Source organism: Pseudomonas sp. L13, from assembly GCF_009935965.1.
Lineage (GTDB): Bacteria > Pseudomonadota > Gammaproteobacteria > Pseudomonadales > Pseudomonadaceae > Aquipseudomonas > Aquipseudomonas lactis.
The window spans coordinates 1-57,355 of sequence record NZ_QODJ01000029.1; the positions used below are offsets into that span (position 1 = coordinate 1).

General features: G+C 60.9%; 53 protein-coding genes and 1 pseudogene (1 of these 54 cut by a window edge). 39 read left to right on the forward strand and 15 right to left on the reverse strand.

The features are described from left to right. A pseudogene (locus tag DK871_RS28775) lies at window positions 1–273 on the forward strand (hypothetical protein); the annotation flags it as partial. Window positions 274–285: 12 nt separating this feature from the next. Here the strand turns inward: DK871_RS28775 and rne are convergent. Further along, entirely contained in the window at window positions 286–3,435 is a 3,150-nt protein-coding gene (gene rne / locus DK871_RS15780; protein ID WP_161905694.1) for a ribonuclease E, read from the reverse strand. Window positions 3,436–4,201: 766 nt separating this feature from the next. Here rne and rluC point away from each other — a divergent pair. The 3 genes from rluC to DK871_RS15795 are packed head-to-tail and all read left to right on the forward strand — an operon-like array spanning window position 4,202 to window position 6,815. Next, window positions 4,202–5,161, forward strand: a complete 960-nt coding sequence (gene rluC / locus DK871_RS15785; RefSeq protein ID WP_003189264.1) for a 23S rRNA pseudouridine(955/2504/2580) synthase RluC — start codon at window positions 4,202–4,204, stop codon at window positions 5,159–5,161. After that, a complete protein-coding gene (locus DK871_RS15790) occupies window positions 5,148–5,810 on the forward strand; it encodes an HAD-IA family hydrolase (RefSeq protein WP_161905695.1) in 663 nt (220 codons plus the stop codon). Before rluC ends, DK871_RS15790 begins: the two co-directional genes overlap by 14 nt. Before the next feature lie 21 nt (window positions 5,811–5,831). Then, window positions 5,832–6,815 carry a S49 family peptidase gene (locus DK871_RS15795; RefSeq protein WP_161905696.1) on the forward strand — a complete coding sequence of 328 codons (984 nt, stop codon included), beginning with the start codon at window positions 5,832–5,834 and terminating at the stop codon, window positions 6,813–6,815. A gap of 131 nt (window positions 6,816–6,946) precedes the next feature. On the opposite strand, the gene DK871_RS15800 is transcribed toward DK871_RS15795, so the two are convergent. Then, entirely contained in the window at window positions 6,947–7,525 is a 579-nt protein-coding gene (locus tag DK871_RS15800; RefSeq protein ID WP_161905697.1) for a nucleoside triphosphate pyrophosphatase, read from the reverse strand. A 105-nt stretch (window positions 7,526–7,630) separates the two neighbouring features. Here DK871_RS15800 and DK871_RS15805 point away from each other — a divergent pair, with 105 nt between their 5' ends. From DK871_RS15805 to DK871_RS15870, 14 genes are all read left to right on the forward strand, one after another. Next, window positions 7,631–8,161 carry a YceD family protein gene (locus DK871_RS15805; protein ID WP_032893131.1) on the forward strand — a complete coding sequence of 177 codons (531 nt, stop codon included), beginning with the start codon at window positions 7,631–7,633 and terminating at the stop codon, window positions 8,159–8,161. Window positions 8,162–8,174: 13 nt separating this feature from the next. Further along, window positions 8,175–8,357: a 50S ribosomal protein L32 gene (gene rpmF, locus DK871_RS15810; protein ID WP_003179396.1), complete on the forward strand. Its 183-nt coding sequence runs from the start codon at window positions 8,175–8,177 to the stop codon at window positions 8,355–8,357. Between the two features lie 4 nt (window positions 8,358–8,361). Next, window positions 8,362–9,372 carry a phosphate acyltransferase PlsX gene (gene plsX / locus DK871_RS15815; protein WP_082239708.1) on the forward strand — a complete coding sequence of 337 codons (1,011 nt, stop codon included), beginning with the start codon at window positions 8,362–8,364 and terminating at the stop codon, window positions 9,370–9,372. 126 nt (window positions 9,373–9,498) lie between these two features. Then, entirely contained in the window at window positions 9,499–10,437 is a 939-nt protein-coding gene (gene fabD, locus DK871_RS15820; protein ID WP_161905698.1) for an ACP S-malonyltransferase, read from the forward strand. A 24-nt stretch (window positions 10,438–10,461) separates the two neighbouring features. Continuing rightward, the gene (gene fabG, locus DK871_RS15825) at window positions 10,462–11,205 is read left to right on the forward strand and encodes a 3-oxoacyl-ACP reductase FabG (RefSeq protein WP_003189275.1); all 744 of its coding nucleotides are present in this window, start codon (window positions 10,462–10,464) and stop codon (window positions 11,203–11,205) included. Between the two features lie 191 nt (window positions 11,206–11,396). Then, a complete protein-coding gene (gene acpP / locus DK871_RS15830; RefSeq protein ID WP_003175607.1) occupies window positions 11,397–11,633 on the forward strand; it encodes an acyl carrier protein in 237 nt (78 codons plus the stop codon). A 111-nt stretch (window positions 11,634–11,744) separates the two neighbouring features. Beyond that, window positions 11,745–12,989 carry a beta-ketoacyl-ACP synthase II gene (gene fabF, locus DK871_RS15835; protein WP_003189277.1) on the forward strand — a complete coding sequence of 415 codons (1,245 nt, stop codon included), beginning with the start codon at window positions 11,745–11,747 and terminating at the stop codon, window positions 12,987–12,989. Next, on the forward strand, window positions 12,989–13,804 hold the full coding sequence (pabC, locus tag DK871_RS15840) for an aminodeoxychorismate lyase (RefSeq protein ID WP_161905699.1): 816 nt from the start codon (window positions 12,989–12,991) through the stop codon (window positions 13,802–13,804). The genes fabF and pabC overlap by 1 nt, the downstream gene beginning before the upstream one ends. A gap of 1 nt (window position 13,805) precedes the next feature. Continuing rightward, window positions 13,806–14,942, forward strand: a complete 1,137-nt coding sequence (mltG, locus tag DK871_RS15845; protein WP_161905700.1) for an endolytic transglycosylase MltG — start codon at window positions 13,806–13,808, stop codon at window positions 14,940–14,942. A 19-nt stretch (window positions 14,943–14,961) separates the two neighbouring features. Next, window positions 14,962–15,594, forward strand: coding sequence for a dTMP kinase (gene tmk, locus DK871_RS15850; protein ID WP_161905701.1), 633 nt, complete (start codon window positions 14,962–14,964; stop codon window positions 15,592–15,594). After that, entirely contained in the window at window positions 15,587–16,576 is a 990-nt protein-coding gene (locus DK871_RS15855) for a DNA polymerase III subunit delta' (RefSeq protein ID WP_032893125.1), read from the forward strand. Before tmk ends, DK871_RS15855 begins: the two co-directional genes overlap by 8 nt. Window positions 16,577–16,638: 62 nt before the next feature. Beyond that, window positions 16,639–17,424 (forward strand): TatD family hydrolase, encoded by a 786-nt coding sequence (locus tag DK871_RS15860; RefSeq protein ID WP_161905702.1) that lies wholly within the window; start codon window positions 16,639–16,641, stop codon window positions 17,422–17,424. Between the two features lie 445 nt (window positions 17,425–17,869). Beyond that, window positions 17,870–18,535: a TetR/AcrR family transcriptional regulator gene (locus tag DK871_RS15865; protein ID WP_161905703.1), complete on the forward strand. Its 666-nt coding sequence runs from the start codon at window positions 17,870–17,872 to the stop codon at window positions 18,533–18,535. 139 nt (window positions 18,536–18,674) lie between these two features. Then, complete coding sequence (locus tag DK871_RS15870; RefSeq protein WP_161905704.1) at window positions 18,675–19,643, forward strand: GTP 3',8-cyclase MoaA; 969 nt, start codon at window positions 18,675–18,677, stop codon at window positions 19,641–19,643. Window positions 19,644–19,933: 290 nt separating this feature from the next. Here DK871_RS15870 and DK871_RS15875 read toward each other — a convergent pair whose 3' ends face one another. Further along, window positions 19,934–21,409: an inorganic phosphate transporter gene (locus DK871_RS15875; protein WP_003189291.1), complete on the reverse strand. Its 1,476-nt coding sequence runs from the start codon at window positions 21,407–21,409 to the stop codon at window positions 19,934–19,936. A 332-nt stretch (window positions 21,410–21,741) separates the two neighbouring features. Beyond that, window positions 21,742–21,942: a hypothetical protein gene (locus DK871_RS15880; RefSeq protein ID WP_003189295.1), complete on the reverse strand. Its 201-nt coding sequence runs from the start codon at window positions 21,940–21,942 to the stop codon at window positions 21,742–21,744. Window positions 21,943–22,493: 551 nt separating this feature from the next. On the opposite strand from DK871_RS15880, the gene pcaR reads away from it, so the two are divergent. The 11 genes from pcaR to pcaC all read left to right on the forward strand — a co-directional run bounded on the left by pcaR (window position 22,494) and on the right by pcaC (window position 33,342). Then, entirely contained in the window at window positions 22,494–23,336 is an 843-nt protein-coding gene (gene pcaR, locus DK871_RS15885; protein WP_003189296.1) for a pca regulon transcriptional regulator PcaR, read from the forward strand. A 145-nt stretch (window positions 23,337–23,481) separates the two neighbouring features. Further along, window positions 23,482–24,822 carry an MFS transporter gene (locus DK871_RS15890; RefSeq protein ID WP_032893120.1) on the forward strand — a complete coding sequence of 447 codons (1,341 nt, stop codon included), beginning with the start codon at window positions 23,482–23,484 and terminating at the stop codon, window positions 24,820–24,822. Between the two features lie 303 nt (window positions 24,823–25,125). After that, entirely contained in the window at window positions 25,126–25,983 is an 858-nt protein-coding gene (locus tag DK871_RS15895; RefSeq protein WP_003189300.1) for a CoA transferase subunit A, read from the forward strand. Next, window positions 25,983–26,762, forward strand: a complete 780-nt coding sequence (locus DK871_RS15900) for a CoA-transferase subunit beta (RefSeq protein WP_003189301.1) — start codon at window positions 25,983–25,985, stop codon at window positions 26,760–26,762. Before DK871_RS15895 ends, DK871_RS15900 begins: the two co-directional genes overlap by 1 nt. Next, window positions 26,759–27,961 carry a 3-oxoadipyl-CoA thiolase gene (gene pcaF / locus DK871_RS15905; protein WP_169855585.1) on the forward strand — a complete coding sequence of 401 codons (1,203 nt, stop codon included), beginning with the start codon at window positions 26,759–26,761 and terminating at the stop codon, window positions 27,959–27,961. Before DK871_RS15900 ends, pcaF begins: the two co-directional genes overlap by 4 nt. A gap of 21 nt (window positions 27,962–27,982) precedes the next feature. After that, window positions 27,983–28,687, forward strand: a complete 705-nt coding sequence (pcaH, locus tag DK871_RS15910; RefSeq protein ID WP_044272687.1) for a protocatechuate 3,4-dioxygenase subunit beta — start codon at window positions 27,983–27,985, stop codon at window positions 28,685–28,687. A 1-nt stretch (window position 28,688) separates the two neighbouring features. Next, window positions 28,689–29,255 carry a protocatechuate 3,4-dioxygenase subunit alpha gene (gene pcaG, locus DK871_RS15915; protein WP_044272689.1) on the forward strand — a complete coding sequence of 189 codons (567 nt, stop codon included), beginning with the start codon at window positions 28,689–28,691 and terminating at the stop codon, window positions 29,253–29,255. A gap of 208 nt (window positions 29,256–29,463) precedes the next feature. Next, a complete protein-coding gene (locus DK871_RS15920) occupies window positions 29,464–30,759 on the forward strand; it encodes an MFS family transporter (protein ID WP_161905705.1) in 1,296 nt (431 codons plus the stop codon). A gap of 10 nt (window positions 30,760–30,769) precedes the next feature. Further along, window positions 30,770–32,134, forward strand: a complete 1,365-nt coding sequence (locus tag DK871_RS15925) for a 3-carboxy-cis,cis-muconate cycloisomerase (protein ID WP_161905706.1) — start codon at window positions 30,770–30,772, stop codon at window positions 32,132–32,134. 10 nt (window positions 32,135–32,144) lie between these two features. Further along, on the forward strand, window positions 32,145–32,936 hold the full coding sequence (gene pcaD, locus DK871_RS15930; RefSeq protein ID WP_161905707.1) for a 3-oxoadipate enol-lactonase: 792 nt from the start codon (window positions 32,145–32,147) through the stop codon (window positions 32,934–32,936). A 10-nt stretch (window positions 32,937–32,946) separates the two neighbouring features. Beyond that, window positions 32,947–33,342, forward strand: coding sequence for a 4-carboxymuconolactone decarboxylase (gene pcaC / locus DK871_RS15935; protein WP_161905708.1), 396 nt, complete (start codon window positions 32,947–32,949; stop codon window positions 33,340–33,342). Window positions 33,343–33,386: 44 nt separating this feature from the next. Here the strand turns inward: pcaC and DK871_RS15940 are convergent, their stop codons facing one another. The 3 genes from DK871_RS15940 to DK871_RS15950 all read right to left on the reverse strand — a co-directional run bounded on the left by DK871_RS15940 (window position 33,387) and on the right by DK871_RS15950 (window position 37,443). Then, window positions 33,387–34,277, reverse strand: coding sequence for a polysaccharide deacetylase family protein (locus DK871_RS15940; protein ID WP_161905709.1), 891 nt, complete (start codon window positions 34,275–34,277; stop codon window positions 33,387–33,389). 144 nt (window positions 34,278–34,421) lie between these two features. Next, window positions 34,422–35,780, reverse strand: coding sequence for a M91 family zinc metallopeptidase (locus DK871_RS15945; protein ID WP_256677476.1), 1,359 nt, complete (start codon window positions 35,778–35,780; stop codon window positions 34,422–34,424). Between the two features lie 412 nt (window positions 35,781–36,192). Then, window positions 36,193–37,443 carry an OprD family porin gene (locus DK871_RS15950; RefSeq protein ID WP_161905711.1) on the reverse strand — a complete coding sequence of 417 codons (1,251 nt, stop codon included), beginning with the start codon at window positions 37,441–37,443 and terminating at the stop codon, window positions 36,193–36,195. A 293-nt stretch (window positions 37,444–37,736) separates the two neighbouring features. Between DK871_RS15950 and DK871_RS15955 the strand changes: the two genes are divergently transcribed. After that, entirely contained in the window at window positions 37,737–38,246 is a 510-nt protein-coding gene (locus tag DK871_RS15955) for a hypothetical protein (protein WP_161905712.1), read from the forward strand. A 103-nt stretch (window positions 38,247–38,349) separates the two neighbouring features. Here DK871_RS15955 and adeC read toward each other — a convergent pair whose 3' ends face one another. From adeC to DK871_RS15970, 3 genes are read right to left on the reverse strand one after another with little or no spacing between them, the layout of a single operon-like run. Beyond that, entirely contained in the window at window positions 38,350–39,807 is a 1,458-nt protein-coding gene (gene adeC / locus DK871_RS15960; protein ID WP_161905713.1) for an AdeC/AdeK/OprM family multidrug efflux complex outer membrane factor, read from the reverse strand. Next, window positions 39,804–42,965 (reverse strand): efflux RND transporter permease subunit, encoded by a 3,162-nt coding sequence (locus tag DK871_RS15965; RefSeq protein WP_161905714.1) that lies wholly within the window; start codon window positions 42,963–42,965, stop codon window positions 39,804–39,806. The genes adeC and DK871_RS15965 overlap by 4 nt, the downstream gene beginning before the upstream one ends. A 3-nt stretch (window positions 42,966–42,968) precedes the next feature. Continuing rightward, window positions 42,969–44,117, reverse strand: a complete 1,149-nt coding sequence (locus DK871_RS15970) for an efflux RND transporter periplasmic adaptor subunit (protein ID WP_054898422.1) — start codon at window positions 44,115–44,117, stop codon at window positions 42,969–42,971. Between the two features lie 265 nt (window positions 44,118–44,382). Between DK871_RS15970 and DK871_RS15975 the strand changes: the two genes are divergently transcribed. Continuing rightward, a complete protein-coding gene (locus tag DK871_RS15975; protein WP_056790401.1) occupies window positions 44,383–45,015 on the forward strand; it encodes a TetR family transcriptional regulator in 633 nt (210 codons plus the stop codon). 332 nt (window positions 45,016–45,347) lie between these two features. Here DK871_RS15975 and DK871_RS15980 read toward each other — a convergent pair whose 3' ends face one another. From DK871_RS15980 to DK871_RS15990, 3 genes are read right to left on the reverse strand one after another with little or no spacing between them, the layout of a single operon-like run. Then, the gene (locus tag DK871_RS15980; RefSeq protein WP_161905715.1) at window positions 45,348–46,403 is read right to left on the reverse strand and encodes an alkene reductase; all 1,056 of its coding nucleotides are present in this window, start codon (window positions 46,401–46,403) and stop codon (window positions 45,348–45,350) included. A gap of 26 nt (window positions 46,404–46,429) precedes the next feature. Beyond that, complete coding sequence (locus DK871_RS15985) at window positions 46,430–47,596, reverse strand: MFS transporter (RefSeq protein ID WP_161905716.1); 1,167 nt, start codon at window positions 47,594–47,596, stop codon at window positions 46,430–46,432. 18 nt (window positions 47,597–47,614) lie between these two features. Beyond that, on the reverse strand, window positions 47,615–47,926 hold the full coding sequence (locus tag DK871_RS15990; protein ID WP_003189349.1) for a helix-turn-helix transcriptional regulator: 312 nt from the start codon (window positions 47,924–47,926) through the stop codon (window positions 47,615–47,617). Between the two features lie 155 nt (window positions 47,927–48,081). Between DK871_RS15990 and DK871_RS15995 the strand changes: the two genes are divergently transcribed. Then, on the forward strand, window positions 48,082–48,660 hold the full coding sequence (locus tag DK871_RS15995) for an ACP phosphodiesterase (RefSeq protein WP_161905717.1): 579 nt from the start codon (window positions 48,082–48,084) through the stop codon (window positions 48,658–48,660). Between the two features lie 119 nt (window positions 48,661–48,779). On the opposite strand, the gene DK871_RS16000 is transcribed toward DK871_RS15995, so the two are convergent. Both DK871_RS16000 and olsB read right to left on the reverse strand, forming a co-directional pair. Next, window positions 48,780–49,571, reverse strand: a complete 792-nt coding sequence (locus tag DK871_RS16000; protein ID WP_161905718.1) for a lysophospholipid acyltransferase family protein — start codon at window positions 49,569–49,571, stop codon at window positions 48,780–48,782. Beyond that, a complete protein-coding gene (gene olsB, locus DK871_RS16005) occupies window positions 49,571–50,326 on the reverse strand; it encodes an L-ornithine N(alpha)-acyltransferase (RefSeq protein WP_003189352.1) in 756 nt (251 codons plus the stop codon). The genes DK871_RS16000 and olsB overlap by 1 nt, the downstream gene beginning before the upstream one ends. A 185-nt stretch (window positions 50,327–50,511) precedes the next feature. Between olsB and DK871_RS16010 the strand changes: the two genes are divergently transcribed. From DK871_RS16010 to DK871_RS16040, 7 genes are all read left to right on the forward strand, one after another. After that, complete coding sequence (locus DK871_RS16010; RefSeq protein WP_161905734.1) at window positions 50,512–51,585, forward strand: serine hydrolase; 1,074 nt, start codon at window positions 50,512–50,514, stop codon at window positions 51,583–51,585. After that, window positions 51,582–51,896, forward strand: coding sequence for an amidase (locus DK871_RS16015; RefSeq protein WP_161905719.1), 315 nt, complete (start codon window positions 51,582–51,584; stop codon window positions 51,894–51,896). The genes DK871_RS16010 and DK871_RS16015 overlap by 4 nt, the downstream gene beginning before the upstream one ends. Before the next feature lie 258 nt (window positions 51,897–52,154). Beyond that, window positions 52,155–53,333 carry a M20 aminoacylase family protein gene (locus tag DK871_RS16020; RefSeq protein WP_161905720.1) on the forward strand — a complete coding sequence of 393 codons (1,179 nt, stop codon included), beginning with the start codon at window positions 52,155–52,157 and terminating at the stop codon, window positions 53,331–53,333. Window positions 53,334–53,502: 169 nt separating this feature from the next. After that, window positions 53,503–54,813, forward strand: coding sequence for a citrate-proton symporter (locus tag DK871_RS16025; protein ID WP_032893098.1), 1,311 nt, complete (start codon window positions 53,503–53,505; stop codon window positions 54,811–54,813). Continuing rightward, entirely contained in the window at window positions 54,810–56,252 is a 1,443-nt protein-coding gene (locus DK871_RS16030; RefSeq protein WP_161905721.1) for an amidase, read from the forward strand. Before DK871_RS16025 ends, DK871_RS16030 begins: the two co-directional genes overlap by 4 nt. 64 nt (window positions 56,253–56,316) lie before the next feature. Next, complete coding sequence (locus DK871_RS16035; protein WP_161905722.1) at window positions 56,317–57,075, forward strand: helix-turn-helix domain-containing protein; 759 nt, start codon at window positions 56,317–56,319, stop codon at window positions 57,073–57,075. A gap of 172 nt (window positions 57,076–57,247) precedes the next feature. Then, window positions 57,248–57,355, forward strand: the 5' end (the start) of a protein-coding gene (locus DK871_RS16040; RefSeq protein ID WP_161905723.1) for a YceI family protein. Its footprint extends 474 nt past the window's final position; the window shows 108 of its 582 coding nt (coding positions 1–108); its start codon is at window positions 57,248–57,250; the stop codon falls past the right edge of the window.

Consider the following 57,355-nt stretch of genomic DNA (forward strand, 5'->3'; position numbering starts at 1 on the left):
ACCCACGAATTCAAGCCTGCGTTCGGCCAGCGTGGTTTAACGGGGCGCTTGAGATCAAGATCACAAGCAGATCAAGATCACAAGCAGATCAAGATCAAGAGCGGCTCGCTTCGCATCGTGGTTACCGTCGAGTGTAGATACCTATGCTGCGATAGCGGTGTGTCAGTCACCGCCGCTATCGCAGGCAAGCCAGCTCCCACAGTGATTGCATTTCAAGTCGAGATAGCCAGCCATAAAAAAGCCCCGCCTGATCACTCAGGCGGGGCTTTTTAGTGGCGGTTGGAATCAGACGAGGGGTTTAGGCTCGTGCTCTGTTTCCGGGGCCTTGTGCGCTACCGCCTGGGCTGCGGCTGCAGCAGCTTCGGCTTCCTTGCGGCGACGACGCACTTCACGTGGGTCGTTCGGCGCGCGGCCGTTTTCGGTGAGGGCGCTTGCAGGTGCAGCTTCAACCACAGGGGCGGCCACTTCGGCAACCACCGGGGCTTCAACTTCAACCACGGGCGCAGGCTCCGCAACCGGCGTCGGCTCAACCACTGGGGCTGGCTCGGCGACGACCTCGGCAACCGGTGCTGGCGCTTCTTCTACCACTGGGGCAGGTGCTGGCGCTTCAACCGGGGCAGCCGGTTCGGCGGTCCACTGGAAGGCGGTCTGTTCTTCACGAACTTCACGCACGGCCGGGGCTGCTTCTTCGACTACCGGAGCTTCTACAGCCGCTTCGATTACTGGCTGAGGCTCAACCACTGGAGCCGGTTCAACGGCAACCACTTCGGTTTCTGGTTGTGCATCGCGAACCGGGGCAACTTCCACTTCCGGAACCACTGGGGCTTCGACAGGGGTTGTGGCTTCAACGACTGGCGCTTCAACAACCGGCGCTTCGACCGCTGGGATTTCGGCGGCTGGCGCTTCTACGGCAACAGTGTCTTCGACGGCAGCGGTAGCGCGTTCGGCTTGCTCGTGAGCCTGGGCTTCAGCGGGGGCGCTGATGACCGAGCTGGCAACAGCAGCGGTAACGGCCAAGCCGGCAGCCAGTTCGGCGCCTGTTGGTTCGTTGTTGGCAGCTTCTGCGTTTTCGCCGGCTTCTTCCGAGCCTTCGATCACGTTGCCGTTGGCATCGCGTTGACGCTCACGACGGTTGCTGCGACGACGCTGGCCACGGGAGCGGCGGCGTGGACGATCGCCTTCGGCGTTGTCCTGGCCGTCTTCCTGCAGTTGCTCTTCACCGGTCAGTACTTCTTCTTCGCTGGCGGCAGCGGCTTGCTCGGCGCGTGGTTGACGCTCTTCACGTGGCGGGCGCGGTTGGCGCTCTTCGCGGGGTGCGCGCTCTTCACGCGGCTGGCGGGCCGGGCGTTCTTCGGCGCTAACGGCTGCGGCAGCGGCAGCGGCAGGTGCCGCGTCCAGAGGCTCGCGCAGTTCACGCACACGTTCTTCACGCTCGCCACGTGGCTTGCGATCTTCACGCGGGGGGCGTGGGGTACGTGGGGCGCGCTCTTCACGCGGTGCACGTTCTTCACGGGCTACGGTCGGGGTGTCTTCACGGGCTTCGCGAGGCGCACGCTCTTCACGTGGTGCGCGTTCTTCACGCGGGGCACGTTCTTCGCGAGGCTTGCGCTCTTCGTCACGGCGGCCATTGCGGTTACGGCTCTGCTGGCGACCGTTGCGACGTTCTTCATTGCGCGCCGGGCGCTCGGTGGCAGGTTTTTCAACCACAACCGGGGCAGCAGGCTCTTCCTTGGTGGCGAACAGGCTGACCAGCGACTTCACCAGGCCCTTGAACAGGCTTGGCTCAGGCAGGGCGGCCGGCGCGGTAACCGGGGCGGCAGCTTCGGTCGGTACCGGTGCGTTGGCGCGGGCCGGCGCAGTCTTCACGGCCGCTTCCTGGCGAACCAGGGTGCGGGTCGCAGCGGCTGGCTGGACTTCTTCGACTTCGGCGGCAGCCGCGGCGATTTCATAGCTGGACTGGCCGCTGTGGGCTTCCGGGCTGTCATCACGCAAGCGCTGGACTTCGAAGTGCGGCGTTTCGAGGTGATCGTTCGGCAGGATGACAATACGGGCACGGGTGCGCAGTTCGATCTTGGTGATCGAGTTGCGTTTTTCGTTGAGCAGGAAGGCTGCAACCGGAATCGGCACTTGTGCGCGAACTTCGGCGGTACGGTCTTTCAGGGCTTCTTCTTCGATCAGGCGCAGAATCGCCAGGGACAGCGATTCAACGTCACGGATGATGCCGGTGCCGTTGCAACGCGGGCAGACGATGCCGCTGCTCTCGCCCAGGGATGGGCGCAGGCGCTGACGGGACATTTCCAGCAGGCCGAAGCGCGAGATGCGGCCGACTTGCACGCGAGCGCGGTCAGCTTCCAGGCATTCGCGGACTTTCTCTTCCACGGCGCGCTGGTTCTTGGCTGGGGTCATGTCGATGAAGTCGATGACGATCAGGCCGCCGATGTCACGCAGGCGCAGCTGGCGGGCGATTTCTTCAGCCGCTTCCAGGTTGGTCTGCAGGGCAGTTTCTTCGATGTCGCTGCCTTTGGTCGCGCGCGCCGAGTTGATGTCGATGGACACCAGGGCTTCGGTCGGGTCGATCACGATGGAGCCGCCGGAAGGCAGTTCGACCACGCGCTGGAAGGCGGTCTCGATCTGGCTTTCGATCTGGAAACGGTTGAACAGTGGCACGCTGTCTTCGTACAGCTTGATCTTGCTGGCGTACTGCGGCATCACCTGGCGGATGAAGGTCAGGGCTTCGTCCTGGGCTTCAACGCTGTCGATCAGTACTTCGCCGATGTCCTGGCGCAGGTAGTCGCGGATGGCGCGGATGATCACGTTGCTTTCCTGGTAGATCAGGAATGGCGCGGAACGATCCAGCGACGCTTCTTTGATAGCGGTCCACAGTTGCAGCAGGTAATCGAGGTCCCACTGCATTTCTTCGCTGCTGCGGCCAAGGCCGGCAGTGCGCACGATCAGGCCCATGTCGGCCGGTGCGATCAGGCCGTTCAGCGCTTCACGCAGTTCGTTGCGCTCTTCGCCTTCGATGCGACGGGAAATACCGCCGGCACGTGGGTTGTTCGGCATCAGTACGAGGTAACGACCGGCGAGGCTGATGAAGGTGGTCAGGGCCGCGCCCTTGTTGCCACGTTCTTCTTTTTCGACCTGGACGATGACTTCCTGGCCTTCGCTCAGGACGTCCTTGATGTTCACGCGGCCTTCGGGGGCTTTCTTGAAGTATTCGCGGGAGATTTCTTTAAGGGGCAGGAAGCCGTGGCGCTCGGAGCCGAAATCGACAAAGGCAGCCTCAAGGCTCGGTTCGATGCGAGTGATACGGCCTTTATAGATGTTGGCCTTTTTCTGCTCGCGTGCACCGGATTCGATGTCCAGGTCGTAGAGGCGTTGGCCATCTACCAGTGCAACACGCAACTCTTCGGGTTGAGTTGCGTTAATCAGCATTCTTTTCATGTTGTACCGTCGGTTTCCGGGCTGCCGGAAACGGCGTTCGGCACACACGACTTCTCACGGTCGGTGTCAGGTGCGTCAAGAGTGGTTGGCCACTCCAGTGTCCAGCAAAATCGGCCAATTGGGCCGGTATCGCGACGGACGCGTCCTGCTCGTTAGCGGTGGTGACAAAGGCACCACTTCAACAAAAGCTAAGGTCAGGAGGAGGAATCAACCGGCGACTGTGGACGAGATGAAGCGTCTGAAACAAGCCTAGTGCTACACAGTCCGACGGTTGTGCATCTCCACCCTACACGTATCCCTGATAATTCGGGTGCTGCCGCGCGCAGAATCCGCAGCGGGTTGGCATTTACCGTGTTCTCCAATGGGGAGTCCACGCTCATGGCTAAACAAGACTAGGTGTGGGCGGTTGCGCTCTCACTCAGCTCTTAACAGGCGTTGTTTCCGAAGCATCCGCCATGGTCTGGCTCAAAACTGACTGCACTTTGTGAACTGGCCGTAAATATCGGCGCAAAAGGCGAGTATTCACTCTGCTTTCTGCACTCGCTTCAGGCCTCATGTCACCTGCGCTCGTTACAATCTTGAGCCTTCCTAGGTGGCGAAAGCCCCGTAGGACGGCCTCGCGTCCTGATGAATTGCGATGGTCAGGGCCGGCAGTTTGCCGCATGTCCTCTGTCCAGGCCGCTTTTGGCGGCGTTCGCGACTATAGCAGTAATGATTAAGTGCTTCAATTCCATAAAAAATTGTTATCATCGCCGCCATGACGACTACCGCCCCCCCGACCCCCAGCGTCCAGCTGCTTGAGGTCTCGCCGGAATATGCCGGCCAACGCATCGACAATTTTCTCCTGGCCAGGCTCAAAGGCGTGCCCAAGACCTTGATTTACCGCATCTTGCGTAAAGGCGAAGTGCGCGTGAACAAGGGGCGCATCAAGCCTGAGTACAAGCTGCAGGCGGGCGATATCGTCCGTGTGCCGCCCGTGCGCGTGCCTGAGCGCGACGAGCCGGTGCCGCTGGCCCAAGGCCTGTTGCAGCGCCTGGAAGCGTCGATTGTGTTCGAAGACAACAAGCTGATCGTGATCAACAAGCCCTGTGGCATTGCGGTTCACGGCGGCAGTGGCTTGAACTTCGGCGTGATCGAAGCCTTTCGTCAGTTGCGCCCCGATTGCAAGGAGCTGGAGTTGGTTCATCGCCTGGACCGCGACACGTCTGGCCTGCTGATGATCGCCAAGAAGCGCAGCATGTTGCGCCATCTGCACACCGCCCTGCGTGGCGATGGCGTGGACAAACGCTACATGGCGCTGGTGCGCGGCAACTGGGCCAGTTCGATCAAGAGCGTGCGTGCGCCGTTGCAAAAGAGCAACCTGCGCTCCGGCGAGCGCATGGTCGAAGTGGATGAGGAGGGCAAAGAAGCCCTGACCCTGTTCAAGGTGCTGCGTCGCTTCGGGGACTTTGCCACCATGGTCGAGGCCAAGCCGGTGACCGGGCGCACCCACCAGATTCGGGTGCACACCCTGCATGCAGGTCACTGCATCGCCGGTGACACCAAGTACGGCGACGAGGATTTCTCCAAGGAAATTCGCGACCTGGGCGGTAAGCGGCTTTTCCTGCACGCCTACATGCTCACCGTGCCGCTGCCCGATGGCGGTGAGCTGAAACTGCAGGCGCCGGTCGATGAAATGTGGGCCAAGACCGTGGAGCGTTTGAGTGTCGCACCTTGACTACAAGCTGCTGATCTTCGATTGGGACGGGACGCTGGCCAACTCCATTGGCCGCATCGTCGAGTCCATGCACATGGCCTCGACCCGCTCGGGCTTTGACTTGTGCACGGACCTGGCAGTCAAGGGCATTATCGGCTTGGGCTTGCCTGAAGCCATTCGCACCCTGTACCCCGACATCAGCGACGCCGAGCTGTTAGCGTTTCGCGAGCACTACGCCGACCACTACATCGCGCTGGAAGCTACGCCTTCGCCGCTGTTTGAAGGCGTGGTGCAATCGCTGGAAGCGTTTCGTGCCCAGGGGTATCACCTGGCGGTCGCCACTGGCAAGGCTCGTCGCGGTCTGGACCGTGTGCTCAAGGCCCACGGCTGGGAAGATTACTTTGATATCACCCGTGCTGCGGATGAAACCGCCAGCAAGCCCCATCCTTTGATGCTGGAGCAGATCCTTGCGCACTGTGGCGTAACGCCACGCGAGGCACTGATGGTGGGCGATGCGTCTTTCGACCTGATGATGGCGCGCAATGCGGGCATGGACAGTGTCGCCGTCAGCTATGGCGCCCAGTCTGCCGAGGCGTTGCAGCAATACGAACCGAGACTGACGATTGATCATTTTTCCGAACTGCAGGCCTGGCTCAGCCGGGCCCGATAAGTCTTTGCTGGGGTTGATGGCATGAGTGACGAGTGGAAAGCGCCTGAAAAGGCCGAAAGCAGTGATGATAAGAGCTGGAAGCTGCTGGAAAAGACCCTCCTGGCCAGCGTCCAGGAGCAGCGGCGTTCGCGGCGCTGGGGTATATTTTTCAAGCTGCTGACCTTTGTGTACCTGCTTGGGATGCTGGCGCTGTTCAGTCCGTTGATGGACATGGAAAAGAGCGCCACCCGCGGCAGTCATTACACCGCCTTGATCGAGGTGCGCGGAGTGATTGCAGATAAAGAGCCCGCCAGCGCCGACAATATCGTCACCAGCCTGCGCGCGGCGTTTGAGGATCCCAAGGTCAAGGGCGTGGTCCTGCGTATCAACAGCCCAGGCGGCAGCCCGGTGCAGTCGGGCTATGTGTATGACGAGATTCGTCGCCTGCGCGCTCTGCATCCGGATACCAAGCTCTACGCGGTGATCTCCGACCTGGGTGCTTCGGGTGCTTATTACATTGCCAGCGCCGCAGACCAGATCTATGCCGACAAGGCCAGCCTGGTGGGGTCTATCGGTGTGACGGCGGCTGGTTACGGCTTTGTCGGTGCCATGGAGAAGCTGGGGATAGAGCGTCGCACCTACACCTCGGGTGAGCATAAGTCGTTCCTCGATCCTTTCCAGCCGCAGAAGGCGGATGAAACCGCGTTCTGGCAGGGCGTTCTCGACACTACTCATCGTCAGTTCATTGCCAGCGTCAAGCAGGGGCGTGGGGATCGCTTGAAAGATAAAGAGCATCCGGAGCTGTTCTCCGGCCTGGTCTGGTCGGGCGAGCAGGCATTGCCGCTGGGCTTGGTTGACGGCTTGGGCAGCGCCAGCTCGGTGGCGCGGGATGTAGTGGGTGAGAAGGAGTTGGTGGATTTTACGGTTGAGGAATCGCCGTTTGATCGCTTCTCCAAAAAGCTCGGTGCTAGCGTGGCGGAGAAGATAGCCCTGTACATGGGCTTTCAAGGTCCATCCCTGCGCTGAAATTCCAAGCTTGCTGTAGATAAACTGTGGGAGCGGGCTTGCCCGCGATAGTGATGGATCAGTCGATATAAGTGTCGGCTGACACACCGTTATCGCAGGCAAGCCAGCTCCCACATGGTTTTATGATGGTTTCAAGGGATCTGTACGCCCTCGCTCAGCAACATGTCCACCAGTCGAATCAGCGGCAGTCCTACAAGGCTGGTCGCATCCGGCCCCTCAGTGCTCTGGAACAAGCTCACACCTAGCCCTTCTGCCTTGAAACTGCCCGCACAGTCATAAGGCTGCTCGATCCGCAGGTAGCGCTCAATACGCTCTGCATCCAGTTTGCGCATGTGTACTGTGAACGGCACGCAGTCCACCTGGCAGTGCCCAGTCTCGCTGTTGAGCAGTGCCAGGCCAGTAAGGAAGCTCACCCGCTTGCCGCTGGCAGCCAGTAATTGCTCGCGAGCGTTTTCGAAGGTGTGGGGCTTGCCGATGATCCGGCCTTCCAGTGCAGCGACCTGATCCGAGCCAATGATTAAATGGCCCGGATGGCTGGCGGCGAGGGCGCGGGCCTTTTGCTCGGCCAAGCGCTTGACCAGTTCGATGGCGGACTCATCCGGGCGGTGGCTTTCGTCGATGTCCGGCGAGCTGCAGGTGAACGGCAGGTGCAGGCGGGTCAGTAATTCCCGGCGATAAACCGAGCTGGACGCGAGTAATAAAGGCAGCATATACGTCTCCTCAAGACAGCCGCCGATTCTAGCGACGTGACCGGCTGACGCACAGGGCTGAATTTCCTTTGACATGGCCGGGTGCATCCCTATAATGCTGCGCCTATGTTGAATGACCCGATTCCACCTCACGTTGACCCGCGCAAATTGGCTGATCGTGGCACCACCCTTCAAGGTGAAGTGCTGCTGGCCGATTTGGAGAGACTCTGCGACCCGCTTTCCGACACTGTCGGTACGGTGCAGGCACAATTCGTTTTTGAACGAGATGAACGTAAATCTGTGGTAATCCACAGCGTTATCGACACCGAAGTCAAAATGGTTTGCCAGCGTTGTCTTGAGCTGGTCACCCTGCCGATCCACAGCGAATGCAGTTATGCTGTGGTGAAAGAGGGTGCGAATACCCAGTCGTTGCCGAAAGGTTATGACGTGCTGGAACTGGGCGAAGATCCATTGGATCTGCATGCACTGATCGAGGAGGAGCTTTTGCTCGCCTTGCCCATTGTGCCTGCTCATCATCCGGAAGAATGCCAGCAGCCGGAGGGTCTCGATGACGAGGCCGAGCCGAGCGAGGACGAGGTAACGCGGTCCAACCCGTTCAGTGTATTGGCGCAGTTAAAGCGTGACCCAAACGTTTAGGAGTTAATCAATTATGGCTGTTCAGCAGAACAAAAAATCCCGCTCCGCCCGTGACATGCGCCGTTCGCACGACGCTCTCGAGGCTAGCACCCTGTCTGTGGAAAAGACCACTGGTGAAGTTCACCTGCGTCACCACGTATCGCCAGAAGGCGTATACCGTGGCCGTAAAGTGATCGACAAGGGCGCTGACGAGTAATCACTTGTCTGCTCAAGTCATCGCGATTGACGCAATGGGCGGGGACTTCGGTCCCCGCAGCATTGTTCAGGCCTGCATTGCCAGCCTGTCTGCCACGCCCTCGCTGCACCTGACCCTCGTCGGTCAACCCTCCCTACTTGAAGAACTGATTGCCAGCCATCCGGCGGTGGATCGCGCGCGCCTGACGATTACGCCAGCCAGCGAAACCATTGGCATGGATGAAAAGCCGGCGGTTGCCCTGCGTGGCAAACCCGATTCTTCAATGCGGGTAGCCCTTGAGCTGTTGCGTGATGGCAAGGTGCAAGCCTGCGTCAGTGCCGGCAACACAGGCGCGTTGATGGCCTTGTCGCGGCATGTGCTCAAAACCTTGCCAGGTATTGATCGGCCGGCGATGGTGGCGGCGATCCCGACGCAGAAGGGCTATTGCCAGTTGCTGGACCTGGGCGCCAATGTCGATTGCAGCGCCGAGCACCTGTTGCAGTTCGCCGTAATGGGTTCGGTGGCCGCTGAAGCGCTGGGCGTGGCCCGGCCAAGAGTGGCCCTACTGAATATCGGTACCGAGGACATCAAGGGCAACCAGCAGGTCAAGCTTGCCGCCACCTTGTTGCAAGGCGCGCGGGGTTTGAACTACATCGGCTTTGTCGAGGGTGATGGTTTGTACCGCGGCGAAGCTGACGTGGTGGTGTGTGATGGCTTTGTCGGTAATATCCTGCTCAAGTCCAGCGAAGGCCTGGCAACTATGATTGCCACGCGTATTGAAGCTTTGTTCAAGCGCAACCTGGCGTCACGTATGGTGGGTGCCCTCGCGCTGCCCCTGATGCGACGCCTGCAGGCCGACTTGGCGCCGGCACGGCACAACGGTGCAAGCTTTCTTGGTTTGCAGGGCATTGTGGTAAAAAGCCATGGCTCGGCCGGTGTGCTGGGTTTCCAAAGTGCAATTGCACGGGCCTTGATCGAGATTCAAGAGAACCTGCCGCAACGCTTGCACGGCCGTCTTGAGGATCTGTTGCCTTAGGCGAATTGGCCCGGGAGTGCTTAAATGTGACCGGCCAGTTCAATTGACCATCCAATCTGTCAGTTTCGTTCGCTCCCACCGTAGGCGCGAGCATTTTTGACGACCAGATCATTAGGGGCTTGTTACATGTCTACATCCCTCGCATTCGTCTTTCCAGGGCAGGGTTCGCAGTCCCTCGGCATGTTGGCCGAGCTGGGCGCGCAATTTCCGCTGGTCCTGGACACCTTCAAGGAAGCTTCCGACGCCCTGGGTTATGACCTGTGGGCACTGACCCAGCAAGGGCCGGAAGCGCTGCTCAACCAAACCGATAAAACCCAGCCGGCCATCCTCACCGCTTCGATCGCCCTGTGGCGCTTGTGGCTGGCAGAAGGCGGCGCACGCCCTGCCTTTGTCGCGGGTCACAGCCTGGGCGAGTACAGCGCCCTGGTGGCTGCGGGCAGCCTGACCTTGGCTGAAGCGGTCAAGCTGGTCGAGCGTCGTGGTCAACTGATGCAAGAAGCCGTTCCGGCCGGGCAGGGCGGCATGGCCGCTATCCTGGGCCTGGACGACGCGGTGGTGATCGAGGCCTGCGCCGAAGCGGCCCAGGGCGAAGTGGTCAGCGCGGTGAACTTCAACTCTCCAGGCCAGGTGGTGATCGCCGGTGCCAAGGCGGCTGTCGAGCGCGCCATCGAGAATTGCAAGGCCCGTGGCGCCAAACGAGCGCTGCCATTGCCGGTGAGCGTACCGTCCCACTGCGAACTGATGCGCCCGGCGGCCGAGCGTTTTGCCGAGTCTATCGCGGCCATCAACTGGCAGGCGCCGCAGATCCCGCTGGTGCAGAACGTCAGCGCGGCCGTGGCCGCCGACCTCGACACCCTCAAGCGCGACCTGCTGGAGCAACTGTACAAGCCAGTGCGCTGGGTTGAATCGGTCCAGACCCTGGCCGCCAACGGTGCCACCGAACTGGTCGAGTGCGGCCCGGGCAAGGTCCTGGCCGGTTTGAACAAGCGCTGCGCCGACGGTGTGTCGACCGCCAACCTCAATACCCCTGAAGCCTTCGCTGCCGCTCAAGCGGCACTGGCCTGAATCCCGTACTTAGGAGAAGCCTGCATGAGTCTGCAAGGTAAAGTTGCACTGGTTACCGGCGCAAGCCGTGGCATTGGCCAGGCCATCGCCCTGGAGCTGGGCCGTCAGGGCGCCGTTGTGATCGGCACCGCCACCTCTGCCTCGGGCGCCGAGCGTATCGCCGCGACCTTGAAGGAAAACGGCGTGCAAGGCACCGGGCTTGAACTGAATGTGACCAGCGATGAGTCCGTGGCCGCCGTACTGGCCCAGATCACTGCTCAGTTCGGTGCACCGGCTATCCTGGTGAATAACGCCGGGATCACCCGTGACAACCTGATGATGCGCATGAAAGACGACGAGTGGTACGACGTGGTCGATACCAACCTGAACAGTCTGTTTCGCCTGTCCAAGGGCGTTTTGCGCGGCATGACCAAGGCGCGTTGGGGCCGAATTATCAATATTGGCTCCGTAGTGGGTGCCATGGGCAACGCAGGCCAAGTAAACTATGCCTCTGCCAAGGCCGGCCTGGAAGGTTTCAGCCGCGCACTGGCGCGTGAAGTCGGCTCGCGGTCGATTACGGTCAACTCGGTGGCCCCTGGGTTCATCGACACCGATATGACCCGCGAACTGCCGGAAGCACAGCGCGAAGCCTTGCTGACGCAGATTCCGCTGGGCCGTCTGGGCCAGGCCCAAGAGATCGCGAATGTGGTCACTTTCCTGGCATCTGACGGTGCGGCATACGTGACTGGGGCTACAATCCCGGTTAACGGCGGGATGTACATGAGTTAAATTGTGACGGATCGCTTCAAAAAAATGTCATACGAGCTGTCTAAAATCCGTTATAAAGCTGCAACTTAATTTATAGGCAGGTGGCCGACCGGGTACAGGGTGAAGCTTTCAGTTGAAAAGCTGAAATGGCTTTCTATACACTTACCCACTGGCCAGCTGCCTGAATTTGTCCATTAGGAGTTAAACAAGGTATGAGCACCATCGAAGAGCGCGTCAAGAAAATCGTCGCCGAGCAACTGGGCGTTAAGGAAGAAGAAGTGGTCAACACTGCTTCCTTCGTAGAAGACCTGGGTGCCGATTCCCTTGACACCGTTGAGCTGGTGATGGCTCTGGAAGAGGAATTCGAGACCGAAATCCCGGACGAAGAAGCTGAAAAAATCACTACTGTTCAAGCTGCCATCGACTACGTTACTAGCCACCAGGCGTAATAGTTTGTAGTCGTCGCTTGCTGTCAGGGAAAAACCGCACTGCTGTAACGGCGTGCGGTTTTTTCTTTAGCGGCGATGAAAAAGTGTCGTCATTAGAAAAAGGAGAGTGCTGTGTCGCGTAGACGCGTCGTAGTCACCGGTATGGGTATGTTGTCGCCACTGGGTACGGATGTGCCGAGCAGTTGGGAGGGCATTCTGGCTGGCCGCAGTGGTATTGGTCTGATCGAACATACGGACCTTTCTGCCTATTCCACCCGTTTTGGCGGCTCGGTAAAGGGCTTCAATGTCGAGGAATATCTCTCGATCAAAGAGTCCCGCAAGCTCGACCTGTTCATTCAGTACGGCCTGGCTGCCGGTTTTCAGGCAGTGCGTAACGCCGGCCTGGAAGTCACCGACGCCAACCGTGACCGCATCGGCGTGGCCATGGGTTCGGGTATTGGCGGTCTGACCAATATCGAAGAAACCAGCCGTACGCTGCATGAGACTGGCCCACGTCGAATTTCACCGTTCTTCGTACCGGGCTCGATCATCAATATGATTTCCGGCTTCCTGTCCATCCACCTGGGGGCACAGGGACCTAACTACGCAATCGCCACGGCGTGCACCACCGGCACCCACTGCATTGGCATGGCGGCACGCAACATCGCGTACGACGAAGCTGACGTGATGATCGCCGGCGGCGCCGAAATGGCCGCGTGCGGCCTGGGCATGGGCGGCTTCGGCGCGTCCCGTGCACTGTCGACCCGCAATGACGAACCGACCCGTGCCAGCCGTCCGTGGGACAAAGGCCGTGACGGCTTCGTGCTGTCCGACGGTGCCGGTGCTCTGGTGCTTGAAGAGTTGGAGCACGCCAAGGCGCGTGGCGCCACCATCTACGCCGAACTGATCGGGTTCGGCATGAGCGGTGACGCGTACCACATGACTTCACCGCCGTCCGACGGAGCGGGTGCTGCGCGTTGCATCACCAATGCCCTGCGCGATGCGAAGGTCAACCCCGACCAGGTGCAGTACATCAACGCCCATGGCACTTCGACCCCGACTGGCGACCTGGCGGAAGCCGAGGCCATCAAGTCGGTGTTCGGTGAGCATGCCTACAAGCTGGCGGTCAGCTCCACCAAGTCCATGACCGGCCACCTGTTGGGTGCGGCGGGCGCGGTCGAGGCGATCTTCAGTGTGATGGCAATCAGGGATCAGGTCGCTCCGCCGACCATCAACCTTGATGAGCCGGACGAAGGCTGCGACCTGAACTTCGTGCCCCACGAAGCGCAACCCATGCCGATCGACGTGGCGATTTCCAACTCGTTCGGTTTCGGTGGCACCAACGGTTCCCTGGTGTTCCGCCGGTTCGCCGAGTGATGCACAGCTGGGTCGACGGTCAGCCAGCGGACAACGTGCCCCTGAAAGATCGCGGCCTGGCGTATGGCGATGGGGTGTTCGAGACCATCGCCGTCAAGGCCGGGCAGCCGTTGCTGCTCGACCGTCACCTGCAACGCCTGGAAGAGGGTTGCAGGCGCTTGGCATTGGCGGTGGATCACGGGTTGATTCGCCACGAAGTGCTGACCTTCGCCACTGCCCTTGGCGACGGGATTCTCAAATTGATCCTCACCCGTGGCGACAGCTTGCGCGGTTATGGCATCAACCCTGGCGCGCCGGTGCGCCGCATCTTGCAGGGCAGTGCGCCCGCTGTTTACCCACCCACTCATGAAGTCGAAGGCGTCCGCCTGTTTGCGTGTGCCACGCGTTTGGCGCAGCAGCCGCTGCTGGCTGGTATCAAGCACCTCAATCGTTTGGAGCAGGTGATCGCGCGTGCCGAATGGCAAGATACCGAACATGCCGAAGGCCTGATGCTGGACATGTCTGGTCGGGTGATCGAAGGCATATTCAGCAACCTTTTCCTGGTGCGCAACGGCTTGTTACTAACCGCTGATCTGAGCCGTTGTGGCGTTGCCGGCGTAATGCGCGCCGAAGTGCTGGCCCAGGCACAAGCGCTGGGCGTCCCGGTGGCTGTGGCCGACATCAGTGTTGAGCAGTTGCAACAGGCCGATGAAGTCTTCGTCTGCAACAGCGTATATGGCATTTGGCCGGTGCGTGGCTGCGCTGCGATGAGCTGGCCGGTTGGGCCGCTCACCCGTAAACTGCAGGGCATTGTTCGCGCGCTATTGGATATTTGAGTTGATACGAAAACTGGTGTTACTGCTGCAGATCAGCCTGGTCTCGGCGGCGTTGCTCGTGGGCTTTTCGGCCTGGAAACTCGACTCTGCCCTCAAGCAGCCCCTGAAGCTGCCTCAGGAGCAGTTGCTCGACGTACCCGCTGGCGCTACGCCGACCGGCACCTTCAATCGTCTGGAAGCCGACGGCGTGCTCGACGATGCCTTTTGGTTGCGCCTGTACTGGCGCTTCAACCTCGAAGGCCAGCCGCTGCACAGCGGTGAGTACCGCATGAGTCCGGGCCTTACCGCTGAGGGTTTGATCGGCCTGTGGCAGCGCGGCGAAGTGGTGCAGTACAGCCTGACCTTGGTGGAGGGCTGGAATTTCCGTCAGGTGCGCACCGCCCTGGCCAAGCATGAAAAGATCGTGCAGACCCTGGCGGGCCTGACGGACAGCGAAGTGATGGATAAGCTCGGCCACCCAGGTGTGTTCCCTGAAGGGCGGTTCTTCCCCGATACTTACCGTTTTGTCCGCGGCATGACCGATGTCGAATTCCTGAAAAAAGCCTACAACCGCCTGGACGATGTACTCGCCCAGGAGTGGAGCAAGCGTGCCGCCGACGCGCCCTATACCGACCCTTACCAAGCGCTGATCATGGCGTCGCTGGTGGAAAAGGAGACCGGTGTGCCCCAGGAGCGCGGGCAGATTGCCGGTGTGTTCGTGCGTCGCCTGAAGATCGGTATGCTGCTGCAGACCGACCCCACCGTGATCTACGGCCTGGGTGAGCGCTACAACGGTAAATTGACCCGTGCCCACCTCAAGGAAGCCAACCCCTACAACACCTACATGGTCGCCGGCCTGCCGCCTACGCCCATCGCGATGGTCGGCCGCGAGGCGATCCATGCCGCGCTGAACCCGGTGCCGGGCAGCAGCCTGTATTTCGTCGCCCGTGGCGATGGCAGCCATATATTCTCGGATAACCTGGATGCGCATAATGCCGCCGTGCGTGAGTTCCAGCTCAAGCGCCGTGCCGATTACCGTTCCAGCCCGGCGCCGGTGGTGAAACCGCTGGAAGATGCGGCACCTTCCAGCGATGCACCCACCCTCGACGCACCGATCGAGCCCGCGCCGGACACTACCGCGCCGCAAAGCCCGCAATGACTCTGACTAAGGACTGCCTGTGACTGGCTTGTTTATTACCCTGGAAGGCCCGGAAGGCGCGGGCAAAAGCACTAACCGTGACTACCTGGCCGAGCGCCTGCGTGCGCAGGGCATCGAGGTGGTGCTGACCCGTGAGCCGGGCGGTACGCCTTTAGCCGAACGCATCCGTGAAGTGCTGTTGGCCCCGGGTGACGAACCGATGAACGCGGACACCGAGTTGCTCCTGGTGTTTGCCGCCCGGGCCCAGCACTTGGCCGAAGTGATTCGCCCGGCCCTGGCGCGGGGTGCCGTGGTGATCTGCGACCGGTTTACCGATTCCACCTACGCCTACCAGGGTGGGGGCCGAGGCTTGTCCATGGAGCGCATCGCCACCCTGGAAACCTTCGTGCAAGGCGATCTGCGCCCCGACCTGACCCTGTTGTTCGACCTGCCGGTGGAAGTAGGCATGGCCCGCGCCAGTGCGCGGGGCCGCTTGGACCGTTTCGAGCTGGAAGGCCTGGCCTTTTTTGATGCGGTGCGCAGTGCTTTCCTGCAGCGCGCCAAGGCAGAGCCCGCACGTTATTACCTGTTGGACGCCGCCCAGCCGCTGAGCCAGGTGCAGCAGGCGATCGACGCGCTGTTGCCCGCTCTGTTGGAGCGTAGCCGTGGCTGAGTCCTACCCGTGGCAGGACGGCCTCTGGCAGCAACTGGCGGGGCGCGCGCAGCACGCCCACGCCTATCTGCTGCATGGGCCGGTGGGCATCGGTAAGCGCCATCTCGCCGAACGCCTGATGGGCAGCCTGTTGTGCCAACGCCCGGTCAACCTGGAAGCGTGTGGCGAGTGCAAGTCCTGCCTGTTGCTCAAGGCTGGCAGTCACCCGGACAACTATGTGCTGGAACCCGAGGAAGCGGACAAGGCCATCAAGGTCGACCAGGTGCGCGACCTGGTCAGCTTCGTGGTGCAGACCGCGCAGATGGGTGGGCGCAAAGTGGTGCTGATCGAGCCGGTCGAGGCGATGAACATCAACGCGGCCAACGCCTTGCTCAAAAGCCTTGAAGAGCCGTCCGGCGATACCGTGCTATTGCTGGTGAGCCACCAGTCCAGCCGCTTGTTGCCGACCATTCGCAGCCGTTGCGTGCAGCAGGCTTGCCCGTTGCCCAGCGAAGCCATGAGCCTGCAATGGCTGGCGCAGGCGTTGCCGGAATGCAGCGCAGAAGAACGCGGCGAGTTGCTGACCCTGGCGGCCGGTTCGCCCTTGGCGGCGGTGAAGCTGCAGGCCCAGGGCGTGCGCGAACAGCGTGCACTGGTCGTGGATGGCGTGAAGAAACTGCTCAAACAGGAGTTGTCCGCCACGCAACTGGCCGAAAGCGCCTGGAAAGATATTCCGCTGTTGCTGCTGTTCGACTGGTTCTGCGACTGGTCCAGCCTGATCCTGCGCTATCAGCTTACCCAGGATGAGAGCGGCCTGGGCCTGGCGGATATGCGCAAGGTCGTGCAATACCTGGCGCAAAAAAGTGCTCAGGACAAAGTGCTGAACATCCAGGACTGGATCCTCGCCCAGCGCCAGAAAGTTCTCGGCAAGGCCAACCTCAACCGCGTGTTGTTGCTTGAGGCATTGCTGGTGCAGTGGGTAGGCCTGCTCGGGCGCCGTTAAATTCCGTGGCCGACGGGTGTATCGTTGGCCCTACCTCTTTTATGACTTAAGCCCTGATTCCTATGCTCGTAGATTCCCATTGCCACCTTGATCGCCTCGACCTTGCCCAGCACGGCGGCTCCCTCGACGCCGCCCTTGAAGCTGCCCGCCAGCGTGGGGTCGGGCACTTCCTGTGCATTGGCGTCAGCGCCGACAATGCCGCCGACGTCAAAGCCCTGGCTGATCGCTACGCCGACGTCGATTGCTCGGTGGGCATCCACCCGCTGGACCTCAAGCCGGGCGAGGCCCCGGCGCTCGACTGGCTACTGGGCGAACTTAACCACCCGCGCGTCGTGGCCATTGGCGAAACCGGCCTGGACTACCACTACGAGCCTGAAGCTGCCGAGTTGCAGCAGGCCTCGTTCCGCCTGCACCTGCAAGCCGCCCAGCAGACGGGCAAACCGGTGATCGTCCACACCCGAGGCGCCCGTGCCGATACCCTGGCCTTGCTGCGTGAAGCCGCGTTGCCGCAGGCTGGCGTGTTGCATTGTTTTACCGAAGACTGGGACATGGCCAAGGCCGCCCTGGACCTGGGGTTCTATATTTCCCTGTCGGGCATCGTCACCTTCCGTAATGCCGACGCGCTGCGTGACGTGGCCCGCCAGGTGCCCGCCGACCGCCTGCTGGTGGAAACCGACTCGCCGTACCTGGCGCCCATCCCCCATCGCGGCAAGCCGAACCTGCCCGAATATGTACGTGACGTGGCGGATTACCTGGCGATGCTGCGCGGCGAATCCTACGAGCGCTTCGCCGAGCAGACCACCGAGAACTTCAAGCGCCTGTTTCCACTGGCCCACGTAGCAGGTTAAAGCGGCCGAATCGCAGGCAAAAAAAACCCGGGTTCTGGGGGGTGAATCCGGGCTAAGACCATTAGGAGTAAAACAAGGGCACGCAGTCCGTCGGTACCCAGGTCGACGCGTCACTTGGGGGAGATGTCGCGCCGACAGTTGAAGTATTGACCACTATCCCATTCAGTCCAGTCGTGATTGATCGTTTTTTAAACAGATTTGGAATACGCCGCCTTCGCTTGAGTTCTCATTGCGCTGATGGGCAGGTTCAGGTGTTGCGTATTATTTCTGACTGATAACCACGAAATCGTTGGCGCATTGAAAGTTATGTGCCTGACGGGTTCACATAGACATTGCCCAACGACCGCTCAGTCGGGATAATCCCTCGCACCGGGTAAATCGTATCGCCACGTATCCATGGCGCTGCGCAACCCTCCCTATTTCCGACCTTTGCAGACTCTTCCTCATGCACAAAGAACCCCGTAAGGTCCGTGAGTTTCGCCGCCGTGAGCAGGAAATTCTCGACACCGCGCTCAAGCTGTTCCTCGAACAAGGTGAAGACAGCGTCACCGTCGAGATGATTGCGGATGCCGTGGGTATCGGCAAAGGCACGATCTACAAACACTTCAAATCCAAGGCCGAAATCTACCTGCGCCTGATGCTCGACTACGAGCGCGATTTGAACGCGTTGCTGCACTCGGCCGATGTCGACAAAGACAAGGAAGCCCTGTCCCGCGCTTACTTCGAGTTCCGCATGCGTGACCCCCAGCGCTATCGCCTGTTCGACCGCCTGGAAGAGAAGGTGGTCAAAGGTCACCAAGTGCCGGAGATGGTCGAGGAACTGCACAAGATCCGCGCCTCGAACTTCGAACGACTGACCCTGCTGATCAAGGGCCGTATCAGCGAAGGCAAGCTTGAAGACGTGCCTCCGTATTTCCACTACTGCGCCGCCTGGGCCCTGGTGCATGGCGCTGTGGCGCTGTACCACTCGCCGTTCTGGAGCAATGTGCTGGAAGACCAGGAAGGTTTCTTCCAATTCCTGATGGACATCGGCGTGCGCATGGGCAACAAGCGCAAGCACAGCCCGGAACTGCCGGGCGCCGAGAAGAGCGGCGAAACCGCTGCCACGTAAGGTATTCGCCACAGTGATGGCGCAATGATTTGCTGCCAGTCGCCGTAACCCAGGAATATACTCAGGCAAGGATCTTGCTAAAAGCTGAGTTATGAGTCAGCTTTTAGCGCGCCCGAATTATCCTCTGCCGGAGTGATCCATGATCGTTGATCGTCAAGGCAGGCGTTTTCGCAATTTGCGGATCAGCCTGACTTCAGCCTGCAATTATGCGTGTACCTATTGCGTGCCCGACGGCAAGCGGCTGGTGGCTGCCCAGGATGAACTGTCGGCCCAAGCTATGGCCCGAGGCGTGGCGTACCTGATCGAAGCGGCGGGTATCGAGCGCTTGCGCATTACTGGCGGTGAGCCGCTGGTCAGCCCCAAGCTGGAAGCCTTCATGGGCGCGGTAGGGCAGATGGGCCTGAGCGACATCAGCCTGACCACCAACGGCCAACTGCTGGCGCGCAAACTGCCGTTGCTGGTGGCTGCCGGCATTCGGCGTATCAATGTCTCCCTCGATACCCTGGATGCCGATGCTTTCCGCAGCATCGCCCGTGGCGGCGACCTGGCCACGGTGCTCGATGGCATGGATCAGGCCAGTGCTGCCGGGATCAAGATCAAGGTCAACATGGTGCCGTTGCGCGGCCAGAACCTGGACCAGGTGATGCCGCTGCTCGATTACTGCCTGGAGCGTGGCTACGAGCTGCGCTTTATCGAACTGATGCGCATGGGCCACCTGGCCAAAGACTCCAACGCATTCCTGCAACAGTTCGTCAGCTTGCAACAGCTGCTCAGCTTGATCGGGGAGCAACATGAATACCTGCAAGCCAACGCGCCCGTCGATGCGACAGCGGTACGTTATGAAGTGCCGGGCAAGGGCTTCTTCGGCGTGATCGCCAACGAGAGCGTACCCTTCTGCCGCACCTGTTCGCGGTTGCGATTGTCCTCCACCGGTTGGCTGCATGGGTGCCTGTCGTCCAGCAATCGCCATTATGTCGGTGACTTGCTCGATCAACCGCGTCACCAGGCGTTGCCGGCGTTGCAGGGCTTGTTGATGAAAGCCTTGGCTGACAAGCAGGAAGTGGCGTTTTCCGGCGGTGCCACGATCATGAAGATCATCGGCGGCTGATCCCGTTTTAATTCGGTTGCACATCAGTGGTGGGAGCTGGCTTGCCTGCGATGCTTATATATCCTTCACTGCTTTCTAGGGTGTCAGGTAGATAGGCGTCGGCTGGCGGGCCGCCATCGCAGGCAAGCCAGCTCCCACAGTTTGATCGCTTGGCGTCAGGTAGGTATGTGTCGGCTGTCCGGTCGCCACCGGGGGCAAGATGCCTTGCCACAGGTGGACTACGGTGCGCTTGGAACATAAAAAAAGGTGCGACCCTCGCGGATCGCACCTTTTTTATTGCCGGCTGGCTATCAGTTGCCCAATGCCTTGGACGCCAGCCAGAACAACCCGGCCGAGAGGCCTACGGTCGCTGGCAAGGTCAATACCCAAGCCATCAGGATGGTCTTGACCGTGCCACCTTGCAGGCCGCTTTTGTTGGCAACCATCGTGCCCGCCACGCCAGAAGACAGGACGTGAGTGGTGGACACTGGCAGGGCGAAGATATTGGCAAAGCCGATCATGGTGGCCGTGGTGATTTGCGCCGACATGCCCTGGGCATAGGTCATGCCTTGCTTGCCGATCTTCTCACCGATGGTCAGCACCACGCGCTTCCAGCCCACCATGGTGCCCAGGCCCAGGGCCAGTGCGACCGCGAGGATCACCCAGAACGGGGCGTACTCGGTGGTGGCGGTCAGGTCTTTGCGCAGCTTGTCGAGGTCGGACTTCTCACGGGAGTCCAGGCCTGGCAGCTTGCCGACTTTCTTCGCGGTGTCATCCAGGCAGAGCAGGTAACGACGCACTTCGATGCGGTGGTCGGCCGTCAGCGAGTGGTAGTCCGAGACGCCCTTGAGGGTGCCCAGCAGCGCGTTGATCGTCGGTTCGGTCTGCTGCGGGTTGCAGCGGAACTTGCCCGGCAGGTCATCCTTCACGCTTTTGCCCAGGGCCAGGAACTCACCGAGGGTCTCGTGGTTGCGCTGGTAGAACTGGTTCAGATGCAGGGTGGCGTCGCGGGTGCGTTCGATCTGGTAGGTGGTGCTGCCCAGGTCCAATACGAACTGCGCCGGCACGATACCGATGAGCACCAGCATGATCAGGCCGATGCCTTTCTGGCCATCGTTGGAGCCGTGCACGAAGCTCACAGCCATGGCCGAAATCACCAGGACCAGGCGGTTCCAGAACGGCGGGTGCTTTTTGTCGTCAAGTTTGCGGCGCTGGTCCGGGGTCTTGTGCATCTTCGACAGCGGGCGCCACCACTTCAGGCCGATCAGCACCAGGGCGGCGACCAGGAAGCCCGCCATCGGTGAGAACACCAGCGACGCGCCGATATCCACGGCCTTCTGCCAGTTCACACCGTCAGCCAGGGGGATGTCGTTGATCAACGCGTTGGCCAGGCCGACACCGAGGATCGAGCCGATCAGGGTGTGGGAGCTGGAGGCGGGGATACCGAAGTACCAGGTGCCCAGGTTCCAGGTGATTGCCGCCGCCAACAACGAGAAGACCATTGCCAAACCATGGCCGGTGTTCACATTGATCAGCAACTCCACCGGCAGCAAGTGCACGATGGCGTACGCGACACCGACACCACCGAGCAATACGCCGAGGAAATTGAACACCCCGGAGAAGAACACGGCCAAGTGTGGCGGCATGGCTTTGGTATAGATGACTGTGGCCACCGCGTTAGCGGTGTCATGAAAGCCATTGATGAACTCGAAGGCGAGGACAAAGGCCAGGGCGAGCAACAGGCTCACGAGAACCCAAGCATCCAGTCCGCTGAATAAATCGATCATGAAGGTTTTCTGACCCGGTCGTAAGGGGGCGCGATTATGCCAGAAAACATCAGTAATCGATGCATTAGCTGCTCATCGGTAACAATCTTCCTGGAAAAAAACGCGACAAGACGCACGCATCCCAGGGTTTTCGGGGCTTTGGCAAGTCTTTGATTTATAAAGCGCAGGCCGCAGAAGGCGGGCTTTTGTCATGAAAACGCCATGCCTGAAACATTTGTATGAAATTTCGTAGGTGGATGTAGGTTACTGACCAGCGGACGCTAAAGCAGGTGCCCTCTGCCAGTACTGCACCGGCAGAGACAGCACGACCCTTGAGGCTCGAACCGAAGCGCTTATGGCTCCTCGGTCTTGAGTTCCTGCTCGATCTTTTGGATTTCCTGGGCAAATGCCTGGTCCAGCAGGCTGGCACGTTTACGCCATGGCTTACGTTCCGGCTCGGGTTGCGCGGCGTAGGTGGTGACTTCCCCGCCGTAGACATCCTTGTAACGTTGCTCCTGGCGCTCAAGTTCCGCGCGCAGTTCATCTTTCGTCACAGTATTACCTAATTGAGTTGAGGTTATTGATTGCGCAGCGTCATGCCTGAAAGTCGTGCTCGGGCGATGCCAAATAAAACAGTCGAACCGTTCAAGTTGGTACACGGGCCTGAGGGCCGTTCTTTTAAGCGAGTACTTGTGACCGGCGTTGCCCGCAGCCTGCAATGCCTGGTGAGCTCCACTCCCGATGGTGATACCGGGCTGACCTCTGCACGGGTTGCATTATAGCGGCGCATTTGAATAACACTATCATCATGAAGTTAAAAAGCGTCAACGACGTGTCTGGAGTTTGTTACATACCGCCGCCTTATTTGTGAACGCCGTCATCTTCATGTCTGTATTCATTCTGTTGGCAGGGTAAGCGTGCGCACTTTGCAGGTGCATCAGGCAAATCTGAAACGTTAGCGGGTGGGGCTGGCGCCAAATTGCGATAATCGCATGATCGTCCGATAATCGCCCAATGTTGCCGCCGCTGGCTTGTGCGGTGCGACCGGCACGGCTTGTAATAGCCGCCAACCTCCCGTGGTGATAACAAGAGAAGGCCCTTTGAAATGAACGATCAATTGCGCAACTCCTTTGCATCAGTGGCGCCGCCGATCGTGGCTTCTCCGGCCAAGCGTATCCAGGCGTTCACCGGTGATCCGGATTTCATGACGTCCCTGGCCCGTGGCCTGGCCGTGGTGCAGGCGTTCCAGGAGCGCAAGCGTCACCTGACCATCGCCCAGATCAGCCACCGCACGGAAATTCCCCGCGCCGCCGTGCGCCGTTGCCTGCATACCTTGATCAAGCTCGGCTATGCCACCACGGACGGGCGCACCTATTCGTTGTTGCCCAAGGTGCTGACCCTCGGTCACGCCTATCTGTCGTCCACACCGCTGGCTGTGTCGGCCCAGCCTTATCTGGACCGCATGAGCGAGCAACTGCATGAAGCCTGCAACATGGCGACCCTGGAAGGCGATGACATTCTCTATATCGCCCGCTCCGCCACCACTCAGCGCCTGATCTCGGTTGACCTGTCGGTAGGCGGGCGCTTGCCTGCGTATTGCACGTCCATGGGCCGCATTCTGCTGGCCGCCCTCGACGATGCCTCGCTGCAGGATTACCTCGACCATGCCGACCTGCAAACCAAGACCAGCCGCACCCTGACCACGCCGCAAGCGTTATTCGAATGCCTGCAACAGGTGCGTCAGCAGGGCTGGTGCATTGTCGACCAGGAACTGGAGCAGGGCCTGCGTTCCATCGCGGTACCGGTGTATGACGCGTCTGGCCAGGTGTTGGCCGCGCTGAATGTCAGCACCCACGCCGGGCGGGTCAGCCGCAGCGAGTTGGAGCAGCGCTTTTTGCCGAGCATGCTCAGCGCCAGCCGCGAGCTGAGTGCGCAACTGTTTGCCTAAGCTGTTCGGTGACCGCACAGATCCCGGCTCGCTCGATTGACGGTGTTTCCCTTGGCTTATTAATGTGCGGCAGCGCTCTGAGGAGCTGCCCAATAAGAACGACGGCCCCAGGCCGTCAGCCCGCCATCGGTGTGGAATAAAAATAATGAATCAGCCTTCTGTCGGTACCACTCTGGACGTACAGTCCTTTATCAACACCCAGCCACTCTCGCGCTATCAGTGGCGCGTCGTGATCCTGTGTTTCCTGATTGTCTTTCTCGACGGCCTCGACACGGCCGCCATGGGCTTTATCGCGCCCGCGCTGTCCCAGGACTGGGGCATCGACCGCGCCAGCCTCGGCCCGGTGATGAGCGCCGCGTTGATCGGCATGGTGTTTGGCGCACTCGGTTCCGGCCCGCTGGCCGACCGCTTTGGCCGCAAAGTCGTGCTGGTCGGCGCGGTGTTGGTGTTTGGTGCGTTCAGCCTGGCGTCGGCTTACAGCACAAATGTCGACCAGTTGCTGGTACTGCGCTTTCTCACCGGCCTGGGCCTGGGCGCCGGCATGCCGAATGCCACCACCTTGCTCTCTGAATACACCCCCGAGCGGCATAAATCCTTGTTAGTGACCAGCATGTTCTGTGGCTTCAACCTGGGCATGGCCGGGGGCGGGTTTATTTCGGCCAAGCTGATCCCCGCGTTCGGCTGGCACAGCCTGTTGCTGATCGGCGGCATCCTGCCGTTGATCCTGGCGGTGGTGCTGTTGGTTTGGCTGCCGGAATCGGCGCGTTACCTGGTGGTGCGCAATCGCGGCACCGACAAGGTGCGCAAGACCCTGGCCCCTATCGAGCCAAGCATCGTCGCCCAGGCCACTCACTTCAGCGTGCCGGAGCAAAAAACCGTCAAGGCCCGCAATGTGTTCGCGGTGATCTTCTCGGGCACCTACAGCGCTGGCACTTTGCTGTTGTGGCTCACGTATTTCATGGGCCTGGTGATCGTTTACCTGCTGACCAGTTGGCTCCCCACCTTGATGCGCGACAGTGGCGCGAGCATGGAGCAGGCCGCGTTCATCGGCGCGCTGTTCCAGTTTGGTGGGGTGCTGAGCGCGGTGGGCGTCGGCTGGGCGATGGACCGGTTCAACCCGCACAAAGTGATCGGCACTTTCTATCTGCTGGCAGGGGTGTTTGCCTACGCAGTGGGGCAGAGCCTGGGCAACATCACGCTGTTGGCTACCCTGGTGCTGGTTGCCGGGATGTGCGTCAACGGTGCGCAATCGGCGATGCCGTCTCTGGCGGCACGTTTCTACCCTACTCAGGGCCGTGCCACCGGGGTGTCGTGGATGCTCGGCATCGGCCGCTTCGGCGCGATCCTGGGGGCGTGGATGGGCGCTACCTTGCTGGGCCTGGGCTGGAACTTCGAGCAGGTGCTCACGGCGTTGGTGATTCCGGCGGCATTGGCCACGGCAGCGGTGGTGATCAAGGGCATGGTCAGCCATGCCGATGCGACCTGAGCCCCGGTACTGTTTGAACATGTAGGAGCGAGCTTGCTCGCGAAAAACGTCAACGATAACGCGTGCTTCCTGAATGAGCGCGGCGCCTTTGAGTTTTTCGCGAGCAAGCTCGCTCCTACAAAGGGCTTGGCGCCAGTCACCTATGAATGGCGTTTGATCAGAAGATTAGCTAGGCAACAATCGGTTCGATAATCGAACACTCAGTCGATTATCGGATTGTTTGGACTATTGCCCCGGCTTAACCTTCAAGCACTTCGGCGCCACCTCAGCGCCTTTTTCGATCAACACCGGGAGCCCAACCCCATGGCTGAAATTCTCACCCTGCGTGATGCGGTCAAGCGCTTCGTGAACGACGGCGATACCGTCGCCCTTGAAGGCTTCACCCACCTGATCCCTACGGCCGCAGGCCATGAAATCATTCGTCAGGGCAAGAAAGACCTGACACTGGTGCGCATGACGCCTGACCTGATCTACGACCAGTTGATCGGTGCCGGCTGTGCACGCAAGTTGATTTTCTCCTGGGGCGGCAACCCGGGCGTGGGTTCCCTGCATCGCCTGCGTGACGCGGTAGAGAAACAATGGCCGCAAGCGCTGGAGATCGAAGAGCACAGCCACGCCGACCTGGCCAATGCCTACGTCGCCGGTGCCTCGGGCCTGCCGTTCGCCGTGTTGCGTGCCTACGCAGGTTCCGACTTGCCCAAGGTCAACCCGCTGATCAAGACCGTCACTTGCCCCTTCACCGGTGAAGTGCTGGCGGCAGTGCCATCGGTGCGTCCGGACATAACCGTGATTCACGCGCAGAAAGCCGACCGCAAAGGCAACGTGCTGCTCTGGGGCATTCTGGGGGTGCAAAAGGAAGCGGCCCTGGCGGCCAAGCGCTGCATCGTCACCGTCGAGGAAATCGTCGACGACCTGAATGCGCCGATGAACAGCTGCGTGCTGCCAACCTGGGCGCTGACGGCGGTGTGCCACGTACCCGGTGGTGCCCATCCGTCCTACGCGCACGGCTACAACGAGCGGGATAACCGCTTCTATCAGGCGTGGGACCCGATTGCCCGCGACCGTGGGACCTTTACCGCCTGGATCGACGAATATATCCATGGCACTGCCGACTTCAGTGAATTCCAGGCCAAGCTGGCCACCGCGCAGGAGGCTAAGTAATGGCTTACTCCACTAATGAAATGATGACCGTCGCCGCCGCACGCCGCCTCAAGAACGGCTCGGTGTGCTTCGTCGGCATCGGCCTGCCATCGAAGGCCGCCAACCTGGCGCGCCTGACGTCTTCGCCGGATGTGGTGCTGATCTACGAGTCGGGCCCGATTGGGGCCAAGCCCAGCGTATTGCCGCTGTCCATCGGTGATGGCGAGCTGGCGGAGACCGCCGACACCGTGGTGCCCACCGGTGAGATTTTTCGCTACTGGCTGCAGGGCGGGCGTATTGATGTCGGTTTTCTCGGCGCGGCCCAGGTCGACCGTTTCGGCAATATCAACACCACCGTGGTCGGTGATTATCACCAGCCCAAAGTGCGTTTGCCGGGTGCCGGTGGCGCGCCGGAAATCGCCGGTTCCGCCAAGAGCGTGCTGATCATCCTGAAGCAGTCGTCCCGTTCGTTCGTCGACAAACTCGATTTCATCACCTCTGTGGGGCACGGCGAAGGTGGCGACTCACGCAAGCGTCTGGGCCTGCCCGGCGCCGGCCCTGTGGGCATCATTACCGACCTTTGCATCATGGAGCCGGAGGAGGGCAGCCATGAGTTCGTGGTCACTGCGCTGCATCCGGGCGTGACCCGCGAGCAAGTGGTCGCCGCCACCGGCTGGGCGATTCGCTTTGCCGACCAGGTGAGCACCACCGCTGAGCCCACCGAGACCGAACTGACCGCCCTGCGTGACCTCGAAGCGCGCACCGCGGCTGCCCACGGCCAAGCACCGGGAGAAGCCTGATGCGCGAGGTTTATATCTGTGATGCCATTCGCACGCCTATCGGCCGTTTCGGCGGAGGCCTGTCCACGGTGCGTGCCGACGACCTGGCGGCGCTGCCGATCAAGGCGCTGATTGAGCGCAACCCGTCGGTGGACTGGAGCGCCGTAGACGAAGTCTTCCTCGGCTGCGCCAACCAGGCCGGTGAAGATAACCGCAACGTGGCACGCATGGCGTTGCTGCTGGCGGGGCTACCGGAAAGCATTCCCGGCGTGACCCTCAACCGCCTGTGCGCCTCGGGCATGGACGCCATCGGCACTGCCTTTCGCGCGATTGCCAGCGGTGAAATGGAGCTGGCGATTGCCGGTGGCGTCGAGTCGATGTCCCGCGCTCCGTTTGTGATGGGCAAGGCCGACGCGGCGTTCTCGCGCAACATGAAGTTGGAAGACACCACCATTGGCTGGCGCTTTATCAACCCGCTGATGAAGGCCCAGTACGGCGTGGATGCCATGCCGCAGACCGCCGATAACGTCGCCGATGACTACCAGGTTTCCCGCGCCGACCAGGACGCTTTCGCCCTGCGCAGCCAGCAACGCACCGCCGCCGCCCAGGCTGCCGGTTTTTTTGCGGAGGAAATCGTACCGGTGCGGGTCGCCCATAAAAAAGGCGAAACCCTGGTGGAACACGATGAGCATCCACGGGACACCACGTTGGAAGCCTTGGCCAAGCTCAAGCCGGTCAACGGTGCGGACAAGACCGTCACCGCCGGCAACGCTTCGGGGGTCAATGATGGCGCCGCCGCGTTGATTCTCGCCAGCGCCGAGGCCGTCAAGCAACACGGCCTCACCGCCCGCGCCCGTGTGCTGGGCATGGCCAGTGCCGGTGTCGCCCCGCGAGTGATGGGCATCGGCCCGGTGCCGGCGGTGCGCAAGCTGGTGGAGCGCCTGGGGTTGGCGGTCACTGACTTTGATGTGATCGAACTCAACGAAGCCTTCGCCAGCCAAGGCCTGGCGGTGCTGCGCGAACTGGGCATTGCCGACGATGCGCCGCAGGTCAACCCCAACGGCGGCGCCATTGCCCTCGGCCATCCCCTGGGAATGAGTGGTGCGCGGTTGGTGCTGACGGCCCTGCACCAATTGGAAAAAACCGGCGGCCGCAAAGGCCTGGCGACCATGTGCGTTGGCGTTGGCCAAGGCCTGGCCCTGGCGATTGAACGCGTCTGATAACTAAAAGAGGATTGCTCCATGAGTGACAAGCCCGGTTACCGGCGCCCGCAAGCGGGCACCCAGCCTGATTACCTGCACCCGGCCTACCAGTCGACGAACCTGCGTTCGCCGTCCCAGCCTTTGGTGTTCCTGCCCCATTCCTTGTCGGAAATCACCGGCCCGACCATCGGCGCCGAACGGATCAATGACAAGGACAACGACCTGACGGCCCAGCATGAGGGCGAGCCGCAAGGCGAGCGCATCATCATCCATGGCCGCGTGCTGGACGAAAACGGATTGCCAGTGCCGGGCATCCTCGTGGAGATCTGGCAGGCCAACGCCGCTGGCCGCTACAACCACAAGCGTGACCTGCACGATGCGCCGCTGGACCCTAATTTCACCGGCACCGGGCGCACCGTCACCGACGCCGACGGCTGGTACCAGTTCCAGACCATCAAGCCTGGCGCCTACCCGTGGGGCAACCACCACAACGCGTGGCGCCCGGCGCATATCCACTTTTCGCTGTTCGGCCCCAGCGTGCTGACGCGCTTGGTGACGCAAATGTATTTCCCGGGCGATCCGTTGCTGGAGTACGACCCGATCTACAACTGCGTGCCGGACACCAGCGCCAAGCAACGCTTGATCGCCAGTTTCGACCTGGAAAAAACCATTCCTTCCTATGCCCTCGGCTACCGCTGGGACATCGTCCTGCGTGGCCGCGACGCCACGCCGATGGAGAAATGAGATGACACTCAACGCGACCACGTCCCACACCGTCGGGCCGTATTACCACATTGGCCTGACCTGGCTGAACCGTGAAGACCTGACCGTCACCGCCACCCTCGGCGAACGCGTGGCAATCAGCGGGCAAGTGGTGGACGGCAACGGTGATGTCGTCAACGACGCCATGCTGGAAGTCTGGCAGGCCAATGCCGCCGGCAAATATGCCCACCCGGAAGACGAGCAGGACAAAGCGCTCGACCCGAACTTCGAAGGCTTCGGCCGCGTGCCGGTGGATGCCGAAGGGCGTTTTCGCTTTACCACCATCAAGCCGGGCAGTGTGCCGGGGCTCAAGGGCACCACCCAGGCGCCGCACTTGGTGGTGCTGGTGTTTGCCCGTGGGTTGGTGAAGCACTTGCTGACGCGGATTTATTTTGACGGTGAGGCGCTCAATGGCGATGACCCGTTGCTGGCGTGTGTACCGGCCGAACGTCGTAGCACCCTGATTGCCAAGGCGGATGCGGCAGGGGTTTATCAGTGGAATGTGATTTTGCAGGGCACAGATAAGGAAACGGTGTTCTTCGACTATTGACCGGTCCTTGTAGGAGCGTGCTTGCTCGCGAAAATCGCCAACGATAACGCGGTCAGCTTGAATGAACGCGGCGCTCTCAGGTTTTTCGCGAGCAAGCTCGCTCCTACAGGGATGAGGTTCAGGCCCCACCTATCCAAAAGTCTGCTTGCGGAACAGGATTGTTGCAAAGTATGTCTAGGCTATAACCGTTCCCACTGAGTAAAAAAACATGACAACAAAAACCAGCCACTACACCGGAGAAGAACGCAGCAAACGGATCTTTGCGATTGTCGGTGCGTCCTCCGGCAACCTGGTCGAATGGTTCGACTTCTACGTCTATGCCTTCTGTGCGATTTATTTTGCCCCGGCGTTTTTCCCCTCGGACGACCCCACGGTGCAGTTACTCAACACCGCCGGTGTGTTTGCCGCCGGGTTCCTGATGCGCCCGATTGGCGGCTGGTTGTTTGGCCGGGTGGCCGACAAGCACGGGCGCAAGAACTCGATGATGATCTCGGTGCTGATGATGTGCGGCGGCTCCCTGGTCATCGCCTTCCTGCCCACCTATAACGACATCGGTGCCTGGGCCCCGGCGCTGCTGCTGGTGGCACGACTGTTCCAGGGCTTGTCGGTGGGCGGCGAATACGGCACCACGGCCACCTACATGAGTGAAGTCGCGCTCAAGGGCCAGCGTGGCTTCTTCGCCTCGTTCCAGTACGTGACCCTGATCGGCGGCCAGTTGCTGGCGGTGCTGGTGGTGGTGATCCTGCAACAGCTCCTCACCGAAGAAGAACTGCGCGCCTGGGGCTGGCGCATTCCGTTTGTGATCGGTGCCATCGCTGCCGTGATCTCCCTGCTGCTGCGTCGCACCCTCAAAGAAACCACCAGCAAGGAAATGCGCGAAGACAAGGACGCCGGCAGTATCGTTGCGCTGTTTCGCGACCACGGCAAAGCTTTCATTACGGTGCTGGGCTACACCGCCGGCGGCTCGCTGATTTTCTATACCTTCACCACCTACATGCAGAAGTACCTGGTGAACACCGTGGGTATGCACGCCAAGACGTCGAGCTACATCATGACCGGCGCGCTGTTTCTGTATATGTGCATGCAGCCGTTGTTCGGCATGTTGGCCGACAAGATCGGCCGACGTAATTCGATGCTCTGGTTCGCCGGCCTTGGCACGCTGTTTACCGTGCCGATCCTACTGACCTTGAAAACCGTGACCAGCCCGTTTCTGGCATTTGTGCTGATCACTCTGGCCTTGGCGATTGTCAGCTTCTACACCTCCATCAGCGGCCTGGTCAAAGCGGAGATGTTCCCGCCGCAGGTGCGTGCCTTGGGCGTGGGCCTGGCGTATGCGGTGGCTAACGCGGTGTTTGGCGGTTCGGCAGAAGTGGTTGCGCTGAGCCTCAAATCCATCGGCATGGAAAACACCTTTTATTGGTACGTCACCGCGATGATGGCGGTGGCCTTCCTGTTCAGCTTGCGCTTGCCGAAACAGGCGGCGTACCTGCATCACGATCTGTAAGGGATGAGTTATGACGTTGCGCACGAGCAATCAACTGTTCGACGCTTATTTCACCGCTGACAGCATGGCCGACGTGTTCTGTGACCAGGGACGCTTGCAGGGCATGCTGGATTTCGAAGCTGCACTGGCCCGGGCGCAGGCGCGGGTCGGGTTGATTCCCCGGGCCGCCGTCGCACCGATTGCCCAGGCGTGCCTGGCGTCGCTGTATGACGTGGATGCCCTTGGCAGCGCGATTGCCACGGCGGGCAACTCTGCGATTCCATTGGTGAAGGCGTTGGGCAAGTTGATCGCCAGTGAGGACGCCGACGCCGAGCGTTATGTGCACCTGGGCGCAACCAGCCAGGACGTGATGGACACCGGCCTGGTGCTGCAACTGCGCCGTGGGGTGGAATTGATCGAGGCCGACCTGGCTCGCCTAGGTGAGGTCTTGGCCGCCCAGGCCCAGCGTTACGCCACCGTGCCGTTGGCCGGGCGCACCTGGTTGCAGCACGCGACGCCGGTCACCCTGGGGATGAAAATCGCCGGTTGGCTGGGCGCGGTGACGCGCAGTCGCCAGCGCCTGGCCGAATTGAAACCACGCTTGTTGGTGCTGCAATTTGGCGGCGCGTCGGGCACTTTGGCGGCGCTCGGCGAACACGCCATGCCCGTGGCCGAAGCCTTGGCCGCCGAGTTGCAACTGGGCTTGCCGGAACAACCCTGGCACACCCAGCGTGACCGCCTGGTGGAATTTGCCAGCCTGCTTGGCCTGATCGCCGGCAGCCTCGGCAAGTTGGGCCGCGATATCAGCCTGTTGATGCAGACCGAAGCGGCGGAAGTGTTCGAGCCTTCGGCGCCGGGCAAGGGCGGTTCGTCCACCATGCCGCACAAACGCAACCCGGTGGGCGCCGCAGTGTTGATCAGCGCAGCCACCCGCGTACCGGGCCTGGTGGCAACGATGTTCAGCGCCATGCCCCAAGAACACGAACGCAGCCTGGGCTTGTGGCACGCCGAATGGGAAACCCTGCCCGAGATTTGCCGCTTGGTCTCCGGTGCCTTGCACCAGGCATTGCTAGTCAGTGAAGGACTGGAAGTGAATGCCGAGCGCATGGCACAGAACCTCGACCTGACCCAGGGCCTGGTGCTGGCCGAAGCGGTGAGTATCGTGCTCGCCCAACGCTTGGGCCGTGACACCGCGCACCATCTGCTGGAGCAGTGCTGCAAACGTGCGGTCGCCGAGCAGCGCCATTTGCGCGCGGTGCTGGCGGAGGAGCCGCACGTCACTGCCGAGCTGTCAGCGGCTGAACTGGACCGCCTGCTCGACCCGGCCCACTACCTGGGCCAGGCGTCCACCTGGGTTACGCGTGCAGTGACCGAACATTTTGCTTTGACTGCCTGAGGAGACCGCTGTGGCTTTTGTACAACTCGCCGAGGGCGAACTGCATTACCAACTCGAGGGGCCCACCGACGCACCGGTATTGGTGCTGTCCAATTCCCTGGGTACCGACCTGCATATGTGGGATATCCAGATTCCAGCCTTCACCGAGCATTTTCGCGTACTGCGCTTCGACACCCGTGGCCACGGCCAATCCCTGGTGACCGAGGGGCCCTACAGCATCGAGCAGTTGGGCCAAGACGTGATCGCACTGCTGGATGCGCTGGATATCCAGAAGGCGCATTTTTGCGGGCTGTCCATGGGTGGCTTGATCGGCCAATGGCTGGGCATTCATGCCGGCGAGCGCCTGCAACGCCTGGTGGTGTGTAATACCGCGGCCAAGATCGGTACGCCCGAGGTGTGGAACCCGCGTATCGACATGGTCCTGCGTGATGGCGCAGCCGCGATGGTGGCGCTGCGCGATGCGTCGATTGCGCGCTGGTTCACCGCAGATTTCGCCGCTGCCAACCCGCACCAGGCCAAGCAGATCACCGATATGCTCGCGGCCACGTCGCCCTTGGGTTATGCCGCCAACTGCGGCGCCGTGCGCGATGCGGATTTCCGTGAGCAATTGTCCTCGATCAAGGTGCCGACCCTAGTGATTGCCGGCACCGAAGACGCGGTGACGCCGCCGGCCGGTGGCCACTTTATCCAGAGCCATGTGCGGGGTGCTGAATATGCCGAGTTCTATGCGGCGCACCTGTCCAACGTTCAGGCCGGTGCTGCGTTCAGCGACCGGGTGATCGAATTTTTGCTGGCCCGCTGAGGAGCTGTTTGTGGACGAGAAACAACGTTACGCCGAGGGCCTGAACGTGCGCCGCGAAGTACTGGGCGATGCCCATGTCGACCGCAGCCTCAATGCCCTGACCGAGTTCAACAGCGAGTTCCAGGAAATGATCACCCGCCACGCCTGGGGTGACATCTGGACCCGCCCTGGCTTGCCTCGGCACACCCGCAGCCTGATCACCATCGCGATGCTGATCGGCATGAACCGCAGTGAAGAACTGAAACTGCACCTGCGCGCCGCCGCCAGCAACGGCGTGACCCGTGCCGAGATCAAGGAAGTGCTGATGCAGAGTGCAATCTACTGCGGGATCCCGGCAGCGAATGCGACGTTTCACCTGGCTGAGTCAGTGTGGGATGAGTTGGGCGTGGAGTCCCGCGAGACCTGAGCTGGAATACGATCTAAATGTGGGAGCTCCACCTGACTCAGGTATCAGTGGGAATCAGCATCCCACAGCCAATTCCACACCCCCGGCAAATGCACGGGCTCGTTCACATCCTTGACCGTACGGGCCAGCGCCGCGCGTTCCAGCGCGGCGTGGTCGGTATAGAACGGCTCTGCCGCGGTCTTCAATCCGTTGACCCGCGCGCTGTCCATCAGGATCTGCAAGTACTCCTGCATGTGCCGCGCGGTGTAGCGGTTGATGTCATGGAAGGTCACCACCACCGGGATCACCCCCTCCACCGTCGGCAGTTCACCTACGGCAATACGCTCGCGCACCACCGACAATTGTCGATACAGGTTGGCCCGCCGACGCGGGCTGGCATTGAAGCCCCAGATCTTGCCGTCATTGGCACTCAAGTCCGTCAGCAGTACCTGCATGCCGTGGCGTTGGTAGGCGGAGAAGGTACGCTTGTCGTAGTTCCAGAAGGGCGGGCGTACCAGCACGGGGGGAGCGCCCGTGATGGCGGCAATGTCTGCGGCGCCTTCGGTAAGGGTGTGTTCCAGCGTGGCGTCGTTCAACCAGCGATGATTGGTGTGAAACGCGGTAGCAGTGTGGAAGGCCAGGACATGGCCAGCGGCGAATTCACGCTCCATGGTCTTGCGCCCCCGAGAACTGCCGCCTGCGCGAGTGGCTTCGGTCTGCAGGAAGAACACCGCCTTGATCCCCGGTAACACCGGGTTATTGGCCAGGTCGGCCACTACCGAACGGCTCGGATTGTTGTAGCCAGAGGCGCTTGGGCCGTCGTCGAAGGTCACCAGGAAACGGATCGGCGCCAGGGTCTGCAGGCGCTGTTCGGTTTGAGGTGTCAGGGCAAGGGGCGGGCCGATGCAACCGCTGAGGCTCAACGCCAGGGCCATTGCGATGGCGATGGATTTCATAGTGTGCACGGGCTCGAATAGTGGCCGCTGCTGGGCGAATCAGCAGCGGCAGGCGCGCACGATACAGGACATTTGCATCTGAAAAAATCCATGCACAGACTGCCTGAATCTTTCTTTAGCCCAGTGCGACTTCACTTGCTGGTATCAGAGGTAACTTGTTCGCAGTGGTCTGCCCATTTCCGTTCTCAATGCGTTCTCGGTTAGCGGAGACGGGTTGGTGGAGGTCGGTGGGGTTGAGGGATCGTTATCGAAGTCAAAAGGTGGCGCATCAGTTGGCAGTCCTACGGCCTGCAATTCAGCATTTGCCTGGCCATCGGTGGTGCCGTCCAGCGTTGTACCGTTGGCGCCGTTCCAGGCATGCGACAGCTCATGGTAGAACTGGACTATAGGAGACACCGTCCCCGCGGGGGTCATCGTTACGGCTGGGTTGTATGTAACTTTGCCTTGGTCTGCGCGGGCACCGGGCACTCCATCTATCATACCGCCCTTTCTCGGGTCATCCTGGCTGATAGCGCTTTGCTCTTCTGGGCTGAGTTTTTGCAATTCGCTGGAGCCGAACGTGTAGGCGTTGCCTTCACCCTCCTCGATAGTGATTGGAGCATCATTTCGCTCGGCCGCTTTATCCAGCTCCTCCAGCATCTTCTGGCCTGCGGGTGAGGCACGCAGTAGCTCCAGATCGTCTTCGACCCGTTGTTTGAACGAATCGGACCCCACGACACTAAAGGCTTTGCGACCCGCATCGCTTGGCGTCACCACTGTGGTATCGGACTGCCCTGCGCCTACCAGGCGATCTTCGCTTTGTGCGTAGATGCGTGCTTTGGTCCTATTGGCCCATACGGTATCGAACCCTTTTCCGGTATAGATCGTGGTGTTGTCATGAGCGACCAGTTGGTCGTCGCCCAGGCCGCCATTGATTACCGTGTGGCCATTACCCGCGTACAGCTCGTCGTCGCCATCACCACCGTCCAGGTAATTGGTTTTTGTGGTCGATCCGGCACCTGCGTACAGCTTATCCTTGCCGTTGTTTCCGTACATCACTGCGTCACCGGTACCGCCTATGATGGTGTCGTCACCCTCGCCACCTTCTACATAGCTGGTGCCACTGCCAAGGTGGACATGATCGTCTCCGCGGCCTGCGAAAATATCGGTATCGCCTCCTCCGGCTTTAATAGTGTCATCACCGTCCCCCGACTCGATTTTCACGGTGGCGGTGACATTGGGGTCCAGGATTATGTTGTCGTTGCCCCCGCCGGTTTTGATGTTCAGTTCGAAGAACGGAGGCCGAGCGCCTTTGTCTGAAGGCGGATTGCCGTTGAAGGTGTAAGTCCTATCGTTGACCTTCACGTTAAGTTGGCCGTCCGGGCGTTGACTGATATGGATCTTGTCCCAAGCGTCTCCTGTTTCGAGGGTCAAGATGTTACCCACGAGCCGTAGGTTATTGGGATCCCTATGGGACTTTAAGGTTTCCTGGCTGGCCCTCAGGTTGCCGTCATCCACCAGCATGTGTGTCGTTGAGCGAACCCAAGTGCCACTGGTGGGGGCTGCCGAGTTGGTTGGGCTGGAGGGTACGGGAGTCGTTGGAGGGGCGATTGGAGGGGTTACTGAGTTCATTGGATAGCCATCTGCTTATTTGATGTTGGTGGTTTTTCCAAGCTTTCGTTTGTACGAAGGTCAGGCATCCATGAGTGGTAACTGTGAGGGTAATCGTTCCTTCATTTATTGGTGCTGGATGTACCCTGGTTATGAGAGTAATCAGGCATCCCGTGTTGGAAACATTGCTTGATGACCGGTGCACAGCGGTTAAACGCTGCGCACGCTCGGGTAGGCGGGGGGAGCGGCATGCCCCGTGCTTTGACAGGCAGATGCAAGGGCTTGCCGCAGGTCCGGATTTTGACGTGCCTGATGCACGGCGTCTCTATAACAGACTGATCGGATAGCTGACGATCAACCGGTTCTCATCGAACTCGTTGTTGCTGTAATCCCTGCGCATGCTCGAATTGCGCCAGCGCACGTTGAAGTTTTTCAGGGTGCCGCTCTGCACCGTATAGCCCACTTCGGTCTCGCGGCCCCATTCCTTGCCGTCGGTGATAGTGGCGGTGTGCACGTTGCTGCCGCTGATATAGCGGTTCATCAGGGTCAGGCCCGGTACACCGAGGGCGGCGAAGTTGTAGTCGTGGCGCACTTGCCAGGATTTTTCCTGTGCGTTGTCGTAGCTGGAGTTGTAGCTGTCGTTGGCCAGTGTGCCGCCGCTGGTGCCGTTGACGCGCATCCAGGCACTGTCGCCGGTGAGTTTTTGCAGGCCGACGTAGAAGGTGTTGCCGCCGTACCTGGCTGAGAACAAACCGGACCAGGTTTTGTTGTCCAGGTCTCCGGCGCGAGCGCTGCCGTCTTCCTTACCGTAAAAGAAGCCCAGGTTGGCGCCCAGGGTCCAGTCGCCTACGGGCTGGCTGTGGATCAGGTTGACGAACTGCTGGCTGTAGATGTCCTTGAGCTGGGCATTCCACACGCCGACTTGGGTGCGTTTGTCGTTGAATGCGTATTCGGCGCCCTGGAAATTGAAGCGGTCGGAGGTGAAGGCGGTTTTGCCGACCATCGACATGTCGCTCATGCTGCCGTCGTCCCGCGGGCTGTTGGCGCGGAATTGGCCGCCATAGAGGGTCAGGCCGTCGATTTCCTTCGAGGTGATCTGCCCGCCACGCAGGGTCTGTGGCAAGGAGCGACCATCGTCGGAGCGCAGGATCGGCAGCACCGGCATCCATTCGCCCACCTTCAGCTCGGTCTTGGAAAAGCGCGCCTTGAATGCCACGCCCAGCCGGCCAAACTCATCGGCTGGCCGGCCGTCATGGTCCAGCGGCAGCAACTGCGTGCCGCCCGTGCCACGCCCGCCATCGAGCTTGAGCGAGTACAAGCCCAGCACGTCCACACCAAAACCGACTGTACCCTGGGTGAACCCGGACTTGGCGTCGAGGATGAAACTTTGCGTCCACTCCTGTGCGCCACCCTGGGCTTTGGTCGGGTTGGTGAAGTTGCGGTTGAAGAAGAAGTTACGCAGGTTGAGGTTGGCGATGGCGTCTTCGAGAAAGCCGTGCTCCTGGGCGAAAACGGGCAGGGCAGAACTGGCGACAGCAGCCGCCAGCAACAGCTGACGCGGTTGGAAAGTGCTCATGGTGTGGACCTGTTGTTATTGGGTTTATGCAGGTGGCGGCCATGTTGCGCGGCGGTGCGGGGGCGATGAAAGTAGGGGAAGGCGGGTTGTGGGCGATGATCGAACGTAAGTTACCGGGCATCGGGGGAGCCAGGCCAAGCATAAATGTGGCTCCGCTCAAGAGGAGTTTTGGGCGATCTGCCATTGTCAAGCTGTCAAGTTTTACAGTAGAGGGTGAGGTTTTGCCGCTGTAGAGTTAATGCTCGACGATGGTTTGGGAGCGTTCGCAGACCTACTCTTCAGGAGAAATCGAAATGACTATACCCAGTACTAAAAAAGTTTCGTTAGACGATCTAGATACGTTCGGGAAAACTCGCAAGTCGGTGAGTAGCTCTCATGGCAACATAGAGTTGCGGGTTACAAGGGCAGGGCAACCCGAGGAAGTGTTAAAGACGCAATGGCTGAATTTTTACATTGACTCCTGGCGGTCAGTAATTGAAGCTTTTTTTGGGGAGGATACAGGTGCTAACAGAGTCCCTGCTGTCAGCCTGACAGCCACGCTCGCACTTGAGCAGAAAAGCTATGAAATTAAAAGTCCTTTTGATGGCGATTGGGAGGTTGCAGCTATCTATGGTGAAGGGCGGCCCAATGGCGGTATAGGGGGGGATGCGTTCGGCAACGGTTTACTCAAGGTTCAGAGTGTTACTTTTAATGATGGAAAGCAGCATATAAAAGCGTCTTTCAAATTCAGCTACTTGGATCGGGATGGATATGTCGTAAAAGTTGAATCAGACGAATTCTGGGCGGAAAACGACGGGGTTTAACTCAAGGGTTGTGGGGTGGGTAGACGTTATTATTAAAGTTTTAAAAAAATAAGGTGTTACATATAAAAAGCCCACCTTGAAGGTGGGCTTTTTATAAGTGCTATCAGAACAACTTCAACGGTGGTGCTTCTTCTTTCAATGGCTCGCTCTTTGCAGTCTGCTCGTTCCAGCCACCGCCGAGGGCCTTGTACAGGTTGACCTCGCTGGTGAGCTGCGCCAGGCGGTCGGTGATCAGCGATTGCTGGGCACTGAACAGTTGGCGCTGGGCGTCGAGGAAGGTCAGGTTGCTGTCGACACCAATGCGGTAGCGACGCTCGGCCAGGCGGTAGTAATCCTGGTTAGCCTCGACGAAGCCGCGCTGGGCATCCAGTTGCTGCTTGTAGGTCGCACGCGCGGCGAGGCCGTCGGAGACTTCCTGGAAGCCGGTCTGGATGGCCTTCTCGTAGTTGGCTACGTTGATCTCTTTCTGGATCTTCGAGTAGTCCAGGCTTGCGCGCAGGCTACCGGCGTTGAAGATCGGGATGTTGATCTGCGGGGCAAACGCCCAGGTCCCCGAACCGCCTTTGAACAGGCCGCCCAGGGTAGGGCTGGCGGTACCGGCGCTGGCGGTCAGGCTGATGCTCGGGAAGAACGCCGCACGGGCCGCGCCGATATTGGCGTTGGCCGCCTTGAGGTTGTACTCGGCCTGCACAATGTCGGGGCGACGTTGCAGCAGGTCCGAGGGCAAGCCGGCCGGTACTTCACTGAGCAGGTCATCGGACAGCGGCTTGCTGGCGATATTGGCCGGCAGGCCGGTGCCCAGCAGCAGGGTCAGGCTGTTTTCGTCCTGGGCCACCTGGCGGGTGTAACGGGCCAGTTGCACACGGGCGTTTTCCACCGAGGTGCGTGCCTGGCTGAGGTCGAGGGCCGAGGCCACGCCCACTTCATTGCTGCGCGAGGTGAGCTTGTAGCTCTGCTCGAATGCGCCCAGGGTGTCCTGGGTCAGCTTGAGCAGCTCCTTGTCGGCCTGCCAGGTCAGGTAGGCATTCGCCACGCTGGCCACCAGGCTGATTTGGGTGCTGCGGCGCGCTTCTTCAGTGGCGAAGTACTTTTGCAGCGCTTCTTCACTGAGGCTGCGCACGCGGCCGAACAGGTCCAACTCATACGAACTGATGCCCAGGCCCGCCGAGTACTGGCTGGCGATGGTCGATTCGCCGGTCTGCGACAGCTTGGCCGGGGTGCGCGAGCGGCTGCCGTTACCGGTGGCCGACACGGCCGGGAACAGATCGGCACGTTGGATCTGGTATTGCGCCGCATAGGCGTCGATGTTCAGCGCCGCGACACGCAGGTCACGGTTGTTCACCAACGCGGTCTGGATCAATTGCTGCAGGGCAGGGTCATGGAAAAACTGCTTCCAGCCTTGCTCGGCAGCGGCCTGGCTCGGCGCCTGGGCCGACGAATACGCCGGCCCCTGCGGGAACTGCGCGGCCACCGGCGCTTCGGGGCGCTGATAGTCAGGTATCAGCGAGCAGCCACTGAGCACGAATGCGGTGACGGCTAGGGAAAGTAGCGACTTGCTCATTGGCCAGCCTCTTTAGGAGTTTCAGTGGTGTCTTTCTTTTTGCGTTCGCCAGCGGCGGACACGGTTGCGTAGAACAGCGGCACCCAGAAGATCGCCAGCACAGTGGCCGTGATCATACCGCCGATAACGCCGGTACCGATTGCGTGCTGGCTGCCTGAGCCGGCGCCGGTGGAGATTGCCAGCGGCAGTACGCCGAGCATGAACGCCAACGAGGTCATGATGATCGGGCGCAGACGCATGCGGGATGCTTCGATAGCCGCCTCGACGATGCCTTTGCCTTGCTCGTGCAGTTCCTTGGCGAATTCCACGATGAGGATGGCGTTTTTCGCCGCCAGGCCCACCGTTACCAACAGGCCCACCTGGAAGAACACGTCGTTGGACAAGCCGCGCATGCTGGTGGCGATCAACGCACCGATCACACCCAAAGGTACAACCAGAATTACCGCGATCGGGATCGACCAGCTTTCGTACAGTGCCGCCAGGCACAGGAACACGACCAGCAGCGACAGTGCGTACAGCGCTGGCGCCTGGGAACCGGAAAGGCGTTCTTCGTACGACAGGCCTGTCCAGGCATAACCGATACCGGCCGGCAGCTCTTTGGCAATGCGTTCGACTTCGGCCATCGCGTCACCGGTACTGTAGCCCGGTGCCGGGGTACCGAGGATTTCCATCGCCGCTACACCGTTGTATCGCGAAAGCTTGGGCGAACCGTAGATCCACTGGCCCGACGAGATAGCCGACAGCGGCACCATTTTCCCGTCGTTGCTGCGCACGTACCATTTGTCCAGGTCTTCGGGCGACATGCGGCTGGCGGCGTCACCTTGTACATACACCTTCTTCACGCGACCACGGTCGATGAAGTCGTTGATGTAGCTACCACCCAAGGCAATGGCCAGGGTCTGCTGGATATCGGCGAGGCTGATGCCTTGGGCACTGGCCTTCTCGTCGTCAACGGTCAGCTCGTACTGCGGCTCATCGTTCACGCCGTTAGGACGTACGCCGGCCAGCACCTTGCTTTGTGCCGCCGCGCCCAGGAACTGATTACGTGCAGCCATCAGCTTGTCGTGGCCGACGCCACCCTGGTCTTGCAGGAACACGTCGAAACCTGTGGCGTTACCCAACTCCAGTACCGAAGGCGGCACGATGGCAAATACCATGGCGTCCTTGAAGGCCCCGAAGAAGTAACCCTGGGCACGCTTGGCCACCTCGAACACCGACTGGCTCGCATCACGCTCATCCCATGGCTTGAGCATTACGAACGCAAGCCCCGAACTCTGGCCACGACCGGCGAAGTTGAAGCCGTTCACGGTAAACACCGACTTCACCGCCTTGCCTTCGCCTGGCTCGCCTTCCTTGTCGTTCAGCAGGAAGGCGCGCATGTCGTCGACGACTTTCTGCGTGCGTTCAGCCGAAGCACCGACCGGGGTCTGTACCTGGGCGAAGATCACACCCTGGTCTTCCTCAGGCAGGAACGCGCTTGGAATACGGGTGAACATCCAGATCATGCCGGCCAGGATCAGCGCATACACCAGGAACGCAGGGATCTTGTGCTTGATCATGCCGCCCACGCCGCGCTCGTACTTGAGTACGCCACGATCGAAGGTGCGGTTGAACCAGCCGAAGAAGCCGCGCTTGGGTTGGCCGTGTTTTTCCGGATCAATCGGCTTGAGCATGGTGGCGCACAATGCCGGGGTGAAGATCAGGGCAACCAGTACCGACAACGCCATCGCCGAAACAATGGTGATGGAGAACTGCCGGTAGATCACGCCGGTGGAACCACCAAAGAACGCCATTGGCAGCAGTACCGCCGACAGTACCAGGGCAATACCCACCAGGGCGCCCTGGATCTGGCCCATGGACTTGATCGTTGCTTCCTTGGGCGACAGGTGCTCCTCGGCCATTACCCGTTCGACGTTTTCCACCACCACGATGGCATCGTCCACCAGCAAGCCGATGGCCAGGATCATGCCGAACATGGTCAGGGTGTTGATGGTGAAGCCGCACGCCGCCAGGATCCCGAAGGTACCCAGCAATACCACCGGTACGGTCATGGTGGTGATGATGGTGGCGCGAAAGTTCTGCAAGAACAGGAACATCACCAGGAACACCAGCACGATCGCTTCGACCAGGGTGTGAACCACACCGGAGATCGACTCGGTCACGACCGGGGTGGTGTCATACGGCACCACCGCCTTCATGCCAGGCGGGAAGAACGGCTCCAGGGACTTCACTGTTTCGCGGATGGCCTTGCCAGTGTCCAGTGCGTTGGCACCGGCCGCCAGCTTGATTGCCATACCCGAAGCCGGCTTGCCGTTGAACTGTGCACTGATGCTGTAGTTCTGGCCGCCCAGTTCGATGCGCGCGACGTCACCCAGGCGAACCTGGGAGCCATCGGTGTTCACCTTCATCAGGATCTTGGCGAATTCCTCGGTGCTTTGCAGGCGCGTCTTGCCGATGATCGTGGCGTTCAGCTGGGTGCCGGGCAGGGCAGGCAGGCCGCCTAGTTGGCCGGTGGCCACCTGCACGTTCTGAGCCTTGATGGCATTGCTGACGTCCACTGGCGTGAGCTGGTAGTTGTTCAGCTTGGCCGGGTCGAGCCAGATACGCATGGCGTACTGTGAACCGAACACCTGGAAGTCACCCACCCCCGCAGTACGGGAGATCGGGTCCTGGATGTTGGACACGATGTAGTTGGAGAGGTCGTCCTTGGTCATGCTGCCGTCTTCCGACACCAGACCGATCACCATCAGGAAGTTCTTCACCGACTTGGTCACGCGGATACCCTGCTGCTGCACTTCTTGCGGCAGCAGTGGGGTGGCCAGGTTCAGCTTGTTCTGTACCTGAACCTGGGCGATATCCGGGTTGGTACCCTGGTTGAACGTCACGGTGATGGTCATGCTGCCGTCGGAGTTACTGTCCGAGGAGACATAACGCAGGTTGTCGATACCGTTGAGCTGTTGCTCGATGACCTGCACCACGGTGTCCTGCACGGTTTGTGCGGACGCGCCTGGGTAGGTCACCTGGATATCAATGGCCGTTGGCGCAATGGCCGGGTATTGGTTGATGGGCAACTTCAGGATCGAGAGTGCCCCGACCAGCATGATCACCAGGGCAATTACCCAGGCGAAAATGGGACGGTCGATAAAAAATTTCGACATGGATTACTCCCCTTGACCAGCAGCGGCAGCAGGCGCTGCAGCGGTACCGGCGGGTTTGGCGTTGGAGGCTTCCGTGACCTTCACCTCGGCGCCCGGCTTGACGTACTGCAAGCCTTCGGTGATGACGCGATCACCGGCATTGAGGCCTTTTTCCACCAGCCAGTAGGCACCGGCGGTACGGTTGGCAACCAGTTCGCGTTGCTCGACCTTGTTGTCCTTGTTCACGATCAGCGCCGTCGGAATGCCGCGCAGGTCGCGGGTCACGCCTTGTTGCGGCGCCAGGATGGCCTTGCTGTTCACACCGGCCAGCAGCTGGGCGTGCACGAACATGCCCGGCAGCAGCACGTGGTCAGGGTTGGGGAACACGGCACGCAGGGTCACGGAACCGGTGGTCTGGTCGACCGACACTTCGGAGAACTCCAGCTTGCCGTCCTGGGCGTAGGCCGTGCCGTCTTCCAGGGTCAGCTTGACCTTGGCAGCGTTTTCGCCGGCTTTTTCGAGTTGGCCACTGGCCAGGTCGCGACGCAGCTTGAGCATTTCAGCCGAAGATTGCGTGACATCGACGTAGATCGGGTCCAGTTGCTGAATGACCGCCATGGCGTCGGCCTGGCCGTTGCTGACCAGTGCGCCTTCGGTTACCGAAGAACGGCCAATACGCCCGGAGATCGGCGCGTACACCTTGGTGTAGCGCACGTTGATCTGGGCGGTTTGAACGTTTGCTTCGGCGGTCATGCGGTTGGCGACGGCAGTGTCGTATTCCTGACGGCTGACGGCTTGCTCATCGACCAATTGCTTGTAGCGATCGGTGATGGACTTGGTCTGGGTCAGGCTGGCTTGCGCGCTTTTGAGCGTGGCCTCATACACCGACGGGTCGATCTGGTAGAGCTGTTGCCCTTCCTTCACGTCGGCGCCTTCCTTGAACAGGCGCTTGAGAATGATGCCGTTGACCTGCGGCCGAACTTCCGCAATGCGGAAGGCCGTGGTGCGGCCTGGCAGCTCGGTGGTCAGGGTATAGGCTTGCGGTTGAATGGTGACCACGCCGACCTGAGGGGTTTGAGCGGGCGGTGCCGCTTCTTCCTTTTTACATCCGCTGAGCAGCGATGCCAGGGCGACGGCAGTGACCAGAGCGGTAACAGCTGGCTTAAGTTGCATGAAGATCCTCGGGTCAGGCGCGCAGAGTGCGCACAAGAAGTGTGGAAGGGTAAAAAACAAGCCATGAGTGGATAAGTAGCTTGCTACGCAATATACTTACGTTCATGGTTGTTTGTAAACTCTTGACAGGCTTCGCGCAATGTTGACAAAGCACCGCCGCAAGCCTCGATTCTAGTACGTTCGGCGCCCATGATGGCGTCGTCCCACAATTATTCAGATGGTGGTCAAGTACCATCCACAGTGTCCTGATTGAGGTTTTACTGCCATGGTTCGTCGCACCAAAGAGGAAGCTCAGGAAACGCGCAGCCAGATTCTCCAAGCCGCCGAGCAAGCCTTTTATGAGCGTGGCGTGGCGCGCACCACCCTGGCGGACATCGCTGCGCTGGCAGGGGTGACGCGCGGGGCTATCTATTGGCATTTCAGCAATAAGTCCGATTTGCTCCAGGCCCTGCTCGACACGCTGCACGAACCTCTGGACGAACTGGCCCGGGCCAGTGAAAGCGAGGATGAAGTCGACCCGCTGGGCTGTATGCGCAAGCTGCTGATTCATCTCTACCATGAAGTGGCCCTGGACCCGAAAACCCGGCGCATCAACGAGATTCTGTTTCATAAGTGCGAGTTCACCGATGAAATGTGCGACATGCGCCGCCAACGCCAGACCCACAGCCTGGAATGCAACCTGCGTATCAGCCTGACGCTGCGTAACGCGGTCAATCGCGGGCAACTGCCTGAAAATCTCGACACCACCCGCGGGGCCGTCTGCATACATGCCTTCATCCACGGTTTGATCGGCCAGTGGCTGCTGGTCCCTGATAGCTTTGAACTGCACCAGGACGCCGAGCGCTGGGCTGACATAGGGCTGGACATGCTGCGCCTGAGCCCCAGCCTGCGCAATTGAAACAAAATGCGTAATTGCAACCCGTTGTGTCAACAGTAAAGCCTAAGGACGGTCAATCGTCCTTCTGCCTGATTTGTGGGGTGACTTTATATACGGCATGACGGGCGGTTGATAGGTAGCCGGCTAAGTATTTTGTAGCGATATTGTTGCCGTTCTGTGAAGCGATGTTTCCAAGCGGCACAAATGTGGGAGGGAGACTTGCCCCTTACACTGTAGGAGCGAGCTTGCTCGCGAAAAACTAACAGGCGCCGCGTTCATTCAGGAAGCGCGCGTTATCGTTGACGTTTTTCGCGAGCAAGCTCGCTCCTACAGTATTGGGTTTGCGGGTTACGTTAGATCGGCAGCGTCGGGTAGTCGATGTAACCCACCGGGCCTTTGCCATAGAAGGTTTGCGGCTGCGGCTCGTTCAACGGTGCATCAGCCTTCAGCCGCGCCGGCAGGTCCGGGTTGGCGATGAAAGGAATACCGAAGGCCACTGCGTCCGCCTTGCCCGCCGCCAGCCAGGCATTGGCGCTGTCTTTGGTGAAACGCTCGTTGGCGATGTATGCGCCGCCGAAGGCTTTTTTCAGCTGTGGACCAAGGCTGTCCGCGCCTTCTTTTTCGCGCGAGCAGATGAACGCGATACCGCGCTTGCCCAGTTCGCTGGCGACGTAGGTGAAGGTTTCGGCGAGGTTGTCGTCGCCCATGTCATGAGCGTCAGCACGCGGTGCCAGGTGCACGCCTACGCGGCCGGCGCCCCAGACGTCGATGGCGGCGTCGGTGACTTCCAGCAACAGGCGCGCACGGTTTTCCAGGGAGCCACCGTACTGGTCGGTGCGCTGGTTGGTGCTGCTTTGCAGGAACTGGTCGAGCAGGTAGCCGTTGGCGCCGTGGATTTCCACGCCGTCGAAACCGGCGGCCTTGGCGTTCTCGGCGCCGGTGCGGTAGGCGTCGACGATGTCGGCGATTTCAGCGGTTTCCAGGGCGCGCGGGGTAGGGTAGTCGGCCAGCGGGCGAACCAGGCTGACGTGGCCTTTAGCCTGGACTGCACTCGGGGCCACTGGGGTTTCGCCGTTGAGGTAGGACTCGTGGGAAATACGGCCAACGTGCCACAGTTGCAGGAAGATCTTGCCACCCGCGCCATGCACGGCCTTGGTGATGTTGGCCCAGCCCCGTACCTGGTCGTTGGACCAGATGCCCGGCGTGTCCGGGTAGCCCACGCCCATGGGCGTTACGGAGGTGGCTTCGCTGAGGATCAGCCCGGCGGATGCGCGCTGCACGTAGTATTCGGCCATCAGCGCGTTGGGCACGCGACCGGCATCCGCGCGGCAGCGGGTCAACGGTGCCATGATGATGCGGTTCGACAGTTGCAGGTCGCCCAGTGTGATCGGATCGAAAATAGTCGTCATGGAAAAACACCTTCTCTTTAAGTTGATCAGTGGGTCGCGGGGGCCAGGTCGGCATTGGCGCCCTGACGGAAAGTGATCAGGGTCACCAGCAGCGCGAGAATCGCCAGTGCTGCAGCGGCCAGCGGCACGCTGGTCAGGCCGAAACCGTGGGCAATCACGCTGCCGCCGACCCAGGCGCCGAGGGCGTTGCCGATGTTGAAGGCGCCGATGTTCAGGGTGGACACCAGGTTCGGCGCGGCCTTGCCGAAGGTCACCACGTTGATTTGCAGCGCCGGCACGGCGGCGAACGAGGCGGTGGCCCACAGGAACAGGGTGATTTCAGTCGGGATCAGCGCAACGCTGGTCCAGCTCAGCACCGTGGACACCACTGCCATGCTGATGAACACGCCGATCAGGGTGGCCGCCAGGCGCTTGTCCGCCAGTTTGCCGCCGATGATGTTGCCCACGGTGAGGCCCAGGCCGATCAGCAGCAGGGTCCAGGTCACGCCCTTGGGCGACACGCCAGTGACATCGCCGAGCAGCGGCGCGACGTAGGTAAAGAGGGTAAACATGGACGCGGCAAACAGCGCGGTCATGCTCAACGACAACCAGATACCGGCACCCTTTAGGGCGGCCAGTTCGGCGCGCATATCGAGTTTTTCTTCGTCACGCTTGGCGGGCAGGAAGCGAATAAGGCCGATCAAGGCGATCACGCCAATCACGGTCACCGCCCAGAAGGTCGAGCGCCAGCCGGCTTGCTGGCCCAGCGCCGTGCCCAGGGGCACGCCCAGCACGTTGGCCAGGGTCAACCCGGTGAACATCAATGCCACGGCCGACGCACGTTTGTTGGCCGGCACCAGGTTGGCCGCCACCACCGAACCAATCCCGAAGAAGGCACCGTGGCACAGCGCCGTGACCACACGGGCAAACATCAGGACGTTGTAGTCGCTTGCCAGGGCGCAGAGCAGGTTGCCGATAATGAAAATACCCATCAACGCTACCAGCGCCGCCTTGCGTGGCAGCTTGGCGGTAGCCAGTGCCATGAACGGTGCGCCGATGGCCACGCCCAGGGCGTAGCCGGTCACCAGCCAGCCGGCGCCGGGAATCGACACACCCAGGTCCGCCGCCACATCGGGCAGCAAGCCCATGATGACGAACTCGGTGGTGCCGATGGCGAAGGCGCTCAGGGCCAGTATGAGTAGCGAGAGGGGCATGGGGCGTGTCCTTGGTGATTACGGCGCGCTGAGTTCGGTGATGAGCGCCGTGAGAAAGGCTTGGATCACTTCCTCGTTGCGCTTGAAAAAGTGCCACTGCCCGGCCTTCTGGCTGCTGATCAAACCCGCCCGTTGCAAGGTGGCTAGGTGGGCCGACACGGTCGACTGCGACAAGCCGCAGCGCTGGTCGATCTGCCCGGCGCAGATGCCGTATTCGTGGTTGTGCAATTGCTCGGGGAACTGCACTTTCGGGTCTTTTAGCCAGGTGAGGATGTCTCGTCGTACTGGGTGCGCCAGGGCTTTTATTATTTCGTCGAGGTCGATGGACATGGCAGGGTGCTCGGTGTCGTAAAGCGTTATATCGCGATAAGGCGAACTTTAAATCGTAATATCCCGATACACCAATATGATTTTGATCTGAGGCCAAGACGAATCGGTATATCGGGTTATAACGATATGAGAGTGGCAGTGGTAGACTGCGCGGCATGAATTATCTCGCACATCTGCACCTGGGCGGCCAACTTCCTGCGCAATTGCTGGGCAGCCTCTATGGCGACTTCGTCAAAGGCCGCCTGCAGGGCCAGTTCAGCCCACAAATCGAAGCGGCGATCCAGCTGCATCGCTCCATCGACCGGTTCACCGACAGCCACCCCTTGGTAGGGGCGGCGTTGTCGCGTTTCAGCCAGACCCGCAGGCGCTATGCAGGCATCGTCCTCGATGTGTTTTTTGACCATTGCCTGGCGCGGGATTGGGCGCTGTATGCCGACCAGCCCCTGGAGCGTTTCACGTCCCAGGTGTACCGGGTGTTGGCGGCCGAACCCGCGTTGCCGGGGCGGCTGGCGCAGATTGCACCCTACATGGCGGCGGATGATTGGTTGGGCTCGTACCGCGAGTTTGCGGTGATGGACCAGGTGCTGCGGGGGATTTCGCGGCGGCTGACACAGCCTGAAGAGTTAGGGTATGCGATGCAGGAGTTGCGGGTTTTGTATGAGCCGTTGAGTGAAGACTTTCGACTGTTCTACCCAGAGTTGCAGAAATTTGCACAATCTCATCTGACTACATGAGATGTGAATGTGGGAGCTGGCTTGCCTGCGATAGCGGCCTACCTGTTGAGAATGCTGTGGCTGACCCACCGCCATCGCAGGCAAGCCAGCTCCCACATTTGGATTGTGTTCACATTGCTTCAAGCTGCGAATGCAGGCCGAGCGGCCACTTGCTCAGCCTCCGGCACAGGCCCGAACAACGCCTTCTGCACCGCCTGCTGCGCTTGATACGCCAACGCCGCACGTTCCTGCCCGGCGCAGGCAATCGGCTTGAGCACATGAATCTCCACATCGCCGCGGTCATTGGAAAACAAGCGCATCAGGTGCGAGAGCAAATCATCATCGCCAATAAAGGGCGCCAGCGGGTCGACTTGGCCGTCGCGCAGATACCGAATCGCTACCGGCTGCAGTGACACATCCGCATCGATCGCGCTGGCCAGCAAGCGCCCGTGGAACGTGCGCAGGCCGCGACCGTCAGTGGTGGTGCCTTCGGGGAACATCAGCAAGGGGTGCTGTTGCTCCAGATGACGGGTCATCTGCTTGCGGATCAACTGGCTGTCACCTGAACCGCGACGAATAAACAGGCTGCCCGCCTTGGCCGCCAACCAGCCCGCCACCGGCCAGGTGCGCACCTCGGCCTTGGACAAAAACGACATCGGCGCCACCATGCCCAGCAACGGGATATCCGTCCACGACACATGATTGCTCACCCACAGCATCGGCGTTTGCGGCAACTCGCCATGCACCGTCACGCGAAAGGGCAGGGCGTTGGTCAGTCGTGCCATAAAGAAGCGCGACCAACGCTGGCGCCGCACCATCGAGTTAGCCACGCCCAGGCGCTCGAACAGGCCGAACACACTGGCCATGCTCAACCCCAGCCCCACCACCAACAGCACGCGGGCGATGCGCCCGTAAATGCGCAGGCGGTTCATCACATGGCCGCCTTGAAGTGGCGCGCGTAGCGCGGGCACAACTCGTCGCGCTTGAGCAGGATAAACACGTCGGCCACCTGGAAGTCTTCATCCCAGCACGGCTCGCCGCAGATCTTCGCGCCCAGGCGCATGTAGGCCTTGAGCAGCGGCGGCATTTCGGCGATGACGTTGGACGGCAAGTCCAGAGCCGGCAGCGGTTTTTTCGGTTCGGCGCGCAGGTGTTCGTTGCACAGGTAGCGCTCGCGCAAGCGCTGCATGATCGCGTGGGCCTGGATGCCGCCATCGTGCATCGGGATGCTCGCGCAGCCCATCAGGTAGCTGTAGCCGCCCTGGTTGAGCACCTCGGCCAACTCGCCCCAGAGCACCGCGATGGTGCCGCCGTTGCGGTAGGCCGGGTCGACGCAGGTGCGGCCAATCTCCAGGATCGGGCCCTGCAAGTGCAGCAGGCCATGCAGGCTGAATTCTTCTTCGCTGTAGAACCGGCCCAGGGTGCTGGCGGCCTGGTGGTCGAGCAGACGGGTGGTGGCGACGAGTCGACCGCTGTTCAAATCCCGCACGCCGATATGGCTGCAGTGAACATCATAGTCATCCATGTCCAGACCCAGTTCCGCGCCTTTCAGCTTGGCGTTGAATTCGCCGCTGAACACGTTGAACCGCAGGGCCTGGGCTTCCTGCAATGCCTGTGCGCCTACCAGGCGTTCGGCTTGCAGACGGCGTTCATTGCCTTTGTCGCTGATGCGGGCGATCTGAGTCATAGCGAGTCTCCGAGTGCCGGCCAGGTTGCGGCCAGTCGACTTTGTTGTCCAAAGTCAGGCTATGTAGCCTCGGTGTCAGCTCCATGAAGTTACGGTGACGGTTGGATGACAGCCCCCTTGTCGCAAATCTGTCACTGGCGTGAGCTAGGCTCGCGGGCTTGAATGCCCCCCTTGAGTTTGCGTCCATGGTCCGAGGCCTGTTGTGCGTTGCCCTGCTGTTTGTCACCGTGAATGCCCGCGCTGAAATCTGGCCTGAAAAGGAGTGGGCCGTGGGCACAGCCCTCGCCGGTCCCGCTGTCGATGCCCTGGACGCCTACGCTTTCCCACCCCGCGACGATGCCACCCGCACCGGTATTCGCACCGATGCGTTGCTGGTCATTCGGGATGGCGAAATCATCTATGAACGTTACGCGGCGCCCACCACCGCAAGCACGCCGCACCTGACCTGGTCGGTCAGCAAAAGCCTGATGGCTACCGTGCTGGGCGTGGCCTATGGGCAAGGCCGCTTCAAACTCAGCGACGCCGCTGCACGTTTCTACCCGGCGATGAAGCAGCACCCCAAGGTGAGCATGGCCGACCTGCTGCACTGGGCCTCGGGGTTGGATTGGCAGGAAGACTACGAATACGCCCCATTGCAATCTTCGGTGGTGGCGATGCTCTACACCCGTGGCCACACGGACATGGCGCAATTCGCAGCGGATACCGATGCGATCGCCGCCCCTGGCCAGGCTTTCCGTTATTCCAGTGGCGACAGCAATATCCTGTCCGCCGCGCTCAAGGGCATGCTCGGCCACAAGGCCTACATGAACTACCCGTGGGACGCGCTGTTCCAGCCCCTGGGCATTCGCGACGCAACCTGGGAAACCGATGCCGATGAGACGTTTGTCGCGTCGTCTTATGCCTACCTCACGGCCCGGGATCTGGCACGAGTAGGGTTACTGATGGCAAGGGATGGGCGTTGGGGTGAGCGGCAACTGCTGCCCAAGGACTGGGTCGCCTTCAACCGCCGGCCCTTCGACCACTACAAAGCCGGCCAGGATGAAGCCGTGCCGGGCGGTCATTGGTGGCTCAACACCGGCGCCCCCCAACCCTGGCCCGACGCACCGGCCACCACCTTCGCCGCGTTGGGGCACTGGGGCCAGGCGCTGTTTGTGCTGCCTGATGAACACCTGGTGATCGTGCGCTACGGCGATGATCGGGATGGCAGTTACCGGCATAACGAATTGCTCAAACGCGTGCTGGCGGCGGTGCGCTCATGATCCGTCGTCATCCGTTCATCAGCGTTTTACTGGTGTTGTTTATCGCACTCTTGGGCTGGGTTTGGCATGAGCGCGTCAACCTGCAAGCCTTCCCCGACATCATCGCGGCGTACACGGCCAAGGAGTATTGTTCGTGCCGGTATGTGGCCAACAACCCTGCGCAGTATTGCCGGGGGTATGTGAAGCAGTACGTGCCCATCAGTACATTTATCGACACGCCTGAGCGCAGTGAAGTAACGGTGAGTGGGTTGGGGCGTACGCATACAGCGCGATGGATGGGCAACCGCCAAGGCTGCCGTCTCAACCCCTGACACACCCAAATTCCCCTGTGGGAGCTGGCTTGCCTGCGATAGCGGCAGGTCAGTCAACATCATCGGTGCCTGTGCCGCCGTCATCGCAGGCAAGCCAGCCCCCACATTTGGTTCATCTGCGTTGGCTCACGAAAAAAGGCTCGGCCCTGAGGTTCCACAGAGTGGAACCACCTTTGATTGTCCTCACGCGCACATCGCGCTTAGCTGTCGATGTGTCGCCAACAAGAACGGGACCACCCGCCTGTGAGGAGAATCACCATGCGCCCGCACCAGCACATCCTGGATTGGCTCAGCGACGTTGCCAGCGACTTGCACGCTGTGCGTCACGATATCCACGCCCATCCCGAACTCGGCTTTGAAGAGAACCGCACCTCAGCGCTGGTCGCACAGTCACTCAAGGAGTGGGGCTATGAGGTGCACACCGGCATTGGCAAGACCGGTGTGGTCGGCGTGCTGCGCAATGGCAACAGCTCGCGCACGTTGGGCATTCGCGCCGATATGGACGCCTTGCCCATCGTCGAAAATACCGGCGCTTCCTACACCAGCCAGCATGCCGGCTGCATGCACGCTTGCGGGCATGACGGCCACACCACCATGTTGCTCGGCGCCGCGCGTTACTTGGCGGCGACGCGGCAATTTCACGGCACTTTGAACCTGATTTTCCAACCCGCCGAAGAAGGCCAGGGCGGCGCCGAGGCGATGTTGGCTGACGGCTTGCTGGAGCGTTTTCCCTGTGATGGGCTGTTCGGTATGCACAATATGCCGGGCTTGCCGGCGGGGCATCTGGGCTTGAGAGTGGGGCCGATGATGGCCTCCCAGGACCTGCTCACCGTGACCCTCGAAGGCGTAGGTGGCCACGGCTCGATGCCGCATTTGACCGTGGACCCGCTGGTGGCTGCCGCCAGCATGGTCATGGCGTTGCAAACGGTGGTGGCGCGCAATATCGACACCCAGGAAGCCGCCGTGGTCACGGTCGGCGCCTTGCAAGCGGGGCAAGCCGCCAACGTGATTCCCCAGCAAGCCCTGCTGCGCCTGAGCCTGCGCGCGCTCAACCCCCAGGTGCGTGAACAGATGCTGGAACGGGTCAACGCGATCATTCAGACCCAGGCCGCCAGCTTCGGCTGCACCGTGCAGATCGAACACCGCCCGGCCTACCCGGTGCTGGTCAACCACGCCGAAGAAACCGAATTCGCCCGCCAGGTCGGCGTGGCTTTGCTCGGTGCCGACGCCGTGGATGGCAACACCCGCACGCTGATGGGCAGCGAAGACTTCGCCTGGATGCTGCAACGCTGCCCCGGCAGTTACCTATTCATCGGTAACGGCGTGTCGCGGCCGATGGTGCACAACCCCGCCTATGACTTCAACGACGACATCCTGCTGACCGGCGCAGCCTACTGGGGCGCGCTGGCCGAGAGCTGGTTGAAACCAGCTGGATGATCCGAACACCTGTAGGAGCGAGCTTGCTCGCGAAAACCGCACAGGCGACACGGGCTCCCTGAAAGCGCTGCGTCTTCGTTAACGACCTTCGCGAGCAAGCTCGCTCCTACAGCAACGCCTTTTTCTGCCGCTGGACCCTTTCCCTGATCGGTTGAATGGAGTGTTCCTCATGCAGACTGCAAAACCTGGTGTCTCGCGCACCCGCCAAGTGGTGGCGGCCGTGATCGGCAACGCGTTGGAGTGGTATGACTTCATCGTCTATGGCTTTCTGGCCAGCATCATCGCCCGGCAGTTCTTTCCCTCGGAGGACGAATACGCCTCGCTGCTGATGGCGCTGGCGACTTTCGGCGTGGGCTTTTTCATGCGCCCGGTGGGCGGCATCCTGTTGGGCATCTACTCTGACCGCAAAGGCCGCAAGGCGGCGATGCAGTTGATTATCCGGCTGATGACCGTGTCCATCGCGCTGATCGCCTTCGCGCCGAACTACGCCGCCATCGGCATGGGCGCGCCGTTGTTGATCGTCGTGGCGCGCATGCTCCAGGGCTTTGCTACCGGCGGTGAGTACGCGAGTGCCACGGCATTTTTAGTAGAAAGTGCACCGGCCCATCGCAAGGGCTTGTATGGCTCCTGGCAACTGGTCGGGCAGTGCCTGGCGGTGTTCGGCGGGGCGGCGATGGTGGCGTTGGTCACGCATTTTTTTTCGCCCGAAACCCTCGACCTGTGGGGCTGGCGCCTGCCGTTTGTGCTGGGCTTGTTGATCGGCCCGGTGGGGTTGTGGATTCGCCGGCACATGGAAGACCCGGAAGAATTCATCGAGGCGCGCAAGCAAGCCACCGGCCCGGCGCCGAGCCTCATGCAAGTGCTGCGTGAGCATCGGCGCAGTATCCTGGTGTCGATGGGCCTGGCGTGCGGGGCGACGGTGTCGTTTTATGTGGTGCTGGTGAACATGCCGACCTTCGCCCACAAGAACCTCGGCCTGCCGCTGGATCAGGTGTTGATGGTGCAGATGTTTGCGGTGGCGTTGATGACCGTGGTGATTCCGTTATCCGGCCTGCTCTCGGATCGGTTGGGGCGGCGGCCGGTGTTGATGGCCTTCACCCTGGCGTTCTTCGTGATGGTCTACCCGTTGTATGTGTGGGTGGCCGCCGCGCCGTCCATCGAGCGCTTGCTCGTAATGCAGGTGATGTTGTGCACCGCGATTGGCGGGTTCTTCGGGCCAGCGCCGACGGCATTGGCCGAACAGTTCCCCATTGAGGTGCGCTCCACCGGCGTGTCGGTGGCCTATAACGTGGCGGTGATGGTGTTCGGTGGTTTCGCGCCGTTGATCGTGACCTGGCTGAGCAAGGTGCTGGGCACGCCGGTGGCGCCGTCATTCTATGTATTGTTTGCATGTGTGCTGACGCTGCTGGGCACTTACTGCATGCGCGAGGCACCCCGGGCGAGCAAGCCGTTGCCGTTTTCCAGAGAGGTGAAGCCTTGAGTATTGTTGACTGGGATGCCACTGAGCTGTCGCGGGCCATTCATGGGCGGCAGGTGTTGTGCGAAGAGGTGATGCAGGCGTACCTGGCGCAGATCCAGCGTTTTAACCCCGGCGTGAATGCGCTGGTGTCATTGCGCGACAGCGAGGCCGTGCTGGCCGAGGCGAGGGCCTGCGATCGTGAGTTGGACCAGGGCCACTCCCGTGGCTGGATGCATGGCATGCCCCAGGCCATCAAGGACCTGGCGGCCACCCAGGGCTTGCGCACCACCTTGGGCTCGCCGCTGTTCGCCGAGCATGTGCCTACCGAAGACGCCATCAGCGTGGCGCGGGTGCGGGCCAGTGGCGCGATCATCATCGGCAAGACCAACGTGCCGGAGTTCGGTCTGGGCTCCCACACCTACAACACGCTGTTCGGCACTACCGGCAATGCCTATGACCCGCGTCTTACGGCCGGTGGCAGCAGCGGCGGGGCGGCGGCGGCCCTGGCGCTGCGCATGCTGCCGGTGGCCGACGGCAGCGACATGATGGGCTCGCTGCGCAACCCGGCGGCGTTCAACAACGTGTTCGGCTTGCGCCCCTCCCAAGGGCGGGTGCCCCATGGGCCGATGCCGGAACTGTTCGTGCAGCAACTGGGCACCGAAGGCCCGATGGGGCGCAGCGTCACGGATGTGGCGCGGTTGCTGAGCACCCAGGCCGGTTACGATCCCCGCGCGCCGCTGTCCTCCCAGGCCGATCCGGCGGTGCTGGGCCAGCCGGTGCAGCGCGACTTCAAGGGCGCACGCCTGGGTTGGCTGGGGGACTACAACGGTTATCTGCCGATGGACGCGGGCGTGATGAGCCTGTGCGAAGCGGCGCTGGATGATTTCGCCAGCCTGGGCTGTGAAGTGCACAGCTGCCAACCGGACTTTTCCATGACGCGCCTGTGGCGCTGTTGGTTGGTACACCGCCATTGGCTGGTGCACGGCAACCTCGGCGCGGCCTACGCCAACCCGCAAAAACGCGCGCTGCTCAAGCCCGAAGCGCAATGGGAAGTGGAGGGCGGTCAGGGCTTGAGTGCCCAGCAGGTTTACCAGGCGTCGGTGGACCGCAGTGAGTGGTACCGCGCTTTGGCCAAGTTGTTTGAACGTTACGATTTCCTGCTGTTGCCCACTGCCCAGGTGTTCCCTTTCGATGCACAACAGCCGTGGCCGCGCCTCGTCGGTGGGCGTGAAATGGACACTTATCACCGCTGGATGGAAGTGGTGATCGGCCCGACCCTCGCCGGTTTGCCGAGCATGAGTATCCCTGTGGGCTTCAACCCCCAGGGCCTGCCCATGGGCCTGCAAATCATTGGCCCGGCCCAAGCCGACAGGGCCGTGCTGCAATTGGCCTATGCCCATGAACAACTGACCCAATGGGTACAACGCCGGCCGCCGGCGTGCCTTGCAACGCCCCGCTGAGCGCTGACCGGGCCTGTATCTTGCTGTGAAAAAAGATCATCCACCGGCAACAGGGAGATCGAACATGGAGACAGGCACCGTACGCTCGGTTGAGCGCGCACTGGCAATCGTCGAGTTGCTGGGCGAGCACCAGGCCCTGGGGCTGGAAGAGCTGCACTACCTCACGTGCCTGCCCAAGGCCACGGTGTCGCGCATGTTGCTGACCTTGCAGGAGCAGGGTTGGGTCTATCGGGGCCTGAGTGATCGGCGTTACCGCCTGCGTGCCCGGCGCTTGTTCGGCGATACCCAGCAACGCTTCAAGCGCCAGGTGGTGGAGAGCGCCGCGCCCTGGTTGCTGGAACTCAGCGAGCGCACCGGGCTGGTGGTGGATTTGTCGTGCTTCGATGGCGAGCGCCTGGAGGTCATGGAAAGTGCGATCCCCAGCGTGTTGCGAAAGCTGTACCCGAACAACTGCCAGATCGTCGGCCAGTACGCCAGCCTGTTTCACTCGGCGATGGGCAAGGCGTGCCTGACGCAATTGCCGGCTGAAGAAGTACAGCGCCTGGCAGGCCGTAATCATGTGGCGGCAGACGAGCACTATCGCGCATGCGAGCAAACCCAGCACCAGGGCTTTGGCCAGCGTACCGAAGGCTATTGGGAATACCCGGTGCGCTTGCCGTTCCTGATCCGAGCGGTGGCGCTGCCGGTGCGCGCCAATGGCCGCCTGGTGGGGAGCATGGCGCTGCATTGGCCCATGCATCAGGCGCCGGTGGAGCGGGTGTTGAATTTGCATATGGGCAGCCTTGAAGAAACGATCTGCGAAGTGCAGCGAACGCTGGTCTAAAAAACACTGCAAAACCCTGTGGGAGCTGGCTTGCCTGCGATAGCGGTCTGCCAGGCGAAAAATGGTTGACTGATACACCGCCATCGCAGGCAAGCCAGCTCCCACAATGAATTTGCGCCGGTTGTGAGATTGCGCTTAAGGTTCGTCCAGGTTTTTTGCCCCACGAGTCCATATGTTCAACGTCAAACCTCTGGTCTTCACACTGCTGACCTGTGCAGCAGTGCCCGCCCACGCCGATTGGTACCTGGATAACGAATCCTCACGCCTGTCCTTCGTCACC

Bases quoted from the DNA above. Each gene is read 5' to 3' on its own strand.
- rne (WP_161905694.1), bottom strand. From the start codon at position 3,435: ATGCTGATTAACGCAACTCAACCCGAAGAGTTGCGTGTTGCACTGGTA.
- rluC (WP_003189264.1), top strand. From the start codon at position 4,202: ATGACGACTACCGCCCCCCCGACCCCCAGCGTCCAGCTGCTTGAGGTC.
- DK871_RS15795 (WP_161905696.1), top strand. From the start codon at position 5,832: ATGAGTGACGAGTGGAAAGCGCCTGAAAAGGCCGAAAGCAGTGATGAT.
- DK871_RS15800 (WP_161905697.1), bottom strand. From the start codon at position 7,525: ATGCTGCCTTTATTACTCGCGTCCAGCTCGGTTTATCGCCGGGAATTA.
- DK871_RS15805 (WP_032893131.1), top strand. From the start codon at position 7,631: ATGTTGAATGACCCGATTCCACCTCACGTTGACCCGCGCAAATTGGCT.
- rpmF (WP_003179396.1), top strand. From the start codon at position 8,175: ATGGCTGTTCAGCAGAACAAAAAATCCCGCTCCGCCCGTGACATGCGC.
- fabD (WP_161905698.1), top strand. From the start codon at position 9,499: ATGTCTACATCCCTCGCATTCGTCTTTCCAGGGCAGGGTTCGCAGTCC.
- fabG (WP_003189275.1), top strand. From the start codon at position 10,462: ATGAGTCTGCAAGGTAAAGTTGCACTGGTTACCGGCGCAAGCCGTGGC.
- acpP (WP_003175607.1), top strand. From the start codon at position 11,397: ATGAGCACCATCGAAGAGCGCGTCAAGAAAATCGTCGCCGAGCAACTG.
- pabC (WP_161905699.1), top strand. From the start codon at position 12,989: ATGCACAGCTGGGTCGACGGTCAGCCAGCGGACAACGTGCCCCTGAAA.
- DK871_RS15860 (WP_161905702.1), top strand. From the start codon at position 16,639: ATGCTCGTAGATTCCCATTGCCACCTTGATCGCCTCGACCTTGCCCAG.
- DK871_RS15865 (WP_161905703.1), top strand. From the start codon at position 17,870: ATGCACAAAGAACCCCGTAAGGTCCGTGAGTTTCGCCGCCGTGAGCAG.
- DK871_RS15870 (WP_161905704.1), top strand. From the start codon at position 18,675: ATGATCGTTGATCGTCAAGGCAGGCGTTTTCGCAATTTGCGGATCAGC.
- DK871_RS15875 (WP_003189291.1), bottom strand. From the start codon at position 21,409: ATGATCGATTTATTCAGCGGACTGGATGCTTGGGTTCTCGTGAGCCTG.
- pcaR (WP_003189296.1), top strand. From the start codon at position 22,494: ATGAACGATCAATTGCGCAACTCCTTTGCATCAGTGGCGCCGCCGATC.
- DK871_RS15890 (WP_032893120.1), top strand. From the start codon at position 23,482: ATGAATCAGCCTTCTGTCGGTACCACTCTGGACGTACAGTCCTTTATC.
- DK871_RS15895 (WP_003189300.1), top strand. From the start codon at position 25,126: ATGGCTGAAATTCTCACCCTGCGTGATGCGGTCAAGCGCTTCGTGAAC.
- DK871_RS15900 (WP_003189301.1), top strand. From the start codon at position 25,983: ATGGCTTACTCCACTAATGAAATGATGACCGTCGCCGCCGCACGCCGC.
- pcaH (WP_044272687.1), top strand. From the start codon at position 27,983: ATGAGTGACAAGCCCGGTTACCGGCGCCCGCAAGCGGGCACCCAGCCT.
- pcaG (WP_044272689.1), top strand. From the start codon at position 28,689: ATGACACTCAACGCGACCACGTCCCACACCGTCGGGCCGTATTACCAC.
- DK871_RS15920 (WP_161905705.1), top strand. From the start codon at position 29,464: ATGACAACAAAAACCAGCCACTACACCGGAGAAGAACGCAGCAAACGG.
- DK871_RS15925 (WP_161905706.1), top strand. From the start codon at position 30,770: ATGACGTTGCGCACGAGCAATCAACTGTTCGACGCTTATTTCACCGCT.
- DK871_RS15940 (WP_161905709.1), bottom strand. From the start codon at position 34,277: ATGAAATCCATCGCCATCGCAATGGCCCTGGCGTTGAGCCTCAGCGGT.
- DK871_RS15945 (WP_256677476.1), bottom strand. From the start codon at position 35,780: ATGCTGGTGGATGACGGCAACCTGAGGGCCAGCCAGGAAACCTTAAAG.
- DK871_RS15950 (WP_161905711.1), bottom strand. From the start codon at position 37,443: ATGAGCACTTTCCAACCGCGTCAGCTGTTGCTGGCGGCTGCTGTCGCC.
- DK871_RS15955 (WP_161905712.1), top strand. From the start codon at position 37,737: ATGACTATACCCAGTACTAAAAAAGTTTCGTTAGACGATCTAGATACG.
- adeC (WP_161905713.1), bottom strand. From the start codon at position 39,807: ATGAGCAAGTCGCTACTTTCCCTAGCCGTCACCGCATTCGTGCTCAGT.
- DK871_RS15965 (WP_161905714.1), bottom strand. From the start codon at position 42,965: ATGTCGAAATTTTTTATCGACCGTCCCATTTTCGCCTGGGTAATTGCC.
- DK871_RS15970 (WP_054898422.1), bottom strand. From the start codon at position 44,117: ATGCAACTTAAGCCAGCTGTTACCGCTCTGGTCACTGCCGTCGCCCTG.
- DK871_RS15975 (WP_056790401.1), top strand. From the start codon at position 44,383: ATGGTTCGTCGCACCAAAGAGGAAGCTCAGGAAACGCGCAGCCAGATT.
- DK871_RS15980 (WP_161905715.1), bottom strand. From the start codon at position 46,403: ATGACGACTATTTTCGATCCGATCACACTGGGCGACCTGCAACTGTCG.
- DK871_RS15985 (WP_161905716.1), bottom strand. From the start codon at position 47,596: ATGCCCCTCTCGCTACTCATACTGGCCCTGAGCGCCTTCGCCATCGGC.
- DK871_RS15990 (WP_003189349.1), bottom strand. From the start codon at position 47,926: ATGTCCATCGACCTCGACGAAATAATAAAAGCCCTGGCGCACCCAGTA.
- DK871_RS15995 (WP_161905717.1), top strand. From the start codon at position 48,082: ATGAATTATCTCGCACATCTGCACCTGGGCGGCCAACTTCCTGCGCAA.
- DK871_RS16000 (WP_161905718.1), bottom strand. From the start codon at position 49,571: ATGAACCGCCTGCGCATTTACGGGCGCATCGCCCGCGTGCTGTTGGTG.
- olsB (WP_003189352.1), bottom strand. From the start codon at position 50,326: ATGACTCAGATCGCCCGCATCAGCGACAAAGGCAATGAACGCCGTCTG.
- DK871_RS16010 (WP_161905734.1), top strand. From the start codon at position 50,512: ATGGTCCGAGGCCTGTTGTGCGTTGCCCTGCTGTTTGTCACCGTGAAT.
- DK871_RS16015 (WP_161905719.1), top strand. From the start codon at position 51,582: ATGATCCGTCGTCATCCGTTCATCAGCGTTTTACTGGTGTTGTTTATC.
- DK871_RS16020 (WP_161905720.1), top strand. From the start codon at position 52,155: ATGCGCCCGCACCAGCACATCCTGGATTGGCTCAGCGACGTTGCCAGC.
- DK871_RS16025 (WP_032893098.1), top strand. From the start codon at position 53,503: ATGCAGACTGCAAAACCTGGTGTCTCGCGCACCCGCCAAGTGGTGGCG.
- DK871_RS16035 (WP_161905722.1), top strand. From the start codon at position 56,317: ATGGAGACAGGCACCGTACGCTCGGTTGAGCGCGCACTGGCAATCGTC.